At 69.7% G+C, this 55,221-nt stretch carries 57 protein-coding genes and 3 pseudogenes (1 of these 60 running past the window's edge); 29 read left to right on the top strand and 31 right to left on the bottom strand.

Annotated elements, in window-relative coordinates:
• Window positions 1-394: the 5' portion of an SDR family oxidoreductase gene (locus RV983_RS36615; RefSeq protein WP_475990015.1), read on the bottom strand. Its footprint begins 326 nt before the window's first position; the window shows 394 of its 720 coding nt (coding positions 1-394); it begins with the start codon at window positions 392-394; the stop codon falls past the left edge of the window.
• A 616-nt stretch (window positions 395-1,010) separates the two neighbouring features.
• Between RV983_RS36615 and RV983_RS36620 the strand changes: the two genes are divergently transcribed.
• Window positions 1,011-1,541, top strand: a complete 531-nt coding sequence (locus RV983_RS36620; protein WP_475990016.1) for a carbonic anhydrase — start codon at window positions 1,011-1,013, stop codon at window positions 1,539-1,541.
• A gap of 102 nt (window positions 1,542-1,643) precedes the next feature.
• On the top strand, window positions 1,644-2,714 hold the full coding sequence (locus tag RV983_RS36625; RefSeq protein WP_475990017.1) for an MBL fold metallo-hydrolase: 1,071 nt from the start codon (window positions 1,644-1,646) through the stop codon (window positions 2,712-2,714).
• Window positions 2,715-2,820: 106 nt separating this feature from the next.
• On the opposite strand, the gene RV983_RS36630 is transcribed toward RV983_RS36625, so the two are convergent.
• Complete coding sequence (locus RV983_RS36630; RefSeq protein ID WP_475990018.1) at window positions 2,821-3,426, bottom strand: PadR family transcriptional regulator; 606 nt, start codon at window positions 3,424-3,426, stop codon at window positions 2,821-2,823.
• Between the two features lie 64 nt (window positions 3,427-3,490).
• Here RV983_RS36630 and RV983_RS36635 point away from each other — a divergent pair, with 64 nt between their 5' ends.
• Window positions 3,491-4,705 (top strand): FAD-dependent oxidoreductase, encoded by a 1,215-nt coding sequence (locus RV983_RS36635; protein WP_475990019.1) that lies wholly within the window; start codon window positions 3,491-3,493, stop codon window positions 4,703-4,705.
• Window positions 4,706-5,203: 498 nt separating this feature from the next.
• Here RV983_RS36635 and RV983_RS36640 read toward each other — a convergent pair whose 3' ends face one another.
• From RV983_RS36640 to RV983_RS36650, 3 genes are read right to left on the bottom strand one after another with little or no spacing between them, the layout of a single operon-like run.
• Window positions 5,204-6,085, bottom strand: coding sequence for a GNAT family N-acetyltransferase (locus RV983_RS36640; RefSeq protein ID WP_475990020.1), 882 nt, complete (start codon window positions 6,083-6,085; stop codon window positions 5,204-5,206).
• A gap of 57 nt (window positions 6,086-6,142) precedes the next feature.
• A complete protein-coding gene (locus RV983_RS36645; RefSeq protein ID WP_475990021.1) occupies window positions 6,143-7,174 on the bottom strand; it encodes a JmjC domain-containing protein in 1,032 nt (343 codons plus the stop codon).
• Entirely contained in the window at window positions 7,171-8,220 is a 1,050-nt protein-coding gene (locus tag RV983_RS36650) for a cytochrome P450 (protein ID WP_475990022.1), read from the bottom strand. The genes RV983_RS36645 and RV983_RS36650 overlap by 4 nt, the downstream gene beginning before the upstream one ends.
• 699 nt (window positions 8,221-8,919) lie before the next feature.
• Here RV983_RS36650 and RV983_RS36655 point away from each other — a divergent pair.
• Entirely contained in the window at window positions 8,920-9,804 is an 885-nt protein-coding gene (locus RV983_RS36655) for an SCO4651 family lipoprotein (protein ID WP_475990023.1), read from the top strand.
• A 497-nt stretch (window positions 9,805-10,301) separates the two neighbouring features.
• Here the strand turns inward: RV983_RS36655 and RV983_RS36660 are convergent, their stop codons facing one another.
• Together RV983_RS36660 and RV983_RS36665 are read right to left on the bottom strand one after the other, a co-directional pair.
• Window positions 10,302-10,661 (bottom strand): DUF732 domain-containing protein, encoded by a 360-nt coding sequence (locus RV983_RS36660; protein ID WP_475990024.1) that lies wholly within the window; start codon window positions 10,659-10,661, stop codon window positions 10,302-10,304.
• 209 nt (window positions 10,662-10,870) lie between these two features.
• A complete protein-coding gene (locus RV983_RS36665; RefSeq protein WP_475990025.1) occupies window positions 10,871-11,167 on the bottom strand; it encodes an STAS domain-containing protein in 297 nt (98 codons plus the stop codon).
• A 206-nt stretch (window positions 11,168-11,373) separates the two neighbouring features.
• Here RV983_RS36665 and RV983_RS36670 point away from each other — a divergent pair, with 206 nt between their 5' ends.
• Complete coding sequence (locus tag RV983_RS36670; protein WP_475990565.1) at window positions 11,374-11,676, top strand: helix-turn-helix transcriptional regulator; 303 nt, start codon at window positions 11,374-11,376, stop codon at window positions 11,674-11,676.
• Between the two features lie 346 nt (window positions 11,677-12,022).
• Here RV983_RS36670 and RV983_RS36675 read toward each other — a convergent pair whose 3' ends face one another.
• Window positions 12,023-12,445 (bottom strand): hypothetical protein, encoded by a 423-nt coding sequence (locus RV983_RS36675; RefSeq protein WP_475990026.1) that lies wholly within the window; start codon window positions 12,443-12,445, stop codon window positions 12,023-12,025.
• A 620-nt stretch (window positions 12,446-13,065) separates the two neighbouring features.
• Here RV983_RS36675 and RV983_RS36680 point away from each other — a divergent pair.
• On the top strand, window positions 13,066-13,830 hold the full coding sequence (locus RV983_RS36680; protein WP_475990027.1) for a histone protein: 765 nt from the start codon (window positions 13,066-13,068) through the stop codon (window positions 13,828-13,830).
• 4 nt (window positions 13,831-13,834) lie between these two features.
• On the top strand, window positions 13,835-14,821 hold the full coding sequence (locus tag RV983_RS36685) for an SRPBCC family protein (RefSeq protein WP_475990028.1): 987 nt from the start codon (window positions 13,835-13,837) through the stop codon (window positions 14,819-14,821).
• A gap of 203 nt (window positions 14,822-15,024) precedes the next feature.
• Here RV983_RS36685 and RV983_RS36690 read toward each other — a convergent pair whose 3' ends face one another.
• Together RV983_RS36690 and RV983_RS36695 are read right to left on the bottom strand one after the other, a co-directional pair.
• A complete protein-coding gene (locus RV983_RS36690) occupies window positions 15,025-15,108 on the bottom strand; it encodes a DUF6131 family protein (protein ID WP_475990566.1) in 84 nt (27 codons plus the stop codon).
• Between the two features lie 49 nt (window positions 15,109-15,157).
• Window positions 15,158-15,481 (bottom strand): plasmid stabilization protein, encoded by a 324-nt coding sequence (locus RV983_RS36695; protein ID WP_475990029.1) that lies wholly within the window; start codon window positions 15,479-15,481, stop codon window positions 15,158-15,160.
• A gap of 236 nt (window positions 15,482-15,717) precedes the next feature.
• Here RV983_RS36695 and RV983_RS36700 point away from each other — a divergent pair, with 236 nt between their 5' ends.
• From RV983_RS36700 to RV983_RS36710, 3 genes are all read left to right on the top strand, one after another.
• Window positions 15,718-15,960 (top strand): acyl carrier protein, encoded by a 243-nt coding sequence (locus RV983_RS36700; protein ID WP_475990030.1) that lies wholly within the window; start codon window positions 15,718-15,720, stop codon window positions 15,958-15,960.
• 133 nt (window positions 15,961-16,093) lie between these two features.
• Window positions 16,094-16,450, top strand: a complete 357-nt coding sequence (locus RV983_RS36705) for a PRC-barrel domain-containing protein (RefSeq protein WP_475990031.1) — start codon at window positions 16,094-16,096, stop codon at window positions 16,448-16,450.
• Between the two features lie 31 nt (window positions 16,451-16,481).
• A complete protein-coding gene (locus tag RV983_RS36710) occupies window positions 16,482-16,649 on the top strand; it encodes a hypothetical protein (RefSeq protein ID WP_475990032.1) in 168 nt (55 codons plus the stop codon).
• Window positions 16,650-16,704: 55 nt separating this feature from the next.
• Here the strand turns inward: RV983_RS36710 and RV983_RS36715 are convergent, their stop codons facing one another.
• The 3 genes from RV983_RS36715 to RV983_RS36725 all read right to left on the bottom strand — a co-directional run bounded on the left by RV983_RS36715 (window position 16,705) and on the right by RV983_RS36725 (window position 18,439).
• Window positions 16,705-17,547: an RNA polymerase sigma factor SigF gene (locus RV983_RS36715; protein ID WP_475990033.1), complete on the bottom strand. Its 843-nt coding sequence runs from the start codon at window positions 17,545-17,547 to the stop codon at window positions 16,705-16,707.
• 104 nt (window positions 17,548-17,651) lie between these two features.
• The gene (locus RV983_RS36720; RefSeq protein WP_475990034.1) at window positions 17,652-18,083 is read right to left on the bottom strand and encodes a response regulator; all 432 of its coding nucleotides are present in this window, start codon (window positions 18,081-18,083) and stop codon (window positions 17,652-17,654) included.
• Window positions 18,080-18,439, bottom strand: coding sequence for a hypothetical protein (locus tag RV983_RS36725; protein WP_475990035.1), 360 nt, complete (start codon window positions 18,437-18,439; stop codon window positions 18,080-18,082). The genes RV983_RS36720 and RV983_RS36725 overlap by 4 nt, the downstream gene beginning before the upstream one ends.
• A gap of 484 nt (window positions 18,440-18,923) precedes the next feature.
• Between RV983_RS36725 and RV983_RS36730 the strand changes: the two genes are divergently transcribed.
• From RV983_RS36730 to RV983_RS36740, 3 genes are all read left to right on the top strand, one after another.
• Complete coding sequence (locus RV983_RS36730) at window positions 18,924-19,586, top strand: enoyl-CoA hydratase-related protein (RefSeq protein ID WP_475990036.1); 663 nt, start codon at window positions 18,924-18,926, stop codon at window positions 19,584-19,586.
• A 107-nt stretch (window positions 19,587-19,693) separates the two neighbouring features.
• Window positions 19,694-20,305: a DJ-1/PfpI family protein gene (locus RV983_RS36735; protein WP_475990037.1), complete on the top strand. Its 612-nt coding sequence runs from the start codon at window positions 19,694-19,696 to the stop codon at window positions 20,303-20,305.
• Window positions 20,306-20,404: 99 nt separating this feature from the next.
• On the top strand, window positions 20,405-20,578 hold the full coding sequence (locus tag RV983_RS36740; protein ID WP_475990038.1) for an aldehyde dehydrogenase family protein: 174 nt from the start codon (window positions 20,405-20,407) through the stop codon (window positions 20,576-20,578).
• Window positions 20,579-20,913: 335 nt separating this feature from the next.
• Here the strand turns inward: RV983_RS36740 and RV983_RS36745 are convergent, their stop codons facing one another.
• The gene (locus RV983_RS36745) at window positions 20,914-22,122 is read right to left on the bottom strand and encodes an MFS transporter (protein ID WP_475990039.1); all 1,209 of its coding nucleotides are present in this window, start codon (window positions 22,120-22,122) and stop codon (window positions 20,914-20,916) included.
• Window positions 22,123-22,169: 47 nt separating this feature from the next.
• On the opposite strand from RV983_RS36745, the gene pdxR reads away from it, so the two are divergent.
• From pdxR to RV983_RS36765, 4 genes and pseudogenes are all read left to right on the top strand, one after another.
• Window positions 22,170-23,576, top strand: coding sequence for a MocR-like pyridoxine biosynthesis transcription factor PdxR (gene pdxR / locus RV983_RS36750; RefSeq protein ID WP_475990040.1), 1,407 nt, complete (start codon window positions 22,170-22,172; stop codon window positions 23,574-23,576).
• Window positions 23,577-23,717: 141 nt separating this feature from the next.
• Window positions 23,718-24,479: an RNA polymerase sigma factor gene (locus RV983_RS36755; protein WP_475990041.1), complete on the top strand. Its 762-nt coding sequence runs from the start codon at window positions 23,718-23,720 to the stop codon at window positions 24,477-24,479.
• 15 nt (window positions 24,480-24,494) lie between these two features.
• Window positions 24,495-25,199, top strand: a pseudogene (locus tag RV983_RS36760) (alpha/beta fold hydrolase); the annotation flags it as partial.
• Window positions 25,200-25,284: 85 nt separating this feature from the next.
• On the top strand, window positions 25,285-26,121 hold the full coding sequence (locus RV983_RS36765) for a GNAT family N-acetyltransferase (protein ID WP_475990042.1): 837 nt from the start codon (window positions 25,285-25,287) through the stop codon (window positions 26,119-26,121).
• A gap of 106 nt (window positions 26,122-26,227) precedes the next feature.
• On the opposite strand, the gene RV983_RS36770 is transcribed toward RV983_RS36765, so the two are convergent.
• The 4 genes from RV983_RS36770 to RV983_RS36785 form a co-directional block, all read right to left on the bottom strand.
• Window positions 26,228-26,953, bottom strand: coding sequence for a class I SAM-dependent methyltransferase (locus tag RV983_RS36770; protein WP_475990043.1), 726 nt, complete (start codon window positions 26,951-26,953; stop codon window positions 26,228-26,230).
• A gap of 43 nt (window positions 26,954-26,996) precedes the next feature.
• Entirely contained in the window at window positions 26,997-27,377 is a 381-nt protein-coding gene (locus RV983_RS36775) for a VOC family protein (RefSeq protein WP_475990044.1), read from the bottom strand.
• Between the two features lie 121 nt (window positions 27,378-27,498).
• Window positions 27,499-27,930 (bottom strand): substrate-binding domain-containing protein, encoded by a 432-nt coding sequence (locus tag RV983_RS36780; protein WP_475990045.1) that lies wholly within the window; start codon window positions 27,928-27,930, stop codon window positions 27,499-27,501.
• Window positions 27,888-28,019, bottom strand: a complete 132-nt coding sequence (locus RV983_RS36785; protein ID WP_475990046.1) for a hypothetical protein — start codon at window positions 28,017-28,019, stop codon at window positions 27,888-27,890. Before RV983_RS36785 ends, RV983_RS36780 begins: the two co-directional genes overlap by 43 nt.
• A 4-nt stretch (window positions 28,020-28,023) precedes the next feature.
• Between RV983_RS36785 and RV983_RS36790 the strand changes: the two genes are divergently transcribed.
• The 7 genes from RV983_RS36790 (at window position 28,024) to RV983_RS36820 (ending at window position 32,591) form a co-directional block, all read left to right on the top strand.
• Window positions 28,024-28,245: a hypothetical protein gene (locus tag RV983_RS36790; protein WP_475990047.1), complete on the top strand. Its 222-nt coding sequence runs from the start codon at window positions 28,024-28,026 to the stop codon at window positions 28,243-28,245.
• Between the two features lie 185 nt (window positions 28,246-28,430).
• The gene (locus RV983_RS36795) at window positions 28,431-28,652 is read left to right on the top strand and encodes a hypothetical protein (protein ID WP_475990048.1); all 222 of its coding nucleotides are present in this window, start codon (window positions 28,431-28,433) and stop codon (window positions 28,650-28,652) included.
• 312 nt (window positions 28,653-28,964) lie between these two features.
• Complete coding sequence (locus RV983_RS36800) at window positions 28,965-30,281, top strand: IS4 family transposase (RefSeq protein ID WP_475990567.1); 1,317 nt, start codon at window positions 28,965-28,967, stop codon at window positions 30,279-30,281.
• A 37-nt stretch (window positions 30,282-30,318) separates the two neighbouring features.
• Complete coding sequence (locus tag RV983_RS36805; RefSeq protein WP_475990049.1) at window positions 30,319-30,714, top strand: NAD-binding protein; 396 nt, start codon at window positions 30,319-30,321, stop codon at window positions 30,712-30,714.
• Between the two features lie 133 nt (window positions 30,715-30,847).
• Complete coding sequence (locus tag RV983_RS36810) at window positions 30,848-31,402, top strand: YwqG family protein (protein WP_475990050.1); 555 nt, start codon at window positions 30,848-30,850, stop codon at window positions 31,400-31,402.
• A gap of 178 nt (window positions 31,403-31,580) precedes the next feature.
• On the top strand, window positions 31,581-31,958 hold the full coding sequence (locus RV983_RS36815; protein WP_475990568.1) for a hypothetical protein: 378 nt from the start codon (window positions 31,581-31,583) through the stop codon (window positions 31,956-31,958).
• 210 nt (window positions 31,959-32,168) lie between these two features.
• Window positions 32,169-32,591: a peptidoglycan-binding domain-containing protein gene (locus RV983_RS36820; RefSeq protein WP_475990051.1), complete on the top strand. Its 423-nt coding sequence runs from the start codon at window positions 32,169-32,171 to the stop codon at window positions 32,589-32,591.
• Between the two features lie 341 nt (window positions 32,592-32,932).
• On the opposite strand, the gene RV983_RS36825 is transcribed toward RV983_RS36820, so the two are convergent.
• Window positions 32,933-34,234 carry an FAD-dependent monooxygenase gene (locus RV983_RS36825; protein WP_475990052.1) on the bottom strand — a complete coding sequence of 434 codons (1,302 nt, stop codon included), beginning with the start codon at window positions 34,232-34,234 and terminating at the stop codon, window positions 32,933-32,935.
• A gap of 513 nt (window positions 34,235-34,747) precedes the next feature.
• The gene (locus tag RV983_RS36830) at window positions 34,748-35,242 is read right to left on the bottom strand and encodes a helix-turn-helix domain-containing protein (RefSeq protein WP_475990053.1); all 495 of its coding nucleotides are present in this window, start codon (window positions 35,240-35,242) and stop codon (window positions 34,748-34,750) included.
• A 152-nt stretch (window positions 35,243-35,394) separates the two neighbouring features.
• Between RV983_RS36830 and RV983_RS36835 the strand changes: the two are divergent.
• Window positions 35,395-36,047, top strand: a pseudogene (locus RV983_RS36835) (FAD-dependent oxidoreductase); the annotation flags it as partial.
• 588 nt (window positions 36,048-36,635) lie between these two features.
• Window positions 36,636-37,862, top strand: a complete 1,227-nt coding sequence (locus tag RV983_RS36840; RefSeq protein WP_475990054.1) for a serine hydrolase domain-containing protein — start codon at window positions 36,636-36,638, stop codon at window positions 37,860-37,862.
• A 706-nt stretch (window positions 37,863-38,568) separates the two neighbouring features.
• Here RV983_RS36840 and RV983_RS36845 read toward each other — a convergent pair.
• From RV983_RS36845 to RV983_RS36880, 8 genes are all read right to left on the bottom strand, one after another.
• Window positions 38,569-41,340: an alkaline phosphatase family protein gene (locus RV983_RS36845; protein ID WP_475990055.1), complete on the bottom strand. Its 2,772-nt coding sequence runs from the start codon at window positions 41,338-41,340 to the stop codon at window positions 38,569-38,571.
• A gap of 6 nt (window positions 41,341-41,346) precedes the next feature.
• Entirely contained in the window at window positions 41,347-42,705 is a 1,359-nt protein-coding gene (locus RV983_RS36850; protein WP_475990056.1) for an ABC transporter permease, read from the bottom strand.
• The gene (locus tag RV983_RS36855; RefSeq protein ID WP_475990057.1) at window positions 42,702-43,643 is read right to left on the bottom strand and encodes an ABC transporter ATP-binding protein; all 942 of its coding nucleotides are present in this window, start codon (window positions 43,641-43,643) and stop codon (window positions 42,702-42,704) included. Before RV983_RS36855 ends, RV983_RS36850 begins: the two co-directional genes overlap by 4 nt.
• A 348-nt stretch (window positions 43,644-43,991) precedes the next feature.
• Window positions 43,992-46,073, bottom strand: a complete 2,082-nt coding sequence (locus RV983_RS36860; RefSeq protein WP_475990058.1) for an NPCBM/NEW2 domain-containing protein — start codon at window positions 46,071-46,073, stop codon at window positions 43,992-43,994.
• Between the two features lie 366 nt (window positions 46,074-46,439).
• Window positions 46,440-46,754, bottom strand: coding sequence for a hypothetical protein (locus RV983_RS36865; protein WP_475990059.1), 315 nt, complete (start codon window positions 46,752-46,754; stop codon window positions 46,440-46,442).
• A 158-nt stretch (window positions 46,755-46,912) separates the two neighbouring features.
• Window positions 46,913-47,398 (bottom strand): hypothetical protein, encoded by a 486-nt coding sequence (locus RV983_RS36870; protein ID WP_475990060.1) that lies wholly within the window; start codon window positions 47,396-47,398, stop codon window positions 46,913-46,915.
• A 320-nt stretch (window positions 47,399-47,718) separates the two neighbouring features.
• The gene (locus RV983_RS36875; RefSeq protein WP_475990061.1) at window positions 47,719-48,144 is read right to left on the bottom strand and encodes a nuclear transport factor 2 family protein; all 426 of its coding nucleotides are present in this window, start codon (window positions 48,142-48,144) and stop codon (window positions 47,719-47,721) included.
• A 72-nt stretch (window positions 48,145-48,216) separates the two neighbouring features.
• On the bottom strand, window positions 48,217-48,723 hold the full coding sequence (locus RV983_RS36880; protein ID WP_475990062.1) for a hypothetical protein: 507 nt from the start codon (window positions 48,721-48,723) through the stop codon (window positions 48,217-48,219).
• A gap of 235 nt (window positions 48,724-48,958) precedes the next feature.
• Here RV983_RS36880 and RV983_RS36885 point away from each other — a divergent pair, with 235 nt between their 5' ends.
• Entirely contained in the window at window positions 48,959-49,852 is an 894-nt protein-coding gene (locus tag RV983_RS36885) for a LysR family transcriptional regulator (RefSeq protein ID WP_475990063.1), read from the top strand.
• A gap of 131 nt (window positions 49,853-49,983) precedes the next feature.
• Here the strand turns inward: RV983_RS36885 and RV983_RS36890 are convergent, their stop codons facing one another.
• Complete coding sequence (locus RV983_RS36890; RefSeq protein ID WP_475990064.1) at window positions 49,984-50,589, bottom strand: hypothetical protein; 606 nt, start codon at window positions 50,587-50,589, stop codon at window positions 49,984-49,986.
• 457 nt (window positions 50,590-51,046) lie between these two features.
• Here RV983_RS36890 and RV983_RS36895 point away from each other — a divergent pair, with 457 nt between their 5' ends.
• On the top strand, window positions 51,047-51,538 hold the full coding sequence (locus RV983_RS36895; protein ID WP_475990065.1) for a DUF2975 domain-containing protein: 492 nt from the start codon (window positions 51,047-51,049) through the stop codon (window positions 51,536-51,538).
• Window positions 51,538-51,759, top strand: a complete 222-nt coding sequence (locus tag RV983_RS36900) for a helix-turn-helix domain-containing protein (protein ID WP_475990066.1) — start codon at window positions 51,538-51,540, stop codon at window positions 51,757-51,759. The genes RV983_RS36895 and RV983_RS36900 overlap by 1 nt, the downstream gene beginning before the upstream one ends.
• 156 nt (window positions 51,760-51,915) lie before the next feature.
• On the opposite strand, the pseudogene RV983_RS36905 reads toward RV983_RS36900, so the two are convergent.
• A pseudogene (locus RV983_RS36905) lies at window positions 51,916-53,626 on the bottom strand (methyltransferase).
• 86 nt (window positions 53,627-53,712) lie between these two features.
• The gene (locus RV983_RS36910) at window positions 53,713-54,879 is read right to left on the bottom strand and encodes a 4-hydroxybenzoate 3-monooxygenase (RefSeq protein ID WP_475990569.1); all 1,167 of its coding nucleotides are present in this window, start codon (window positions 54,877-54,879) and stop codon (window positions 53,713-53,715) included.
• Window positions 54,880-55,221: the final 342 nt, after the last annotated feature.

A 55,221-nucleotide genomic window follows, 5' to 3' on the forward strand; every position in this document is an offset into this window, starting at 1 on the left:
CCAGGGTGACCAGACTGGTCACGTTCACCACGCGGCCCCAGGACCGTCCGCGCATGCCGGGCAGTACGGCCTGGACGATCTGGACCGCGGTGCGCACGTTCATGTCGAGAACCGCGTCGAGGTCGGACAGGGCGACCTCCCCGACGGGCGCGGGTCGCACCGCAGCCACGTTGTTGACCACGGCGTCGACCGGTCCCGCGCCCATCACTTCGCCCAGGACCTGATCGGTGGCCGTACGGTCGGCAAGGTCGGCCGCGAAGAACTCGCCGGGAAAGGACCGCGGCGCGCTGCGGGCGATACCCACTGGAGCGTGGCCGTCTTCTGCCAGCTGCTCGGCCAGCGCGCGGCCGATGCCTTTGGACGCGCCCGTGATGAGTACTCGCCTGCGGGTCATGGGGTCACTCCTTCGCTGCGCCGATCCGCCCGTCGATTTGGGTGGGGAGGCTTGCCTCGCAAGGCAGACACCTGTTCGTGCCGCTATGTGACAGATATTAGGTTCGCTGACTGCCGACCGTGGGCGATCGGCACGCTGTGCCTGATGGCCGCGAGCGTGGCGTGTGGTGCGGCGGATGACGGCCTGAGGGCGCGCGGCGGGCGGTGCCGTCGACGCTGGGGGCGCCCCACGTCCGAGGGCGGCGTTGAACCACGCGGCCGGTGCGTTGTCCGCGCTCGAAACCTGGCTCAGGGTCAGTTGAGGCGTCGTCCCTCGGGTGATCGTGGAGTTGTGTACACGACCAGGCTGAGCATCGCTATCGGCCGGCAGGACGCCCCTCCGGGAGAACCGGTGGGGCCTCACCGTGGAGTCACCGGCTGCCGTACCTGAGGAAGCGAGGACCGGGACGGCCGACGCGTCGTGCCGGATCACGCAACGCGTTGACCTGCATGATCACAATGCGCCGCGAAGCCGAGTGGCATGGGAGGCATCGTCGGTTCACGATGGGCGGCAGGTGGAGGTCGCCGTGGGCGTCACCGGATGTCCTGGCTCAGAGCGCGAAGGGGTTGCCGTCACAGTGATCGACACGGACGAGCTGGCCGAGCGGAACACCGGGTTCGCAGACGGCGGATCATTCGCCGGCCTCAGGCTCATGCCCAGTGGCAGCCTGACGGTCATCGGATGCGTCGACCCTCGTGTCGACCCGTCCGACGTGCTCGGGCTGAAGCTCGGCGAGGCAGCGGTGATCCGCAATGTCGGAGGGCGGGTCACGCCCGCGACACTCCGGACGCTGGGGATGCTCTCGAAGGTCGTGCAAGCCCGCACGGGCGGCTCTGGCCCGGGCATCAACCACTACGCGGTCCTGCACCACACCGACTGCGGGATCACGGACCTGGCCGCGTTCCCCGAGCTGCTGGCCGACTACTTCGAAGTTCCGGCCGGAGACCTGGACGCCAAGGCGGTCACCGACCCGGTCGCCGCCGTTCGTGTCGACGTCGACGTCCTCAAGCACGAGCTCCGGGCCGGAGTCCTCGTCTCAGGGCTCGTGTACGACGTGGCCACCGGGCTCATCGACGTCGTCGTCCCGCCCGCGGGAGCGCAAGCATGACCGCGCACGGCGACCGCGGCCGGCGCGACCGCCGCGGACCTGAGGCCTGTGCCGGGATCCGCTCCTCCGGCCGGTCGTCCCGGCGGGGAGGCGCTTCTTAGCATGTGCGACGATCACGGGCACTCGGCGGCGGACGCGGCGTGGTCGGCGCCTCGCCTCGCGGAGGGACCGGCTGTCGACCCGGTGACGCTGCCCGTGGTCGACGAGGTCAGGGTCACGACGATGGTCGACAACACCTTCGACGCCCTGCTGGCCTCCGTGGAAGGCGTCACCCGGGCGTCGGTGGGTGCCGGGCGGACCGCCGCGTGGCAGTTCGCCGGCGGCGAGGCCGTCGCGGGGCTGCGTGCCGAGCACGGCTTCTCCGCCCTGGTCACCGTCCGGAGCGGCAACGCGACCAGCACCCTGCTGTTCGATACCGGCGCGTCGCCGGACGGGCTGGCGGTGAACGCCGAGCGCCTCGGGATCGATATCGGCGCCCTGCAAGGTGTCGTCCTCAGCCACGGACACTTCGACCACGCGGGCGGCTTCGACGGACTGGCCCGGCTGCGCGGGCGCTCCGGCCTGCCGCTGACGGTTCACCCCGCGGTCTGGACACGCCGCCGCCTGGCACTGCCGGCCGGCCAGGGTCTGGAGATGCCCACGCTGTCACGGGGTGCCCTGGAACGCGAAGGGTTCGAGGTGATCGAGCGGCGGCAGCCGTCGCTGCTGGCCGGGGGCATCCTGATCACCGGAGAGGTGGACCGCGTCACCGAGTTCGAGCACGGCATGCCGCAGGCACACCAAGCCTGGGACGGGAACGGCTGGCGGCACGACCCCACCGTCATCGACGACCAGGCACTCGTCATCAACGTGCGCGGCCGGGGACTTGTCGTCATCACCGGGTGCGGCCACGCCGGGGTGGTCAACATCGTCCGGCACGCCATGAGGCTGACCGGCGTCGGTCAACTGCTGGCCCTCATCGGCGGCTTCCACTTGAGCGGCCCCGCTTTCGAGCCGGTCATCGGCCCGACGGTGGCCGCGCTCAGCGAACTCGCACCCGAGCTGATCGTCCCCGGTCACTGCACCGGCTGGCGCGCCCAGCACAACCTGGCCGCAGCGCTCCCGGACGCGTGGGTGCAGACCAGCGTCGGAACCGCCTACACACTCAGGGCCTCACACACGGGCGATACCTGATCCCGGCTCAGCGGTACCGGCTCAACCGACGACATCTCCCGCGCCGGGTACGGCAACACCGGCTTCGCCGCCCCGCCGAGCCCTGGGCGCTCACGCGTCCTCGGTATCAGTCGCCGTCGCCCGCGTGTGCGAGCAGTTCCTCGGGTGACCAGGCCAGGCGTCCGTCCGCGAAATCGGCCAGCACGCCCCGGACCCACGCCAGTTCCGCCGCCGTCATCGTGCGCACATAACCCAGTTCCAGCATGGCGATCCGCGGCAGCCCGCTGTCCGCTTCCCGGGCGAGGTCCGCGTCGTGCCGGGCAAGGGCCGCCTCCAGGGCCTCGGCGCGGCGGCCGAGCGCATCCCGCAGCGCCTCCGGCGTCAGCATCATGAGCAGCGACAGCGCGGCGGGAAACTCGGGGAACTCCTGCTTCGGCGTGGAGAGCATCTCGTCGATCCAGCGGTGCGCCGTCTCGCTGCCCGCGTCCGTGACCTCGTAGACCGTGCGCTCCGGGTACTGCGCGTCCCGGCCCGTCTCGCGGACGGCGATCAGTCCGGCGGCGAGCAGGCGGTCCATCGTCCGGTAGAGGCCGGCCCGCTGGCCGACGTTGACGACCTGGTCCTTGCCCCAGTCCTTGAGCAGGCGCTGGACGCCGTAGGGATGCAGCGGTTTGTAGTGCAGCAGGGCCAGGACGGTCAGGGCGAGGGGGGAACTCCTGGGCGCGTTACTCATGGCTCGATGTTACCCACGAACGAACTAGTTGACTAGAAACTAGTAACAGTGCAACTATTCCGTCATGACGAACTCGACTGGCACGACGAACGGCAAGGTCCGCTCCGCACTGGTCATCGGCGGCGGTGTCGCCGGCCCCGTCACCGCGATGGCGCTGCGGCAGGCGGGCATCGAGGTCACGGTCTTCGAGGCGTACGACGGCCCGGCCGACGATGTCGGCGGCGGCATGGGCCTGGCGCCGAACGGATTCCAGGCGTTCGACGCGATCGGCGTCGGCGACGCGATCCGCGCGGTCAGCACCGAGATGAACGGCATCGTGCTGCAGAGCTGGAACGGAAAGAAACTGGCCGAGTTCGGGACGCTGCCCGGTATCGACCCCACGCGCTTCGTGATCCGCGCGGAGCTGTTCCGCACCCTGCGCGAGGCGGCCGAGGAGCGGGGAGTGACCACTGTCTACGGCAAGCGCATCGTCGACGCGAGCGAGGACGCCGAAGGTGTCACCGCACGCTTCGAGGACGGCGGCACGGCGAGGGCGGACGTGCTCATCGGCGCGGACGGACTGCGCTCCACGGTCCGCCGCCTGATCGACCCGACCGCCCCCGCGCCGCAGTTCGCGGGTACGGCCGGGTTCGGTGCGATGGTCGCCGACACGGGCGTCGCGCCCACCGGCGGCATGATGCACATGACCTTCGGCAAGCGGTGCTTCTTCGCCTGGCAGGTCCTCGCCGACGGCACGGGCATCTGGTTCGTCAATCTGCCGGTGCCGCAGCCGCTCTCCATCGGCGAGCAGCGCGAGCGAGGCGGCGCCTACTGGCTCACGCACCTCGCGCAGGTCTGCGAGGGCGACGCCACCCCTGCCGGGCCGATGCTGGCGGCCACCGACCCCAAGACGATGCTCTTCACCGGCAGCACCGAGAACATGCCGCGATCGGTGCGCTGGAGCCGCGGCCGGATGGTCCTCACCGGGGACGCGGCCCATGCGCCCTCCTCCAGCTCCGGCCAGGGCGCCTCGCTCGCCGCGGAGAGCGCCGTCGAACTCGCCCGCTGCCTGCGCGACCTGCCCCTGCCTCAGGCACTGGCCCGCTACGAGGAACTGCGCCGCCCCCGGGTGGAGCGCATCATCAAGGAGACCGCCCGCACCAACGCCCGCAAGGCCGCCGGCCCGGTCGCACGGGTGATCCGCGACGCGCTGCTGCCGGCGATGTTCAAGCTGATGAAGCCCGAGAAGAACGCCTGGCAGTTCCAGTACCCGATCGACTTCCACGCCCCGGTGGCGTGACGGCCGGAAGCGGATCGCGGCGCCTCCCGCGGCCCGGTGATACGACCCGTACGGCAGAGACCTGGTCGAGGCCGAGCAACGGTGTCGTGCCACCGGGCGAGCACGTGGTTTCCGATGACCCCGAAACACCGTCCACCTGACAACAAGTGGAGATGACGCCGGTGAAGAAGGGCTCGCGGCACATCACCGTCGAGGGCGTCACCTACCGGTGGCGACTTCGCGGACGGCCGACCTACGACCAGGGGCTGGTCCGGTCACCCCTCACCTACGCGGTCGAGCATGCGGCCAAGCCAGGCGCCACCCTGGTGACCACCACCAGCCAGCCGCCGCACCCGAGCAACTGGACGGGCCGTCCAGCCACCCCCGTGCTGTCTTCGGACGTCGCCGCCAGCGTCCGCACCGCACTCACCCGCGGGGGCTGGACACCTGAAAGCCAAGGCCCCCCATTCCACCTCGACCAGTCGGAGGGCTTCGCCTCCTCGCCTTGGCGGAAGCCTGTCAGAGATCCAGTCGGTACTCGTACGTCGTGTGCGTTGCCCGGTAACCGAGCAGGTCGTTGACGCGCCGGATGTACGGGTTGGTGTCGGCCGTGTCGGTGAGCAGGCCGCCGAGGCGCGGGTACCGCAGGCCGGCGTGGCGGATGGAGGCCGCCTTCATCCACAGGCTCAGACCGCGGCCGCGGTGCGAGGGGAGGACGGCCGTGCCGTAGTGCCGTGCGTCGCCCTTGCCGTCGCCGGGGATGGCAAGTTCGGTGAAGCCGGCGATCGTCTCGTCGGCCACTTCGACGGCGACCACGGTGTGCAGCACGTCCCCGCGCTTGGTCACGGCGTCCACCGCGGCCCGGACGCGTTCGGGATTCCACGGCACGGCGCTGAAGTCGATCCCGCCGGTGGGGGTGTCGTTCATGGCGTGGCGTGATGCGACGAACGTCTCGGCCAAGTGGTCCGGGACCATGCCGTCCCACGACGCGAGGCGGTATCCGGGGTGCGGCTCCTCGGTGATCCGGGTCAGGGCGTCCGGATCCGCCACGGGGAGGGGCAGGCGGGCGGAGGTCAGTGCCAGGACCCTGCGGAAGTCGCGGGCGGCCAGGAGCCGTTCGCTGCGGGAGTCCGCTCTGACGTGGCTGATCACGCGGCGGCGGCCGTGCTCGCGCGCGGCGGCAAGGGCCGGGTCCAGCAGGAGCATGCCGGTCTGCTCGCGCTGCTCCTGAGGGTGGATGTGAAGGTGCAGATCCGCGAGCTCTTCCTGCCCGGTCCGTGTGAACAGGCGCAGGAATGCCGTGCCGAGGGGGACGCCGTCGTCGTCGGAGGCCAGCCACACCAGGCGGTGACCCGCGGCGGTCGCGTGGGGGTCGGTCAACGCGGTGACATGGACGGGCATGGCGTCTCCTGAGGGTGAGGGGGACAGGGGCGATCCGGTCGGCGTGCTGACGGCGCTTCAGCGGTTGGGGTGGGCCGCTTCCCGCAGCTTGCGCCATGTCCGGCCGACGGATGCCAGGCCGGCCAGGGTCTCCCCGGATCCGCCGGTCTCCCAGCCGCGCGCCGTCTCGACGAGCGTTTCCGGTACGGCAGTCGCGGCCGGCCGTGCCCGCGCCACGCCGCGCAGGTCCTGCGCGCTGAGGGCGTCGAGCCTGGCCCGGTAGTGGCTGAGCAACCCCTCACAGGCGTCGGCGATCGCGGACTCACCCAGCGGCAGCGCCGGAAGGTCGAGACCCTCGGACATCAGCTGTTCCAGGGCCGATCGGAGGTCCCGCAGACCGATGTCGCGGACCGTCAGCGACAAGTGGGCCGACAGCCCGGCGGCTCCCACCGCCCGGTGCGCGAAGCCCCGGGGTACGTACAGCACGTCGCCGGGTCCGAGGACCCTGCGGAGCAGCCGTGCGGAGTGCTCGTCGTCGGCGAGTTCCCCCGGGGCCCAATCGGGCGTGGCCGGCGCGTCGTGGACGTACCAGGTCTTGCGTCCGGCGGCCTGGAGGACGAAGACGTCCGCGTCGTCACGGTGCACCGCGAGCCCCTGGCCGCCGATCGGGGTGACGAAGAAGAAGGCCTCGACCCGGCGGTCGAGTTCCTCGGACAGCCGGGCCACCAGCTCACCCGTCGCGGGGTGCCACTGGTCGAGGCGCCGCAGCAGCAGCGTCGCTCCGTCGCGCAGCAGCGAGACGACCTTCGCCCGGTCGGCGAAGCCGTGATACGTCGCGCCGTGGACCAGGCGCGGCGTGGTGTACGCCTCGGGCGGGACGACCACCTTGTCGGAGCGCACCATCTCCAGATACGGCGTACGCAGGAGGCCGCCGTCGAAGGCGGCGTCCAAAGCGTCGAGACCGAACGGTGCCGCGGCGTTCTGCGGCGTGAAGACCGCGGGCCCGCGCTGCCACCGCTCCCCGGTGAAGGCCTCGACGTCACCGACCCAGCCGGCAAGCGTCGGTGACCGCAGGGCCGAGGGCGCCGGCTGCGGGGGACGGGGGCTCATACGGCCGCCTCCGCGTCGTACCTGACGGAGAGCAGCGAGCGCAGGGGAACGTGCGTCTCCTGCCGGGGGCCATGGATCGTGAGCCGGTTCTCCAGGGCGACGTTCAGCAGCCGTTCGGCCAGGGGCACGACCATGTGCCTCGCCCAGCAGCGCGCACCGTCGAACCCGAAGGGCATGAACCCCGGCGTCTTCTCGGGCTCGTCCACCCCGAACCATCGCTGCGGCCGGAACTCCAGCGGGTCCGACCAGTACTCCGGGTCGCGGTGCATCAGCAGCGGGAACAGCGCGATGTCGTCCTCCGGGCCGATGGCGGGGTGAAGCCCCGCGTAGGCGTCGCCGCCGGTACGGAAGAGCATCCACGCGGGCGGGAGGAGGCGCAGGGTCTCCCACAGCACCGCGGTGAGGCCGCACTGGGCGACGTCCTTCGCGTCCGCGCGGTTCATGAGCCACAGGGCGTTCGTCGCCAGGGCCGCGACACCGTCGCACAGCGTGGCGGAGGCGCGGCGGTACAGCGCGATGGCCTGCCGCCTGTCCTGGGTGCCCGACGCGTTCCGGATCTGCCGGGCCAGCGCCGTGCCTCCGCTGTCGGCTCCCGGCCATGCGGTGACAGCCTGGTCGGCGATCCGGGACAGCGTGTCGGAACGGGTCACACCGCGCTTGGACAGCAGGGAGACCGGCAGCGGGTCGGACGAGAAGAGCCACTCCCGCAGATACGAGGTGGCGGCGTCGGGCCACGGCCCGGAGAGCCGGTGCGGCGGGGGAGCGGGAGCGTGGAGTGCCGCCGTGACGTCCTGCCCGAGGGCACGGATCGTCCGCGTCGCACTGTCGTGGTGGATGTCCGCGCCCGCGGCGGGCTTGAACACCGAACGCTCCGAGGCCAGCACGGGCCGCGCGGCGACGACGGCGGAGACCAGGTGCACGTCCGACACACCCACCGTCGTCGTGTCGATCCGGAAGACTCTTTCTTTTCTCGCCAGCAGATCCTGAATCTGCGGCGCGTACACGACCGAATGGTCACGCGCCGCCGCAGGCGCCAGTTCTTCCATGAGAAATCCGCTTCCTTGGGGGTGGGGTGGCTATGGGAATGCGTTCCCCACGAAAAGCAGAGAACCCGGAGTTCGGCCGGGAGAAAACCTGTGGTGGTCACGGCCGTTGCCGCCATGCTCAGCGGTCGACACAAGGTGCGCCTGACATGGCGCCGCCGGTGGCGGACCAGAGCCCTGGCCCGGTCCGCCATCGGCGGTGATGGATCAGATGACGTGGTACGGCCACGCGTTGCGGGCCAGCTTCTCGGCCGGCTTCAGCTTCTTCACCATTGCCTGGATCATCTTCATGACTACTCCTCTTCACGGCGCACGGGCACGCTTGAGCGACGGCACGGACACCGGTATTGACCTTCGGTACCCAGATCGGGACCGAGTGGCTTTATTGAAGCCCACGCCCGACCCGGGAGCGAGATCCCCTGATGTTTCCCTGACGGGACAGGTGTCCTTTCTTGACTCGAAACATGTTCCGGCATCGGCGGCCTGTACGGCGGCGTCAACGTGCCCTGCTGTGCGCCGGCCTGACATACCGGCCCCTCACCGCACGGTCCCGCGCGAGGGTCCTCACCCTCGGGGTCGAGGGGCTCGTACGCCGCATGACTGCCGGAGGGCAGTGCCTCGACCGTCTGCGTGTTCGACGGTTGTTGTATCGTGCGCAGTCGTTGATCTTGCAGAGATTTTGCTCCCCAGAGGGAACCCTTCATGCACATGTACCGCCTCATGGCGACCACCGTTGTCGCCGGCACGCTCGCGTTCGGTCTCACGGCCTGTGGCGACTCCGCGAAGGAGCCCTCGCAGCCCGAGTCGGCGCAGAGTTCCGCCAAGCCGGCGGGCAAGGAGGTCGCGCCGGTCGCACGGCTGCAGAACGCCGTGAAGGCAGTGCAGCAGCAGGCGTCCGCGAAGGTCGCCGTCGACTCCGTCGACGCGGGGGAGGGCAACACCAAGGCCGAGGGCACGCTGAGCTGGAAGGCGGGTTCTGAGGGCGCCGAGTTGAGCATGGCGCCGGGGTCCGACGCCGACATGCAGGACATGGCCGGCCCGGACGGCAAGGTGCACATGACGATGGCGGACGGCCACGTGTACCTCCCTGTCGAGGGAGAGATGGCCGAGGCCGCCAACGGCAAGAAGTGGCTGAGGCTCGACGGCTCCGCCGGTGAGGACAACCCGGCGAACGACCTGCCGCACGGCCCGGCCGCGTCCCTCGCCGCGCTCTCCACTGCCGCGGACCTCACCAAGGCCGGTCAGGAGCAGGTGGCCGGCACGGAGGCCGCCCACTACACCGGCACCGTGGACATCAAGAAGCTCACCGCGGACACCGCCGTCCTGGAGCTCATCTCCAAGGACGAACGCGACGCCTACATCAAGGAACTCGACTCCTCCGGTCTGAAGGACACCGTCAAGATCGAGGCGTGGATCGGCGCCGACGACCTCGCGGTCAAGACCCTGGAGTCCGGTTCGACCGCCAAGGGCCTGTCCAAGGTCTCGATCACGTACTCCGGCTACAGCCAGGCCGCTGCCGTCCAGGCGCCCGCGGCCAAGGACGTGACCACGTTCGCCGAGATGCTGCAGGACGCCGCCAAGGGCTGACCCCTCGCATCGGTGGGTGCGCGCTCGGCGCACCCACCGAACCGGCAGGCCGGCTCCGCGGCGCGGTGCTTGCCACCGCGCAACCCCGGCAGAGCAGGCGTTGCCTGCACGATGGAGCCCACGGGCACGACTCGGCGCTGATGCCCCTGGCCGCGTGCCACACCAGATCGGCGCTTCGCACGTGGCGACGTCATCGCGTGCCAGTGGCGGCGCCGAGCTCCGCGTTGGTCCGACCTGCTCCCGGGCCCAGCGTCCGAGCCAGTACGCGGGGCCGGATGCCCGGGGCATACGGGCGTTCACCGCTGGATCCGCGCTCCCGAGTGGGGGAGGGGAAGGCGTGGACGCTTCCCCAGGGGGATATGACGGCGGACCGCCGTGCGAGGGTGCCGCAGGTCATCGCAGTCGGCCGGTCTGTCGGTGCACACCTCGGCCGAGGCCTCGCCTCATGCCGGCAGCTCGGCCCTGGAGGCATGGCCCGGCAGTGCGGCATTTCCGGGTCAGGACGGGCTGCTCTGCGGCAGCTCCTTTGGCACCCGGTCCTCCAGGGTTGGGCAGTACACCTCCACTGCCAGTGCCAGCAGCCTTTTCGCGTCCTCGACCTTCGTGCCCCACTGCGGCCCGTAGGGATAGAGAATCCTTGGGTTGAGGATGTCGTCAGCGGTGCGGCCCACGGCGAGCGCGTTGCACCACTTCGGCGGGAACGCGGCCACCTCGTCGTCTGAGGGCCCCTTCTCTGCCCAGCTCTCGAAGTTCGCCGAATGTGCGGCGTCGAGGAACCTCTCCCTCTTGCTCACGCTCCGGCCTTCGCCGCTGCCAGTACAGCCGACGGCGGCTCCGGCGAAGAGGATGGCGGCCACGGCGGTGACGGTGGCGCGGCGCATGGCGTCCCCCTGTCGGCGGCTACTGTCATGGGCAATCATGCGCTGTGGTGGGGGAGTTGGGCAGGCTTCCGACCGGACCGCGCGGCGGGGGGCGGACGGTGACGCTTCAGTCCCGAGGCGAACAGGCTGTCGGGCGAGCGCGACCCGGAGGGTTCGTCGTCGCGCGGTCCGGCCGCCGAATGCCGTCACACGTCGGGCGCGAGCAGTGTCTGATGGCCGGTCAGTTCCAGGACGCGAGCCACCCTCGGGCTCATGGTCCGTATGGCCAGGCGGGGGACTTCGTGGCTGCCGCGTGCTCGAGCCCGGAGCAGGACGTTGAGGCCCGAGCAGTCGAAGAAGGAGACCTGTGACATGTCCAGGTCGAGACCTTCGGGATGGGTGTTCAGGGCCCCGATGATGCAGCGTTCCAGGTCTCCCGCGCACTCGGCGTCCACTTCGCCGCTGATTACCGCCAGGGCCCTGCCCGGTCCGCGGGGCGCCATGCGGAACGTTGCGCTGGTCCCGAAACCGCCCCTCCCTCCGAGGGGCGTGTATGCGGGCAACCTCGACATCGTGGACTCCCGATGCTGCACCAAAGGGGTTTCCTGTCAGCGACGATGATGCCCAGCCGGAGCGACACACGTCAAATAAATCGCGAAACTTTTTTCATGGGTTGATGTTCGGGAAACCGGGAGCGCATGATGGAGACATGGACGGAGGCGGACAGAGCAAGGATCAGTCGAGGTGGACGTTCCTCACCAGTCATGCACGCGTACTCATCATCATCGCCAGGGACCCTGGCGTGCGGCTGCGTGATGTGGCCGCGGCTTGCGGGCTCACCGAGCGGGCGGTGCAGGGCATCGTCGCGGACCTGGAGGACGGCGGGTACTTGACCCGTTCCCGTGAGGGCCGCCGCAACCGGTACGAAATCCTCCCCGGTGCCATGTTCCGGCATCCTGCCGAAGCCGACCACGAGATCGCCGGCCTGCTGGCCTTGATCAGTACGGACTGACGCACCAGGTCCCTGGCGGGCAGTCCGCCCGCGGGCCCGGCCGTCGACGGCAGGCCGTGTGTGTGTCCATGCTGGAAGCGGCCCGCGGACGCCGGACGAGGCCCGCGCCGCGATCGACGCCACGTTTGAACGCCAGATGCTGCCCGGGGTGCCGCAGGGCGCCCGTCCCGGTGGTTTCGGCAGCGTCTTCGGAGGCAGGCGACGCGCATACGGCACATGGGCGGAGTGCGCAGCTATGCCCACCCCGCGCGATCCGGTCAGGACGTAGGCGCGTCCAGCATCGGCGCCCGCTTCACATCGGTCACCTTCACGTCCTTCGTCCCGGGGATCCGAACGCTTTGACTGTTCAGCTGCCTGCGCCGGTGATCTCAAGGGCCAAGCGGCTTCCCACGACACGCTTGGCGTGCTCGCTGCCGACGCGTTTCTCGATGCCGGTCGGCGGCACCTCCCGGCCCGGCTTGCGCTCGGTGGAGTCGGGGGTCGACGCCGGCGGCCCGGGAGCATCGCGGGGTACCGGTATGTCCCCCTCGGCGTTCGGGACGCCCGGCGGGGTCTCGCCCGGGCCGTACATCGGCGTTGACTCGTCCTCCCGACCCGGCACGTCCTCGGGTTCGGGCAGTGCGCCGCTGCCCTTGGGGCCGGGGGCGGTCGATGCGCAGCTTTGCGTGACCCGGGTGATCAGTGCAAGGAAACGCATCTGCGCATCAGCGTCGTCAGAGATGGCGTCCAGTCGGGGTGTGGGGGAGACGTGGTCCGCGGGAGTCTGCACGATGGCCGTGGTCCGAGTGCCGCAGCCGGACAGGGTTCACGCAGGTGAGCGCGGTCACCAGGATGGGCTTCGGCGGGGCTCTGGATGGCATGCAGGCATCGTGCAGGCTGACCCATGCTCACATGAGTACGCGTACCACCGTCTCCTGGCGCATACCCGGGTGGTGGCGTCACTGTTCGGCGCCGGCGTCAGGACCGCCGCGGTCTTCCGTCGCCGCGAGTCGCGATGGCAGTCGGTCTCTGAGCGGATAGGAGCGCCGAGGTCCCTCGACCTTCCCCAGCCGAGTGGTCTGGACCGTTGGGTGTGGTCGTCCGTACGTGGCGACGAGGGCTTGTCCGGGTGCCGGCTCCCAGCCAGGCCCGCGACCGCGTCGGCACTCGATGGCACGGCCCGTCGCCTGACCAGCGCCGATGATGTGGCCAGACGGGTCCTGCGTTGGCGGGGTTCCCTCCCGCATGCGGCTGCTGGAATCACCGCCCAGACTGGAAACAGGCGAAGAGACGAGCGCGTCAACGGCTGCTGCTCCATTCGAATCCTCCACCTGCGAGGTATGCGTCCGGCGCTTGGGGGCCCCTCGCCGGCCGGAGCGTCTGCTCGGCAGCCCTTTGAAGGGAAATTCGATGGCTGATGTACCCAAGGCCGCTCTTGCTGCCGCGGTTCTCGGCGGCTACGTCCTGGGGCGGACGAAGAAGGGGCGGGTCGCGTTCGCGATGGCGACCTACCTGGCAGGCCGCCGTATCGGGCTGGAGCCGCAACAGATGCTTGCGGAGGGGATCAAGCGGTTGCGTGAGCTCCCCCAGTTCGAGGACCTCAACGAGCAACTCCGTGGTGAGGTCCTCGATGCAGGGCGTAGAGCGGTGAGCGCGGTGGCCGACCGCAAACTCGCGGACCTGGCCGACTCCTTGCACCAGCGCACCGAACGCATAGGCAGCAGAGGCCAAGAGGAGCCACAGGACGAGGACGAAGCGCCTGAGGACGAGTACGGAGAAGAGGAGGAGCCGGAGGACGCGGAGCGCGAAGAAGAGGGGGAGGAGGCCGAGGACGAGTACGAAGAGGACGAGGAAGAACCCGAGGAGGGAGAGGAAGAACCTGAGGAGGAAGAGGAAGAGCCGGAGGACGAGCACCAGCCGGAGAAGCCCGCCCGTCATCGGCGTCCCGCCAGGCAGGCGGATGAGGACCGCGACGCTGGTGCCCGGCGCGGTCGCACTCGGGAGCGTCGTCCCGAGAAGGCCGCTGCTCGCAAGGCACCTGCCAAGAAGCCGGCCTCCGCGAAGAGGACGCCAGCGGCGAGGAAGTCCTCGGCGTCGCCCGACAGGACCCCCGCAAAGAAGAGCGGTGCCAAGAAGGCGACGGCGAAGAAGGCATCCTCAGCGAGGCGGAGGTAGATCCATGGTCGAGACGGCACGTGACACCGGAAATGGCCAGGGATCCGGGCTGGATCAGCTGCGCGGAGCCCTCAAGGACTTTGTTGGAGCCCAGGCGGAGAACCTGGCGGGCAAGGCCGGGGACAAACTGGGAGACCTCACTGACGGGCTCTCGGGGGTGGTGGAGAACGGCGGTGTGCTCCCCAAGGCCGGTCTGCGGATGCTTCAGGGGGATTCACCGGTCAAGGCTCTGATCGGCGAGAAGGCGAAAAGCGTGAAGGACAGTGTGGTCGGCAAGGCCAAGGAGACCTTCGGTGGCGGGGGAGGTGGCAAGGGCCGAAAGTCCGGCACCACCAAGGTCATGAACATCATCGAAGTGCAGGACGTGGGCATACCCATCCGCGACGCCTACGACCACTGGACCCAGTACGAGAAGTTCAGCAGCTTCACGAAGGGCGTGCGCAGCGTCTCGAAGGGTAAGGACGCCGACAGTGACTGGAAGGTCAAGGTCGGTCCCTCCACGCGGGGTTGGAAGGCCACGGTCCAGGAACAGATACCGGACGAACGCATCGTGTGGACCTCGGAGGGAGCCAAGGGCACCACGCGCGGCTGCGTCAGCTTCCATGAACTGACACCCACCCTGACCCGCATCGTCCTGGTCGTCGAGTACTACCCGTCCGGGTTCTTCGAGAAGACCGGCAACATCTGGCGCGCTCAAGGGCGGCGGCTGCGATTGGACTTCAAGCATTTCCAACGCTACGTCACCCTGACCGACGAGGAGCCGGAGGGCTGGCGCGGTGAAATCCGAGACGGTGAAGTCGTCCGCACACACGAAGAAGCTGTCGAAGAGGAACAAGCCGCCGATGAAGAGGAAGACGGCGAGGAAGAGGGCGCTTTCGCTGACGACGAGTATGCCGACGAGGACGAATATCCCGAGGACGAGGAGGAGGAGGAGGAATACGAAGAGGAAGAGGAGGGCGGAGAGGAGGACGGGGAAAGGGATGGCCGGTGATCGCTGGTCCGGCCTGTGAGAAGTCTGCCGCCCTCCGGCCGGGCGCCTGTTCCGACATCAAGGTTTAGCTGGTCCGGGCGGTGTCACCCCTTTCGCCTCATTGCATGTCGCGTGTGTGCTGCGGGGGTTGCGCGGGCCTGCGCAGGTCACGTACCGCTGCTGGACGCGCTGACGCGGGCTTGCCGTGTCTACCAGTAGTGCCGTCATCCGCCGACGGCGTGGCCGAGGGCTCCCATGACCCACAGCACGAGGCCGACGACCAGCAGAATGATGCCCAGGACGAGCATGATGCCCTCCGTACGTCGGCCTTGAATGGGCGGTGGTGCGCCTCGTCGGCTAATTGTCGAGAGCGCGCTCGAGTTCGGCCTTGTTCATGTGGGACCGGCCGTCGATGTTCCGGCGCTTGGCCTCCGCATACAGCTGGTCTCGGGTCTGCCCTTGCGATCCCTTGCCGGATCGTTGCCCGCCGCGGCGTCCCGAGGACATGTCCTCGGTGGAACTGCGGCTGGCGGTCTTGGACTCGCCGGCGCGGGCGCGTTCCTTGTTGACCGTGCGTGCGGCGATTTCTTCGGCCCGCTTCTCGCTCTCGCCACGCTCCCTCGCGCTCTCTTTGATGTGCTCGTACTGCCGTTCGCGCTTGCGGTTCGACCCTGCCGGCATCGCTTCGCTCCACTCAGTGCGGTGTGTCCATCAGGGGGCGAGTACCCCTGTGGCGCATCCTCACCCGCCTTCCGTTCCCAGATGCACGCCAAGGAGCGGCGGCTTCGAGGGCTTCACCCTTCGCTGCTCCACCCGCGCGAAGCCGCTCACCCGATCCGGTATGGGATGCCCTGTTTGTCGTCTGCGTCAGGGGTAGGCGCACATTGTCTCGACGAACGTTCGAACGGAGGAGAACCATGGCGACGGGCGAGACAGGCTTCAAGGACGTGGCCTACGACCTGGTGTCCTTGCAGTACCACTCACTGAAGGCCGGACATGACTACGGTCAGTACGTCCGGGACGCGAAGAACGCCGGGGAAACGGAGATCGCGGACTTTTTCGAGGGCGTGATGCGGGAGGATTCCCAGCGGGCCGCGCGCTGTCACGATTTCCTGGCCGATCTTTCACAAAAGGGGGAAGTCGGCCCCGCCGCCTCGTAGCGCTGTGGATGACCAGCAGCCGCTCAGGGCGGAGCCATTGGGGCATGGCAAAGAACCACCACACGGGACCGGACCCGGCTCACAGTGGCCGGGTCGAGGGGGATCTTCAGGTCGCGGCCGCGAGGAGCAGCACATGATCCATTCAGCCGATATTCGCGAGTGGCGCGACAGCGACGTCGTCGACCCGAAGGGTCACAAGATCGGCGCGCTGGAGGCCGTCTACGTCGACACAGCCACCGACGAACCGGCCATGGCGACGGTCCGTACCGGCCTGCCCACACGGCAGCGTCTGGTCTTCGTCCCCCTTGACGAAGTGATCGTGGGGCCCGGCTACGTCAAGGTCGCGCTGTCCAAGGGGCTGGTGAAGAAGGCCCCCTCGATCGGGACGGACGAGATCCTGCCGGCGGAACAGGAGATCGAGATCTTCCGCTACTACGACATGGCCTACCATCCGGGCGCCGGCGGCGAACGGAAGCTTGCCCGCCGCTGATCAGCTTTCGCTGTCGAGGAGGTGATTGGGCATGGTGCTCTTCCTGCTGCTCATTCTCGTGGCAGTCATCCTGGGCCTGATCGGCGCGGTGGCCCACGGTCTGTTCTATCTCTTGATCATCGGCATCGTGGTGCTCGTGCTTGATTTCGTCTACATCGTCGCGAGAGGACGTCGCAGGCGCCAAAGCCTCCTTCGATAACCCGCCTTACTGATCCACCCAGGGCGGCAACTCGTAGGCGCGTCCGGCGACGGGCCTACGAGCGGGCCAGGGCCTGGGTGCGGAGGCGGGCGAGAATCCTGGTCAGGAGCCTGGAGACCTGCATCTGGGACACGCCCAGTTCGGCGCCGATCTGCGCCTGGGTCATGTCGTGCCCGAATCGCAGGGACAGGATCAGCCGTTCCCGCTCCGACAGTTGCCGGATGAGGGGCTTGACGGCTTCGACGTCGTCGACCTTCCCGAAGGCACTGTCGTCATAGCCCAGTCGGTCGGCCCACGCGGTCGCGTCGTCGTTCCCCTCGGTGGCCGGCGCGTCCAGGGACGCGGCGGAGTAGGCGTTGGCGGCGGTCATCGCCTCCAGCACCTCGTCCTCGCCGATCTCCAGCCGGGTCGCCAGTTCGGCCGTGGTGGGAGCCCGGTCCAGTTCCGCGGCGAGGGTGTCGGTGGCTTTGGCCAGGTCCACTCGGAGTTCCTGCAGACGTCGTGGCACGTGGACCGACCAGCTGGTGTCGCGGAAGAACCGCTTCATCTCCCCGATGACGGTCGGCAGTGCGAAGGTCACGAACTCCACCCCGTAGTCGGGGTCGAACCGGTCGACCGCCTTGATCAGACCGATCGTGCCGACCTGCAGGATGTCCTCCATCTGATCCTGGCGCTGAGAGAAGCGGCGGGCCGCGAAACGCACCAGTGCCATGTTCATCTCGATCAGCGTGTTGCGGACGTACTGGTACTCGGCGCTGCCCTCTTCCAGCGTCTGCAGCCGGGCGAACATCACCTTGGAGACCTGCCGGACCTCGGGGGCCGTCATGGTGCGCGAGACCTCGGGCAGTCCCTCAACGGCGTCGAGGTCCTGCGCCGTCGTGACGGCGTTATCGGCCATAGCGATCTTCATCTCGGCAACACTCCCTGTCTGTGATCTTCGCACCACCGGTGCATCACCCGCCTGCCCCCGATCACGCCGGGCAATCCCGGCGAATTCCGCTGCTACGTCCGCGGAACCTTGGTGGTGGTGCCGAGGTAGAAGGCGTCGATGCTCTGTACGGCCCGTTCGAAGTCGTCCAGGTTCACGGGCTTGGCGACGTAGGCGTTCGCGTGCTGCCGGTAGGCGCCGTTGACGTCGTCGGGAGCGGAGGACGTGGTCAGGACCACCACCGGGATCGTGCGCAGGTCCTCGTCGTTCTTGATGACGGCCAGCAGTTCGCGGCCGTTCATGCGCGGCATGTTGAGGTCGAGCACGATCAGGTCGGGCCGGGGGAGGCCGGGGCCACGCAGATACTCCAGGGCGGCGACGCCGTCCTGCACCTGGGTGAGGTTGCGGGTGCCGCGGGCGCTGAGCGCGTCCTCGATGAGCATGGCGTCGGCGATGTCGTCCTCGACCAGCAGCACGTCGTAGGGGTGGGCGGGGGCGATCATCATCGGGAGCTCCGGGCGGAGACATGGGGGGAAGGGTGGTCCTGGCCGATCAGGCCCGGCCAGCGGCGCCGGGCACCCTGGCGGGTCATGTTCGACGCCCTGCCGATCTGCGGGTAGCCGGCTCCGGCGTCGGCCGCCTCGTGAGCGGCGTTCTCCTCCAGGCGTTCGATGACCTGCCGCAGGTGGTTCAGCATGTGCAGGTGGGCCAAAGCCTCGGCCTGGGCGGGGGACTGCTCGCCGCCGGGCAGGCGCTGGAAGGCACGGCCGACAAGGTCACGGACGAGGTCGTCGACCGCACCGGCGGCGAGTGCGGCGAGCTCCTCCTCACTCATCCGCAGTGAAAAGTGAGTACCAGGCATGTATGCACTGTAGGGGCTCGGCTCAGTCCTTGACAACACGGGTTGTCGTCTCCGGCCCGGGGTGTCCCGACCGTGAATCGCTTTCGGGAGACCCGCCGACAAGACACCCAGGGGAACTGCGGTGATCGCGGGACAGCGCCTCGCCCGGTCCGGCGAAAGGCGGGCACACCGGACGAAGCGACGCCGGCTCCTGGCAGGCCGGGTCGCGCGTCGACGGGCGCCCCAGCGGCGACGGACTGCCACTGCCGGCTCCGCGAAGAGACACGGCAACGAAGACTCGGCCATCATTGGAAAGATTCACCGGTCGCCCCGTGTCGGGACGCCGAAGGACCGTGAAGCCGAGGCAGGCCGTGGGCCTCGGTGTGACCGCAGCGGTCACACCGAGGGAGCGACGCGATCATTCCGTTGCCCCCCGGAATCAAGGAGGATTGACCGAGGAAGGTTCTGAACAGGACAGGAACTCGGCATGACCCCGGGAGAGCGGATGCCCACCCTTGACCAACAGGACCACGTCTTCGTGCTCGACATCGGCGACGGCGAGAACCGCTTCCATCCCGACTGGCTCGCCTCCTTCGGCGCCGCCCTCGACGAGGTGGAGAAGGCAGAGGGGCCGCGGGCCCTGGTGACCGCGGCGACGGGCAAGTTCTTCTCCAACGGCCTGGACCTGGAATGGCTCGGCGCTCACGCCGACCAGCACGAGAGCTACCGCGACACCGTCCAGCAGCTCTTCGCCCGCATACTGTCCCTGCCGATGGTCACCGTGGCCGCCCTGCAGGGGCACACCTTCGCCGCCGGCGCGATGCTCTCCCTCGCCCACGACTTCCGTGTGATGCGCGCCGACCGCGGCTTCTGGTGTCTGCCCGAGGCCGACATCAACATCCCCTTTACTCCCGGCATGTCCGCCCTGATCAGGTCCCGCCTGGCGCCGCAGACCGCGCACGAGGCCATGATCACCGCCCGCCGGTACGGTGGGACGGATGCCGCGGCCGCCGGGATCGTGGACCGGGCGGTGGAAGCGGACGCCGTGCGTTCCGCGGCCCTGGAGATCGCCGAGGCACAGGCCGCCAAGGCCGGCGAGACCCTTGCCACCATCAAAGAACGGATGTACGCCTCGGCGTTGGCCGTTCTGCGCGGTGCGGCAGGCTGAGCGGAGCGCCGGCCATCGTGTCACCGGCCGCTGATCGACCCCCGGCCCCAACGGCCGGGCAGGGCAGGCGGAATTGGACACCCGACGACGCATGTGAGGGAGCCAGAATGACGCAGGTAGCAGTAGTCACCTTTGACGGGTTCAACGAGCTCGACAGCTTCATCGCCGCCGCCTTGATCAACCGGTGCCGCAAGGACAACCTGGAGGCCTTCATCACCACGCCCACGCCGGTGGTCACGTCGATGAACGGCGTCGAGGTGACCGGGCAGCGCCCGATGGACTTCGTGACCGAGGCGGACGTCGTGCTGATCGGCAGCGGTGTGAAGGCCCGCGACGTGGTGGCCGACGACCGGGTGATGTCCATGCTGCCGCTCGACCCCTCGCGACAGCTGATCGGTTCGCAGTGCTCCGGCGCGCTGGTGCTGGCACGCCTCGGGCTGCTGGGCGACATGCCCGCCTGCACGGACAGCAAGAGCCGGCCCTTCGTCGAGGCCCGCGGGGTCACCGTGCTGGACACGCCCTTCCACGCCGAGGGGAACATCGCCACGGCGGGGGGCTGCTTGGCGTCGCAGTACCTCGCCACGTGGGTGATCGGCCGGACCGTCGGGGAGCAGGCCGTACGCGACGTCATCGGCTATGTCGCCCCGGTCGGGGAGAGCGAGGAGACGGTCGAGCGTGCTCTGCGCGCCGTCCGCACGGGTGAAGTCGCGCTGAGCTGAGCCAGTGCCGTTACCTCAGCAGCGTCCGCGATCGCACGCTGAACGCTGATGGAGAAGCGCCGGCAAGGCAGTGGCAGCTACGCGGTGTACATAGTCGGCATGTGCCACATCAACGGCACGACCCTCGACGACGAACCCCAGATGCCCTTCGGTGGGGTCAAGGCCAGTGGCTACGGAAGATCCGGCGGGCGCGCCGGCCTGCAGGAGTTCACAGAACTCCAGTGGGTCACCATCGAAGGCCCCCAGCCGCCGCGCTACCCCATCGCCGAATGAGCGTGCTGCCGGGCCCTGCCCCGCCGTCATCGTCGGCTGCCCCCAGCGGCTTCGCACAGGGCCAGGAGTGCCCGGGCGGGGCCGCCGGCGGGGCCAAGCAGCGAAGGGGTGAGGCTCGGGCTGTTCACGGGGCGCGTCGTCGTGGCGCGGGACAGTTCCGGTTCCACGAGACCGTTGCACCCGCTCGACGGACCTGTGTCGTCCCGGACTCTGCTGCGCGCCAGTACGTCCTCGGCGTCGTCGCCCTCCGGGAACGGCGCCGGACCACGGCGTGATGCCACCGGGCCGCCGGCCGGCGACTCGTACCTTCACCACCCGCGGCGGACGGCTTCGGCTCAGCGGTCACGCCACCCCGGGACCAGGGCGACAAGCATGGCGGCGGCGGTGAACGCGAAGGCGGCCGGATAGCCGACACGGGCCGCCGCGACGCCGAAGCCGACCGCGCCCAGGCCCATACCGCCGTCGTAGGCGACGTTCCACAGCGCGCTGACCGTTCCGTACCCGGACTCCGGCACCCGGGAGTACATCAGCGCGAGTGTCGCGTTCTGCGTCACCCCGAAGCCGGCCCCGAACAACGCGACCCCGGCCACCACCGCCACCGGGCTGCCCGTCGCCGCCGTCACCAGCAGGCCGAGTGCCGACGCCAGCAGGCCGGGCAGCACCAGGCGGGCCGGGCCGTGGCGGTCGCCGAACCGCCCGGCGAACCAGCGGGCCGCGGTGGCCGTCGCGGGCTGGACGAAGAGCGCGACCGCCACCACTCCCGACGACGCGGCGGGGACGGCGACCGGCAGGAACGTCACGATGATCCCCGCGCCCAGCGCGGTCGTCGCGAACACCGCAGTGGGCCGGGCCAACGCCCCGTCGCGCAGCCCCGCGACGACCCCCGCGTCCCGCCCCGCCGACCGTTCCCGACCGGGCAGTCCCGGCACCACCGCGACCGCCGCCAGGGCCACCACCCCGCCGGCGACACACACGGGGGTGAATCCGACGTGCGAGGCCAGCCACACGCCCAGCGGCAGCCCCACCAGGGACGGCACGCCCGACACGATCCCGGCCAGCGCCAGCCCCTCGCCGCGCCGCCCGGCCGGGATCAGCGCGGCCGTCAGGGCGCCCCCGGCGACGACGGTGAGTGCGAAACCCAGTCCCCGCATCAGGCACACCGCAAGAATCCAGGCCATGCCGTGCCCGGCGGTCAGCAGGAGTGCGGGCGCTCCGAGCAGACCGAGCCCTGCCGCCAGTGCCACCCGGTAGCCGTACCGGGCGACCAGGCGCGGGGTGACCAGTTCGCCGCCCACCGTGGCGAGCATCAGCGCGCCGGTGGCCGTGCCGGCATCGCCCCCGCTGCGCTGGGCGTACAGCGGCACCACCGACAGCAGCAGGAAGAAGCTCGCGGAGGCGCCGACCACCGTCACGAAGCGCAGCAGCAACTGCCGTGTCACCAGCGGGGGAAGGGCAGGCGCGGGGGCCGCGTCGGTGTCCTTGGCGTCATCGGCGTCATCCGCGTTCTCGGCGGCGGGAAGCGGTACATCGCCTGGAGTGGTCATGCTGTTGACACTAGAAGCCGGCCGGTACCCCGATAAGCTCCATTTTCATGCCGCTGGAGTGGTCCGGTCTGTCACCCGAACTGCTGCTCACCCTCGACCGGGAGAGCCGGGAAGGGCTGCGCGCCCAACTGGACCGTCAGATCAGGGACGCCATCAGGGCGGGCCGTCTCGAGGTCGGCGAGCGGCTGCCGTCCTCCCGCGAACTCGCCCGCCGCATCGGGGTCTCCCGCGGTCTGGTCCAGGACTGCTACGCCCAGTTGCAGGCCGAGGGGTACCTCGCCGGCCGGGTCGGAGCGGCCACCACCGTCGCGGCCCGCGCCTGCCCGCAGCCCGTCCCGGCACCCGCACCGCTGAGCGCGCCGCAGCTCATCGCCGACTTCAGGTCAGGCGTCCCCGACCTCGGGTCCTTCCCGCTCGCCGACTGGCTGTGGGCCATGCGCGAGGCCGGCCACGCTCTGCCGACCGCCGCCCTCGACTACGGCGAGGCACGGGGAGCGCCCGAACTGCGCGAAGTGATCGCCGGTTACCAGCGGAGGGTGCGGGCCGCGGTGGCCGACCCCGAACGGACCGTCGTCTGCTCCGGCTACGCCCAGGGCCTGGCCCTGGTCCTGCGCGCGCTGGCCGCCCACGGCGTCCGCACCCTCGCCTACGAGGACCCTGGCGCACCCGGAGCGACGACCCGGGCCGCCGCACACGCAGGGATGACCGCCGTGCCGGTGCCCGTCGACGAGCACGGCATCGACGTCCGGGCACTGGACTCGACCGGGGCACGGGCAGTCCTCGTCACGCCCGCACACCAGTGGCCGACCGGAGTCGTCATGGCCGCCGAGCGGCGGCGCGCGCTGGTCGGATGGGCGCAGCGCCGCGATGCCTTCGTCATCGAGGACGACTACGACGCCGAGTTCCGCTACGACCGCGAACCGGTCGGCGTATTGCAGGGACTGGCCGCCGATCGCGTCGTGGCCATCGGCACCGTGAGCAAGTCCCTCGCCCCCGCGCTCCGGTTGGGCTGGTTGCTGTGCCCGCCGGTGCTCGTCGACTCCGTCGTGGCGTTCAAGGAAGCGCACGACCGCGGGTCGCCGACCCTGGACCAGGTCGCGCTCGCCCGGCTGATCGCCTCCGGGCGGTACGACCGCCACCTGCGGCGCATGCGGACCCTGTACGCCGCCCGGCGGACCGCCCTGGTCGAGGCCCTCGCGGCGCATGCCCCCGGCATCCGCCTCACCGGCCTCGCCGCCGGCTTCCACGCCGTGGCCCTGCTCGGCGCGGGCTGCGGGGAGGAGCAGGTCGTGGCGGCGGCCCGTGCGCGGCGGGTCGGGCTGTACGGGATGACGGCCCACCGCTCGGAGCCCGCGAGCACCGGCGAGGCCCGGCTTGTGCTGGGCTTCGGCAACGTGGGAGAACGCGCGATCGCCGAGGGCGTCGCGACCGTGGGCGACCTGCTGATGGGCTGAACATCGTCGGGTGGCCCGGTCCCAGGCATCGATCCGGCCGGGCTGCCGGGCTGCCGGGCTCGCGCTCGCCCCGGGGGAGCGGTCCGGGCCGCGGGAGCGACCGGGCCCGGGCGCGGGCCGTTCTGATTGAATGGTCCCGATATGACTGATCTGCTGTCGCACGGGGCGCCGCTGGACGTCGACCTGGTACGGGCCGCGCAGGCAGGCGACGCCGGTTCCCTGGGCCTGCTGCTCGCCAGGCACCAGGCGACGATGCACGGGGTCGCGCTCGCCCTGCTGGGCCACAGCCCGGACGCCCAGGACGCCGTGCAGGAAGCCGCGCTCATCGCACTGCGGCGCATCGGGGATCTGCGTGACCCGGAGGCCGCCGGCGCATGGCTGCGGATGGTGGTTCGCAACGTCTGCCGCGCTCAGCCGCGGAAGAAGTCGGCCGTGCCCGTGGCAGAACTCGAGGGACTGGTCGCCATGGACCGCTCGGGCGGTCCGTCCGACCCGGCTGACGTGCTGGACGAGCACGTGCTGCGCAACTGGATCTGGAGCGCGATGGAGGAGCTGTCGCCCGGGCTGCGGTTGGTGACCATGCCGCGCTACTTCACGGATGTCACGTCCTACGAGGAGATCGCGCTGCCGTGCGGCGCTCCCGTCGGCACCGTGCGCAGCAGGCTCCACCAGGCGCGGGCGCGGCTGGCCGGCGCGCTGGTGCGCATGGGCGACCAGGTCCACGACGACGCCACCTCCCGCACCGCGCGCCACCGCCCGGCGGCTCATCGAACTCCTTCGGCGCTCACCGCATCGTGTGGGTATGAACGCAACCCATCACGAGGCGGAGGACGGCAGGCGTGCCGCCGAGGTGCGGAGCGTCGTGGTCGACGGCGTGCGCCAGGTCTACCGGGTCACGGGTGACGGCCGGTGTGCCTCGTGCACTCCGGAGGCCCTGGTGTGCACCCCGAGTACCTGCGCGTACCCGCGCTGGAACCGCATCTGACCATGGTCTACGTGGACCCGGTCGGGTCGGGCGACAGCGACCCGCTGCCGGACGGGGACTACTCCATGTCCCGTTACGCGCGCTTCACCGAAGCCGTCCTCAATGACCTCGGGGCGCCGACCGCCTACTTCCTCGGCCACTCCCACGGCGGTTTCGTCGCGCTGCAGTTCGGCATCGACCACCCTGAGCGCCTCGACGGGCTGATCCTCTACGACACCGCGCCCGTCTACGGACCGGAACTGATGGAGACGGCCACCAAGGAGATGGCCGTATTCGTCCGCCGCCGGCCGGACCGGCCCGAGGCCGCCGAGGCGGGGCGGGTGTGGGACGCCCGCATGTCGGGGACGCTGGAGATCACCGACAGCAGGGCGAGGGAGCGCTACCTCGAAGCCCTCCTGCCCGCCTACTTCGCCGACCACCGCGCAACGGCCAGGCGCATCGGCACCGCGCCCGCCCTCCGGGCCACCCACGACCCGAACCGGCTCCCCGCCGACTGGGACGTACGCGACCGGCTCGGCACGATCGCAGCGCGGGCACTGGTGATCGTCGGCAGCTACGACTTCATCTGCCCTCCCCGCTTCGCGTACGAGATCCGTACCGGAATACCGGACGCGCGGCTCTGCGAGCTGACCGCGAGCGGCCACTTCGACACATCGAGGAGACGGACCGGTTCGTCGCCGCCGTGCTCGACTTCGTCACCACCCACGACAAGGGGAACCACGCATGAGGACCACGGTACCGACCGGCCTGGCCGAAGAGACCGAGATCAGGGCCTATGCCGACTTCGTGACCGGCGCACCCGCGGACGTGCACGGGGCACTGGGCATCGGCGCGCAGGAGTTCGGCTCGGCGCGGGCACTGGCCATTCGCGAGGACCCGAGCCGCTTCTTCAACCGGGCCGGGGGATTCGGGCCTGCCGAGCCGATCACCGCGGACGTCGTGGAGGAGGTGTGCGGCTTCTACCGTGCCCAGGGCGTCGCTCGTGGCTCGTTCATGATCGCGCCGTCACTGCTGCCGTCGGACTGGACCTCGACCGCCGGTAAGTGGAATCTCACCGAGGGCGCCCGTTTCGTCAAGCTCGGATGCGACGTCCAGACCGCGGTTGCCGCGGCCGACGGTGCGGCCGCGCTCGACCCGGACCTGCGCGTCGGTCTCGTCGAGAGCCACCAGGCAGGCGAGTGGGCCACCGTGATGATGGCGACCTTCGGCTTCACCGCGCCGGCCATGATCGACATGGCTGCCGCATGCGTGGGCAGGCCGAACTGGCGGCAGTACGCCGTCTGGGAGGGTGAACGGATCGTCGCGGTCGGCAGCGTCTTCGTGAACGGCGACTGCGCCGACATGTTCGGCGGAGCGACGCTTCCGGAGGCGCGGGGCCGCGGCGCCCAGTCGGCGCTGCTCACGGCCCGCGCCCAGGCGGCCCACGACGCAGGCTGTCGCTGGCTCGTCGCCGAGACCGGAGCGGAAGGCCCGGGCGACCACAACACGTCCCTCCACAACATGCTGCGCACCGGCTTCGAGCCGCTGTACGAGCGGGTCACCTGGGTGTGGGACGAGTAATCGGACCAGAAGGGCCGCCCGCCCGCGGCCGGGTCCTCAGCCCGACCGCGGGTCCTCAACGCCCGGGCCTCGTCGAAGCCGTGGCACGCGCGCCGTCGGCATGAGGTCAGGGTCGCAGGGCGACGAAGACGAGTTCCCTGCCCGGGCGGTCGGGTGCGTCGCGGACCTCTCGCAGTCGGAAGCCCTGCGCGGTCAGGTCGGCCTCGACCTCCTCGCGTTCCCGGAAGCGCAGGGTCGAATCCGACGTGAGGTGCTGCCCGTCCGCGCCGAACACGTAGTGCCGGCGGAACGTGACGAGAGGTGGGCTCACCTCGACCAGTTCGACCCAGCTCTCGACCGTGCCCACCTCCGGGATCCGCGTGACCTTGCGCGAGGCCGCGTCGTTCCACGTCTCCCAGGCGCGCGCAGCCGGGTCCCTGGTCTCGAAGACCAGGCACCCGCCCGGCCGCAGGGCTTCGCGGGCCCCGGTCAGCGTCTGCCGCCAGGCGTCCGGGGCGACGATCGCCTGGGCGACGTTCGCGGTCATGGTGACGAGGTCCACCCGCAGAGGCGGAAGGGCGGTGGTGTCACCACAGATCCAGTGCACGCGTTCGCCGCCCGGCTTTGCCCTGGCCACGTCGATGGAGGCCCGGGCAGGATCGAGCCCGACGACCTCGACTCCTCGATCGGCCAGCAGGAGCGCGAGTACGCCGGTGCCGCAGCCGATGTCCAGTACCCGCCGCGCGTCCGACTCCTGGGCGAGGTCGAGGTAGGCGTCGAGGTCCGTACGATCCGGATCGAGCGGGTCGTAGAGTGCGGCCAGCCGTGGATGCGCGTAGCTCTCGTCGGTCATGTGCCGGAAGGTATCCGGGACCGGCCGGGACGGCTGGTGGGCTTCAATGCGCCGCGGCTCGGTCGGACTCACTGCGAAGGACGCAGAATTCGTTGCCTTCGGGGTCGGCCAGGACTGCCCAGCCGGAGCCGTCGGGATTCCGGTGGTCGGCGACGAAGGTGGCACCGATGCCCAGCAGCCGTTCCACCTCTTGGTCCCGCGAGGTCTCGGGACGCAGGCACAGATGGATCCGGTTCTTGATCTTCTTGGGTTCTGGCACCTCGTTGAAGTACAGGACCGGACCCTCGGGCAGCAGCACCTGAGTCTCCTGAGCACCCGGAGCGTCCTCCGGATGCAGTCGATGGCCCGTCACCCCGCTCCAGAACCGGGCCAGTTCATAGGCATCCGCACAGTCGATCGCCACGTTCTGCACTACCGAAACCATGCAGGGCAGCCTTCCTGACTTCCGCTCCGGACGCCACCGGGTTTGCGCCCGTCGTCCACACACTCGGCTCATGCACCCGTGGGCAGGGCCGGTTCCGGCCCTGCCCACGGGTGGCGCGGACCTACTTCGTGAGCGGCGAGAGCTTGGGGTCGTTGGCGTAGGCCTCGGCCGCGTTGTCCTTGGTGACGATGATCGGCGGGAGCAGGTACGCGGGGACGACCTTGCTGCCGTTGTTGTACGACGTGGTGTCGTTGATCTGCGGCTTGTCGCCCTTCTGCAGCAACTGGACCATCTTGATCGTCTCGGCGACGAGCTTGCGGGTGTCCTTGTTGATGGTCGAGTACTGCACGCCGGCCATGATGGACTTGACCGACTCGACCTCGGAGTCCTGACCGGTGACGACCGGGACCGGCTTGCCGGAGCCCTGCACCGAGGTGATGATCGCGCGGGCGAGGGTGTCGTTCGGGGACAGGACGCCGTCCGGCTTCTTGCCGCCGTTGTACGTCGAGGTCAGCAGGAGTCCATGCGCGACTGGGCGTTCTCCGCCTTCCACCCCTGGATCGCCGTCTGCTTGATGTCGGTCTGCTTCGAGCCGACAACGATGTCACCCTTGTCGATCAGGGGCTGCATCGCGAACTTCATCGACGTGGACCTCATCATCCTGGGCGGCCAAGGCATCGCGCACGTCGAGTCGCGGTACGTCGAGGCCGTCGCATCCGTCCTGGCCGCCCGGCCGCTCGCCCGCCACATCAGGGTCGTGGAGGTCGCGGCCTCCGCACTGGGCACGGACGCCGCCGTCGTCGGCGGTGCCGCGCTGGTCCTGCACGCGGCGTACTCGCCGCAGTTGTCGGCGCTCGTCTCGGCCTGAGGGGGCCGGCGGCCACGCGGTCTTCGGCGGCATTGCCTCAGCCCCCGGCGCCCCGATTCGGTCCGGTGGCGGTCAGATTGTGTCAGACGCGTACTTTCTTGACGCGGCGATCGCCTTTGGGGCTAATCTCTTGCGCCATGTGACCACCTAGACGGTCGATCACGGCGAACGCAGGAGCGCTGACCATGCCCGAGACCCGACTCAAGTGCCGCAATGCCGCCTCCGCCGCTGCCGTCGTTGCCGCGGGCGCGGAGCCCGGCGACCCCCAGCACACCGTGCGGCAGGACGGCCGCCATGTCGTCATCGGCTACGTGGACAAGTGGTGGCCCCTGGACGTCGCCGAATGGGCGGCGCTCGAAGGGCATGCCCGCGACAAAGCCGTGGCGCGGATCATGACCTCCCTGTGACGCTCGAAGACCTCAATCCGCGGAATCGCGCGGGCAGCGCCGAGGCGCGCCAGCCGCGGTGACGGTCTCGGGCGCGAAGGAGAAACCCGGGGGCAAGCTACGTCCCCGAGGTCTTCGGGAGGCTTTAGGGCAAGGCCGTGAAGTTACGTCTTTGAGAGCGCTGACAAGTGTGCCCTGATCTGTGGTTACTCGGGATGTGAGAAGCGGAGCCCCGGTAGAACTGGCAGTCGACCAAGACAGCCGTTCACAGGACCGGAGGCTCCGCTGTCCGATCAGTGTGTCATCACGCGTGAAATCACGGTAGCCAAGGGCCTGTTCGCGCCCGGACACCTCGGAGAACTCACCCAGATCGTCCCGTTCGAGATGGTCGACGAGGCCTTGGAGGAGACCGGCGCCGTCCAGCAACGACTGCGGAAGATCCCCGCCCGGGTGGTGGTCTATCTGTTGCTGGCCGCAGCCCTGTTCGAGGACTGCGGGTATCTGGCTGTTTGGCGCAAGCTCACCGCCGCGCTGGAGGCGATACCGGTCGCGAAGGTCACAGGCACGGCGCTCTGGGACGCCAGGACCCGTCTGGGGGTCCGTCCGATGCGGGCCCTGTTCGACCTGCTGCGGGGGCCGGCCACGGCGATTCGCACCGACGGTGCCCGCTTCAAGGGCCTGCTGACCGTCGCGATCGACGGAACCTACCTCGACGTCCCCGACAGCCCGTTGCACCGGGCCCGCCTGGACAAGACCACGAATCAGTACGCGACCTCCGGCTACCCGCAGATCTGCCTGGCCACGCTCGTGGCGTGTGGCACCCGCGCGGTCCTGGACGCCGCCTTCGGTCCCCGCTCCAGCGGCGAGACCGTCCACGGCAAGCGGCTGATGCGCTCCCTGCGTGCCGGAATGATCGTCCTGCTCGACCGAGGTTTCTCGGGGAACACGTTCCTGGCCGCCGTTGCCGCCACCGAGGCCGCTTTCCTCGCCCGCGTCACGGCAGCCCGCAAACCGCCGGTCCTCGACCACTTCGACGACGGCTCCTACCTCTCCCGCTTCGGCAGCACCAAGGTCCGCATCATCGAGTGCGAGATCACCATCACCACCAGCCAGGGTCGCCAAACCGGTCTGTACCGACTGGCCACCAACCTCCTCGACCACCACCGCTACCCAGCATCCAGCCTGGTCAGCCTCTACCACGAGCGGTGGGAGATCGAGTCCGCCTATTTCGCAATCAAGAAATCGATGCTCAGCCGCAGGGTCCTGCGCTCCAGGACCTGGGCCGGCATCGCCCAGGAGGTCTACGCCCTGCTCAGCGCCTACCAGATCCTGCGAATCGCGATCGCCGACGCCACCGAGGCCACGCCCGGCGTCGATCCGGACCGGGCCAGCTTCAGCATCGCTCTTCAAACGGCCCGCGACCAGGTCATCCAGGCCGCGGGCATCATCGCAGACACCACGATCGACCTCGTCGGGGCGATCGGCCGGGCTGTCCTGGACCACCTCATGCCCGCCCGCCGCCTCCGCATTAGCCCCCGCGCCGTGAAACGCCCCCTGTCCCGATACGCATACAAAAGCCTCCGCGTCGACCGACGCACCTACAAAGCAACCCTCAGCATCAACATCTTGACGCCAACGATCAGCCCCTAACTTCACGGCCTTGGGCTTTAGGGGCGGAAGCCGTCGAGTGCGAGTTCCAGCAGCCGGTGACGAGGACGGTCCTGTCTGGTTCGCCTCGGGACCGGTTCTGGAAGAGGGGGGGCTGCAAGATCATCCATCGCCACACCACCCGAAACGAGCACGAGGTCGCTACCTCGACGAGCCTCAACGACATCTCCCGCGACGTCACGATCGGGATGGCCGCCCGCGATTTCAGCTGAACACCGCTCCCTCACCGGCCGCGAACCCCTGCGGGGACCTGGATCTGGCCCTCGACGCGGCCGCGGCCGGCGGGGTCCCGCTCCCGGTCACGGGCGTCGTGCAGCAACTGCTCCAGGCGTGCATCTCGACCGGCCTGGGCGATCTGGACTTCATGGCCCTCCTCATCCGCCTGCGGCGCGAGGCCGGCCGGATTCCCACCTGAACGCGAGCCGCTGCCTTGAGGGCAGCGGGCGTTGAAGACGCCGAAGTGCAGCGCGCGTTGGCGCAGGGTGCGGTTGGTCTCGCGCGTACGCGGCCATCGGGGCAGTGGCGGCCTGTCAGGTCGCCCGTAGGCTGTGGCCACGCTGCTGATCCATGGCGGGGACGCTCTGCCTGACGCCCCTGAACTGCGCACTGGCGGAGTGCCGCTTCCGGACGGATTCGTCTGGCCGACATGCCGTGAGTGCGGCGAGCCCATGCAGTTTCTCGCCCACCTGCCCCTCGATCCGGGGGTGGTCCCGGTGTTCTTCTGCCAGAACGCCCCCGGTATGTGTGATGACTGGGACGCCACCACCGGCGCCAACCGAGCCTTCGTTTTCCGGGGCCGGCTCACGGCGGCTGCCGTCCCCGCCGACGGCGAGACGCTGCTCAGTGCGGTCACCGCAGTGCATCCCCACCCGGCTGACACGCCCACCGCAGAGCCGGTCCTGGGACGCCTGGGTGGTGAACCCGACTGGATCCAGGGTGATGAGACTCCCGACTGCCCCTCCTGCGCGGTCCGAATGACATTCACGGCCGAACTCGAAGAGGGAGCCGACCTCGCCACCTCCGCCAACTTCGGGGGAGGTGGCCGCGGTTGCATCTTTCACTGCTGTTCCTGCAGCGAGGCCGCCTTCCTCTGGCAGCGATGAAGGCCCCCTGTCCCGGCTGTGCCCTGGCGGAGGCTGTCTCCCCGTTGATCGGCCGGGATGGGGTATGCGTGCGCAGGTACTCCCTGATCGCGAGGGAGGAGTACGCCGTTCGGCCAGGACCACATCGTGCCGGGTGGCAGTCCCCGTCCATCGATCAGTCCGTGAGATCGTCGTGCTCATGATCGAGTCATGGGTGATCGACGACGACAACACTGTCCTGACGCCTCTCGATGTGGTGCCGGAGATACTCCGGGAGAGGGTCAGCAGAGGTCTGCTGGAGACGTCGCTGACCAGTTCGCGCGGGCGATCGCTGGCCTTCGTGACGAACACCGAGCGGGCAATGGTGATGTTGCTCGGCGGCGAGGGCGATCCCGGCGAGCATGCCGTGGACCCGGGAGGCGATGGATCGAGCGTGGGGTTCGTTCTCTCCAACGGGCAGCAGGACGAGTACCCGGACCAGGACACCGTGCCCATCGGTGAGGCCTTCAGGATCGTGGAACACATGGTCAGCACGGGATCCTGGCCGGCGGACGCGCGCCGGCGCGTCAACCGCTGAGACAGCGGCTGACTGCCGGGCCCGTATGAGGAAGACGGCTTCGGATCTCCCGTGACCATGACCAGATTACGTCGTTGTCATTTGTCATGCGCACTGCCATTCTGATCCGGTCCGCGAGACCGTAGGTGACGCCTCGACTCCATGGCGTCGCCCTGTCCGGGAGGCTTGATGAGGAAGTCCTTAAGCGCTGGAATCCTGTCCGTGGTGTTCATGGCGGCAGCCAGCCTGTTCGGCTCGGCCCCCGCGGCCTCCGCCGCCGAGGTCCCGTGCAACGGCTTCACCAACGTGCTTGCTTGGGGGTCCTGGTACCTTCATGTGCCGTCGACGAGCGGAGGCTCGGGAAACTACAACTGCGTAGTGGTCCGGGGAAACCACAACATCGCCGTGCTGGCCGTGCAGGAGAGTCTGAACGCCTGCTTCGCCCAGAGCATCGGGGAGGACTCCGACTTCGGCCCCGCCACCGAGCAGGCGATGAAGAACGCCCAGACGAGGATCAACCAGTACTGGGGCAGCAACGTGCTGGGCGTGGACGGCCGCTTCGGTCCCAAGACCAGCTCCTACTTCGATTTCCAGGCGTACGACTACAGTGGCGGCCAAGACGGCGCCCACACGGGCATCTGCTACGGGCGATAGCCCAGGACGTGTCCGTACGGCGGTTCGCCGTACGGACACGTCGCCTGTCGTGCTGCCCGGCTATCCGAACCGGTCCCCCTGCGGCGATCCGCAGCAACCGCCTGCCCTCGTCCTCGTCTATCTCACGGACGCGTACGCGCTCCGCCGCGGTCACAGCCCGACGGTCACGAGCTACCCGGCACGAACACGTCCCGCCGCATGGACGACAGAGAGCCGTTCCGACGAGCGGCGCACTGACAACTGCCGTCAGACGAGACGGGCGAGCGATCCGGCGGCATGAGCGGAGGCCGTCCGACGGTGTCCTATCGAATCGTGGCTCCTCTCCACACGTGATGTGACGCCTACGGCCTGGCGGACGAGGTGATCGGTGATCCGGCCGGGGCTGCGGAGTCCGGCGCCCCCGCGTAGTCGGGCAGCTCGATGCCGTTGATCGCGCGCCCGACCAGCTCGGCGAACCACTCGCCGGCGAAATCGGGGCCCGGCTCCGCGTCCGGCCCGGGGACGTCGCGGGTGCGGGCGTTCAATCGGCCGATCTCCTGGTTGGCCTCGACGAACGAGCGCATCCGCGCCTCGTAGCGGGCGAACCCGGTGCCGGGGTCCCACTCGGCGGCGGCCAGCTCGCCGGCCAGCACGTACGCGCCGACCAGTGCCAGCCCGGTGCCCTGGCCGGACATCGGCGACGAGCTGAACGCCGCGTCCCCGAGCAGCCCCACCCGTCCGCTCGACCAGCGGTCCATCATCACCTGGGCGACCTGGTCGAGGTAGAAGTCCGGGGTGTCGTCCAGGTGCGCGAGGATGTCGGGGGCCAGCCAGCCCAGGCCGGCCATCCGGCTACGCAGCAGGCGCTTCTGGGCCGCGACGTCACGGTAGTCGACGTCGAAGTCGGCCGAGGCGAAGTAGAACATGGCCATCGCCCGGGTGGCGTCCTGGATGGGTCGCAGGAGGGCTGAGCGCCCGGACTCCTGGTCCTGGTACTCGAGCAGCCAGCGGTCCAGCCCGAACTTGTTGGGCACACTGTAGAAGGCCAGCACATGCCCGAGGTGGTGGAGGAACCGCTCATGCGGCCCGAAGACCATCGCCCGCAGCGCCGAGTGCAGCCCGTCGGCTCCGACCACCAGCTCGAAGCGTCGCCGGTTGCCGCCCGCGAAGACCACGTCGACCCCGTCCGCGTCCTGGGCGATCTCGGCGATTCGGTCGCCGAAGATGTACTCGACGCCGTCACGGGTGTCGTCGTAGAGCACCTGGGACAGATCCCCGCGCAGGATCTCGACGTCCGCGATGAACCCGTCGCCACCGTCGTCGTCCGCGCGGAAGGTCTCCAGCACCTGCCCGTCCGCGTCCACGGTGTACGCGCCGGCGGTGTCGGTGCACACCGCGCGGACCGCCGCGTCCAGCCCCATGCGCCCGATGACCTCCTTGGCGACCCCGCGCGCGTCCACCGCCTGCCCGCCGGGACGCAGCTCGGGAGCCCGCTCCACCACGGTCACCTCGGCCCCCCGCCGACGCAGCCAGTGGGCCAGCGCGGGTCCCGCGATGCTCGCCCCCGCCACCAACACCCTGGGACCGCTCACCCGCGTCCCCTGCTCGCCCGTCCGGATCGTGCGCTCCCGCTCGGGGTCGTCGACGCCCATCGCTGCCTCCATGTGCTTCTTCCCGCGCTGGAACGTTCCCGGCACAGGCCACCGCTGTCGGTGGATCCATCAGGTTCGACTGCGGATCCGCACAAGACTCATCGCTACGGCCGACATCGCGTCCACGCTCCCGCGAACATCCTCTCCGATGGGACTCGCATCAGCCTGGACTGGTGCAAACCAGGCGAACCACAACTGCGACGGTCCAGCGGGCGCTGACCGTGGCTCGGGAGTCGGGGTGTCGTCTGCGAATGCGTGGTCACCAGGGTCCTTCTGTGAGCGACTACTACGACCTGTTCCTGGCGGTCGACCTGCCTCACGAATACTCGACCACGCGAGACCGGGTGGGGTACGTCAGTGACTCCGGTCCCGGCCGGACCAGGCATCTCGTGTGCTACGAGGACCGCTTTGATCTTGTTGATGTCCGCCCGGCAGGCGGGCGGAAGCGTCTTCCCTGGAGGTCGCGGTAGCCCGCCACCGGCCGGGCCCGACAGCGCCCCAGCCTACGGAGGCGGCCCCCTGCAGTCAGCGGAGGTCCGGGCACTCCTCGGCAGAACCCTGTGAAACGGGCCGCCATACTCCGTGGTCCTCGCGAATGCTCAGGCGATCCGCTTCCTGCGCGGCCTCGATCAGCTGAGCGGTGGTCAGGGGTACGGCGGCCGTGAAGACTCGCCCGAGGTGGTGGCAGTGGAGCATCGGGCGGAGTTCCTGCGAATACGGCTCACCGGCCACCGCGAAGAGATCGGGCAGGGTGCAACCGAGCGGACCAGCTATGGCGGACAGTTGCTGCCGGCGGTGCGTACTCGGGTCGAAACGATGGACCAACCCGTGCAGCGTACTGCGGGCGAGTCCCGTGAACGGCAGTTCGCGGATGCTGAAGCCGCGATTGCGGAGCAGCGCGACGAGCACGGTGGCCAGCCTGGTCTCGGCGGGACGGCGGCCCGGTAGTTCGGGGCGGACGAAGGGCTCTGGAGCGGCAACCCGCGGCAGCGAGCGGACGAATATCTCGAGCGCGGTCAACCGCGCATGGTCGCAGTGGCTGACGCGGTATGCGAACTGCCCAGGCGTGGCCGCGTGGCACTGATCGACCGCGACCTGGACGAGCTCAAGCGGCTGCGCACGCGGCGCGCACCGGCGTCCGGGTCGGTGCCGTCGAGCAGGACGCGCGCCGGGTCTCGGTCAGCCTCGAGTCAGGCGTACCGCTGGAGGCCGACGTCCTCCTTGTCGCCGTCGGGCGGGGACCCCGTACTGCCGGCATGGGCTTCGAGGAGGTCGGTGTGACACTGGACCGTGGATTCGTCCGGGTCGACGACACCCTCCGCACCCTGGCCCGGGGGTCTTCGCCGTGGGGGACATCGTTCACGGGCTCCAGCTCGCGCACCGCGGCTTCCAGCAGGGAATGTTCGTCGCGGAGGAGATCGCGGGTCTCCGCCCCACGCCGGTCGCCGCCGCCTGCATTCCCCGCCTCACCTATTGCGACCCGGAGATCGCGTCCGTCGGCCTCACGGAAGCACAGGCGAAGGAGAAGTTCGGTGCCGGCCGGGTGGAGTGCGTCGAGTACAACCTCGCAGGCAATGGCAAGAGCCAGATCATCGGCACGTCCGGCTTCGTGAAGCTGGTCCGCGAGAAGGACGGCCCCGTGGTGGGTGTCCACATGGTCGGCGCGAGGGTGGGCGAACTCATCGCGGAAGCACAGCTCGCGGTCGCCTGGGAGGCCCATCCGGACGATATCGCCTCCCTGGCGCACGCCCACCCGACCCAGAACGAGGCATTGGGGGAGGCGTTCCTCGCCCTCGCGGGCAAGCCGCTGCACACACACGGATAGCGCCCGACCCCCCCCGGCGCTCCGGAACGGCGGCGTCTTCTCCAACACCCTCACCGCCAACACCGCCCCCAGCTGCCCACCGCGGCGTACGACCCCGCCTGGACCTGCAACAGGGTCGACTCCTGGGCCAAGCGCCGGCTTGTACTCGTCAACGACGAGCACCCCGTCAGTTCGGGTCTCGTCATGGCTGCCCCCGGTCACCCCGTAGCGGCGTCGAAGGGAACGCGAGCTTGAAGGCAGCCGGGGCCGCGTCCGCGGTGCCCGTGAGGGCAGACGTGCGAGGACCCCCCCTTGGCGCGGTCCGTGAGTTATTGGCTCAATCACGCTGGTCGCCCAGCGGATCGCGGTCGTGACCGGTGGCGCTTCCGCTATGGTCGCCCGGCCAAGCCCACGCGCGACGCGCTGGACTGACGGAGGGGGGACACCTCGGTGGCTGTCCCATGGCGCGCGGTTCGGTGCCGTTTCCTGCCCGCGTGTCACAACTCGCGTACGGGCCTGGTCCATTGCTGTGGGGCGACGAGCGATGCGGGCTTTTGGGCCCGGGGTCGTTCGTCCTCCCCCACCCCGACCGACGACAGAGAGAACCGGATGCGTCTCACCATTGCGAGCACGATGCTCGCCGGCACCGCCGTGATCACCACTCTGGCCGCCTCGCCGGCCGTCGCCGCGACGCCGTCCCTGCCCCGCCCCGACATCGCGGGCGTTCTGGCCGTGCAGAAGCAGGCCATGGCCGACGGCGCCCCGGGTGCCCTGACCCGTATCGACTCGGGCACCTCGAGCTACCGCATCTCCATGGGACTGGCGGACACCGCCGCCCGCACGGCGATGGACGCGGACCGCCGGTTCCGCGTCGGCAGCGTCTCGAAATCCTTCACCACCGTGGTGCTGATGCAGCTGGTCGCCGAGGGGCGCGTCGACCTCGACGCCCCGGCCAACACCTACCTGCCCGAGCCGCTGCCGGACGACCGCATCACCGTGCGGCACCTGCTCAGTCACCGCAGCGGCCTGTGGGACTACACCAACGACATGTTCTACGACACCGTTCCGGGCTTCGAGTCCGTGCGGAACAAGGTGTTCACCTATCAGGAGCTGATAGACCTGTCGACGGCCCACGAGCCGACCAACGAGCCGGGCGCGGCCTACAGCTACTCCAACACCAACTTCGTGGTGCTGGGCGAGATGATCGAGCACCTCACCGGTGTGCCGATGGCCACCCAGTACCAGGAGCGGATCTTCAAGCCGCTCAAGCTCAAGAACACCTCCTACGTCCACCCGTCCACCGCCATCTCGGGCTCCTCCGCCCGCGGTTACCTGCGACCGGACGACACCACGCTGCCGCTGGTGGACTCCACCGAGCAGACCGTCTCGTGGGCTCAGTCGGCCGGCGCGGTCATCTCCGACGCCGCCGACCTGAACCGCTTCTTCTCCGCGCTGGTCTCCGGAAAGCTCGTCCCCGAGGCGCAGCTGCAGCAGATGATGACCATGGTCCCGGTCAACGCGGACGGCACCCAGTTCTACGGACTGGGCCTGCGGGCCAGGAAGCTCTCGTGCGGTGTGACGGTCTACGGCCACACCGGCACGGTCCAGGGTTTCTACACCTACGCGTTCAGCACGCCCGACGGCAAGCGCAGCATGACCTCGATGGCGAACACCTCCAACAACGGAACGGTCAACACCGTCCTCGGAGGCACGCTGGAAGCCGCGTTCTGCGGCACCGCGGGCACCACGGGCGCCAAGGCCGGCCTGGCCAAGTCCTCCGAAGGCGACACGTTCACCGAGGACATCGCCCCGCAGGTCGTCCGCCACAACCGGTGATCGCCGTCTCCGGTTGACCATGTCCGCCGCCGCGCGCCGTCGTCCCCCGGCTGGTGCGCGGCGGCGTTCTGACAGCGGGCGCCGCCCGCTGGCGCCGGCGGCAGTGCAGCACACCGAGGGGGCCCACGTCCTGCCTCCGGGGGCGTAGTCACAGGCCGTGCGGCATCCGCTCCCGGACAGGCCTTCTTCCCGACCCCTCACGCGGCACTCCGCATCGAGTTCACCGGCCGAGAGCGCTGCCTCCCACCGCAGGGTCCGTGCCCGGTGCCGGCACACCTTCGCCCGCAGGGGAGCTCGGAAGATCCTCGCGACTGCCGCCTGAGGGGCGATCAGGCCGGCGGAAGGTCGTAGCGGATGAATCCGTTGAACCGTGCGACCTTGTCGTACAGGGCGCGGGCGGAGGTGTTGCCCTCCTGTGTGGTCCAGTACAGGCGCGCGGCGCCCCCGCTCCCGGGCCGCCCCGGCAACCGTCTCGATCAGCGCACGCGCCGCACCCCGGCCCGCCGGCCCCTGTCCGTTGAAGGCGGTGGCCGGCGCGGTTGGTGTCGGCCGTGGTCCAGCTGTCGAGGTCCCCCTGTCCCCTCAGTGCGGGCCGGATGCTGACCGACCGTGCTGCGCCGCGGGTAGCGGCCCTGACATGCCGAAGGGTGGGGCCCCCTGCCCGGCGGAGTGCACCGGACAGGGGCCCCGATGTGATCGGCCCGCGTCAGCCGTCGGTCTCCGCCGACGGGATGTACGCGCCCGGCACGTCGTCAGGGGCGAAGACACGGTCCTCACCGGGGTAGGGCTTCGACCAGGCGTGCGTCTCGTACCACGTGAGGTGGTTCATCTGCGCGGGGTTGGCGAAGTCCGGCTTGGCGTTCGGCCCGGTGAGGCGCTGCTTGGACTTCCAGGAGTCCCACTGCGCCGCGAGCGCCTGCTTGTCCGCCGGCACCTTCGTCGACGGCACGGGTGCCGCGGCAGGGTCCTGGGGTGCCGGGGTGTCGAGGCCGCAGGCGGGCGCGGTCTTCACGCCGTCGGTGAGCGAGGTCCGGTTGGGCAGCGCCGTGAAGGGGGTGTAGTCCGGCTTCTTGGCGAACGCCCCGGTCATCGGGGTGGCCGCGCTGTCCTTCTGGTTCATCGGGTGGATCCCGAGGATCTGCTCGATGGTGCGGATCATCGTGATCTGCGAGTAGTAGCGGCTGTCGACCGTTCCGTGCCCGGCCCAAGGGCTGATGATCTGGATCGGTGCACGGTGGCCGTCGACGTGGTCCAGCCCGGCCTGGGAGTCGTCCTCGGCCACGAAGATCGCCGAGTCCTTCCAGTACGCGCTGTGCGAGATCTCGTCGACGATGCGGCCGACCGCGAGGTCGTTGTCCGCGACCTGGGCGGCCGGGCCGGCCGTGCCGCCCGTGTGGTCGCTGGAGAGCCAGAACATGTTCAGGTTCGCGGGACCGTTCTGCTCGAAGTCCCGCTTCCAGATCTCGGCCCGGTACACGTCGGGGACGCTGGTGTCGAACTTCGGGAAGCCCGGCACCGAGACGCTGTTGAGCGACGGGATGGGCGAGGACGACGTCAGCTTGTAGGCCGTGTCGTCTCCGGTGGCCTGCATGTTCTTGGTGTCGCAGTACAGGTTCTGCCAGCTGGCGCCCGTCGGCTTGGTCAGGAACTGGTGGAACTCGCCGAAGTCCCGGACCGACTTGCCGGCCGCCTGCGCACCGGTCCACAGGAATCCGGTCCGCTGGTGGCCGAGCGCGTCGTCCTCGGTGTCGTAGCTGCGCAGGTACTCGCCGGCGGAGGACTCGGTGTACTCCGGGTTGTCGGCCTGCATCAGCCAGTTGTGGCCCTCGGCGGAGTTCGTGCCGATGTCGTAGGTGTTGTCGTACAGGCCGAACTGCCGGGTCAGGGCGTGCTGGTTCGGGGTCACGTTCTCGCCGAACTGGGCGAGCGAGGGGTCGCCGTTGCCCTGCGGGATGTCGCCGAAGACCTGGTCGTAGGTCCGGTTCTCCTTGACGATCAGGAAGACGTGTTTGATCGTCGAGGGGTCGCCGAGCCGCTGCGGGACGGCCACCGGCTTCGGGCCCTTCCCCTTGCCCTTGGCGAGCTTGACCGATCCGCTGGTCCAGCCGTTCTGCCGGAAGACCTTGGCGGTCTCGGCCTTGACGACCTTGTCGCTCGGCAATGTGAAGCGCTGCAGGCTCGACGTGGTGTCGTGGGTGCCGTGGCTGCCGCTGGTGGTGGGGCGGCGGGCGTCGATGCCGCGGGTGTTGGAGACGACCACCTGGTTGCCGACGGTGGCGATCTCCGCGGGGAAGTAGTCGGTCGGGAGCAGGCCGACGTAGCTGACCGGCTCCTGCGCGGACTTGTAACGGTAGACGGCGACCGCGTTGGCCCGGCCCAGCGTCACCAGCAGACGGCCGTCGTCGGTGAGCGTCACCGCGTTGGGCTCGTAGCCCACCGACGCCTCCGGCCACGGCCGGGTGGCGATGGTCTGCACGACCTTGTCCTTGCGGGTGTCGATGACCGACACGTCGTTGGTGGCGGTGTCCGTGACGAACAGCGCCCCGTTCTTGGCGTACACCGCGGTCGGGTGCAGACCGACGTCGATGCTCCCGACGGCCGCGGCCGGGTTTGCCAGGTCGATGACGCTGACGGTGCCGGTGGTGGTGGCGCCGGTGGAGGGATCGGCCGGTACCTGGGTGCCGTACGAGTTGATCGTGGTGTCGCCGGCCTTCGCCGGACGCCCGCCCTCGTTGCTCACGTACAGCTTGCCGCCGACCTGGGCCATGCCGCGCGGGGCGTTGCCCACGGCCCAGCTCTGGTTGACGGTGCCGGTCGCCGTGTCGATGGCGACCACGCGGTTCTGGCCGTTGACCGCCGCGTACACGGTGGAACCGTCGGCCGAGAACACCGGCTGGGCCACCAGGGCGTGCTTGGCGCCGTCCGCGGGGATCTTGACGGACACCGGGTTGGCCAGGGTGCCGTCCGGGTTCACCGTGAACTTGGTGTAGCCGTCGGTCTGGCCGAGCCACAGCTGCGTACCGTCGGGGGAGTACGTCGGGCCTTCCTGGCCCACGTCGTTGCCGGCGATGCGCAGGTCCGCCGTGGCGGAGTTGCCGACGAGCTGCTGGACCTTCCAGTTCTTCACGTCCACGACGGCGAGCGCCATGCCGCCGTCGGTGACGGAGGCCGCGAGGTGGCTGCCGTCCGGGCTGACCGTCGACGACATGATCTTGCCGTTGTTGATGACCAGCCGCTCACCGTACGGATCGAGGTACTGGTCGGCGGAGACGACCTGGCCGTGGTGGGTGATCTGGCCGACCTGGTCGTGGCCGAACTGGGTGGTCTGTGCGAACCCGATGCCGGTTCCGGTGGCGAGGACGACGGCGGTGGCGGCTGCCAGCGTCAGGCCTCTCCGGCTGCCGAACCGGCGGCCGAGGAGGCCGTGGAGGCCTCGGGCGTCCTTCTCGACACGGACACGGCGACGTGTTACCTGCATGTTCGGTTATCCCTTCGCGGTGGGGAGCAGTTCGGCGTTGCCGTCGAACTGCCAGAGCGGGTTCGGCGCGTCCCCGTCGGGGGTCCGCACCAGGAAGTAGCCGTTCACTTCCTTCGGGCCGTCGCCGTCGGCGACGAACCGCCCGTCCGGGGTGATGTCGAGCTGGTAGATGGCCGAGCCCGTGGCGGCGATGCCGGGCAGATGCCACGAGACGACACAGCGCCAGTCGTTGCCCGCCCCCTCGGCGCCGGAGGCGACTCCGGCCTTGGTGCACGCCGCCGATGCCTTCAACTGGGCCTCGGTGACCGCGGGCCGGTTGAGCTGGTCGGTCTGCATGCGGTAGAGGTGGGCGAAGGCCGTGGCCACCGAGCGTTCCACCTTGTCCTGTTCGATCCCGGAGCCCGTGGCCGTGGTCGTCGCCATGACGACCGCGATCGTCGCCGCCATCAGCCCGGCCAGAGGTAGGGCCCCGGCGAGGACGGCGCGGCGTCCCGAGCCGTCGTACGCCAGGTTGGTGAAGTCGCGGCGCAGGAAGAGGGCGTACGCCAGCGCCGTGGCGGTCACCGCCCACACCAGGCTGACCGCGACACCGATCAGCAGCGGTGCGAGCTGCTCCGGGCTGGTGAACAGGCCGTTCCAGGAGATGAAGGCGTAGCCGGGCAGCGCGACGCGTACGGCGACGGGGAGCGGCATCATCTGGGCGACCTGCATCGCGAGCGCGACGACCGCGGGCAGCAGCAGTCCCATCGGGGACCGCCCCAGCGCGACGGAGCCGAGCAGGCCGATCCCGGCCAGGGCCAGGGTCGGGGCGAGCGCGCAGGTCCACGCGAGGAGCACCCGCACCGCGGCGTCCGACGGATCCAGCAGGTGGCCGTCGAGGCCGACCAGCGGCTGGTTGCCGACTGCCGCGAGCCCGCCCGCCGTGCTGGAGCAGGCCAGCCCGGCCACGAGCAGCACGAGGACGGTGAGGCTGGCGAGCACCTTCGCGACGAAGATCCGCCGGGGCGAACGCACCGCCACGAGGAGGTGCCGCCAGGTGCCGAGCCGGTCCTCGGAGGCGAACACGTCGCCGGCGACCACCGAGGTCAGCAGCGGCAACGCCCAGGTACCCGCGAAACCGAGCATGACCAGCGGCGCGGCCCACCCCGTGGCGAGCATCCAGCGACCGAAGAGGGTGTCGACCGGGAGCGTGCTCTGCTGGCTCACCGCGGCGACGAAGAGCCCCGGCGTGATCCAGCAGGCGAGTACCAGCAGCCGGATCCGCCATTGGGAGACCAGCTTGACCAGCTCGAAGCGGTAGCCGCGCGCGACCGAGACGCGCGGAGCGCCGACGACGTCGTCGGTGACGATGACGGCCGCGGTCATCGGCCTTCCTCCTGCTGCTCGGTGAGGGCGAGGAACGCCGCCTCCAGGGGCGAGACGACGGGGGCGAGCTCGCGCACCGCGATGCCCGCGTGGACGAGTCCCGCCACCAGGGCGTCCAGGGCGGGCACCATCGCGCGCACGACCAGCACCTCGGCGTCGTGCCGTGCACTGGAGCCGTCGGTGAGACGGATCCCGGCCGTGCCGGCGGCCAGGTCGCGGGCGGCCCGCGGGTCGGAGGTCCGTATCCGGTAGTCGAGTTCGCGGTTCTCGGCGGCGAGTTTGCCGAGCGGACCGGAGAAGACGACCCGGCCGGTGGCGAGGATGGTGACCTCGGAGCACAGCACCTCGAGATCGTCCATGTGGTGACTGGAGATCACCACGCTGGTTCCGTCGTTCGCGAGCCGGGTGAGGACGCCGTGCACGTGTCTCCTACCGGCCGGGTCCAGGCCGTTGGACGGTTCGTCGAGCACGAGGAGCCGGGGCTTGGTGAGCAGGGCGGCGGCGAGGCCGAGCCGCTGGCGCATGCCCAGGGAGAAGCCGCGCGCCCGGTCGTCGGCGACATCGGTGAGCCCGACCTGGTCGAGCGCTTCGTCGATCCCGGGGCCTCGCGCGTCCTGCCCGCGCAGCACGGCGAGCGTGGCGAGGTTCTGCCTGGCGGTGAGGGACGGGTAGAGGCCGGGTCCGTCCACGAAGCCGGCCACCCGGTCGGGAGCCGAGAGCGCCCGCCCGATGGGCGTGCCGAGGATCTCCAGGGTGCCGCCGTCGGCGACGGCCAGTCCCAGCAGCAGGCCCAGCAGTGTTGTCTTGCCCGCGCCGTTCGGTCCCACGAGACCGTGGATTTGACCTTGCGTCACGTCCAGGTCCACGCCGTCGAGTGCGACGACGTCCCCGAAGCGCTTGGCGATCCCGCGAGCGCGGACTGCGAGGAGTGTGTCCATGAGTCCCTTCCTTGTAACGCTCATGGACTTTAGGAGGGCGTACGACCCCGGCAGAGGCCGTGGGTTGAACGTCCAGGGAACGGATTGTCAAGGCCTCGGCAAGTCCCGGTGCACGAAGCGGTCGTCATCTGTCCAGACGTGGACAGAACCCTGACGGGCCGGGCCACGCCAGGGAGCGAAAGCCATGTGCGCGCGGCCCCGGTCGAGGAGTTCGGCGGTGTCGCTGCCGCCGGGTGCTTCGGCCAGACACCACGACGCCGTGGCGCGTTACCGCACCACGGCGTCTCGAAGGCGTGAGGGATCGGCCGCAACCCAGGCGTGTTGTCCCCGGGTTGCGGCCGATCCGGTTCAGCAGGTGGCGTTCAGGCCGGCCCAGTTGGCACGGTCGTTGTAGCCGCCGTCGCCGGCGTCGCCGACCACCAGGTCGAGCACGCGGACGCCGGTCAGGTCGATGTCGGCCTGCCGGGTGGCGTCGCGGGTCACCACACCGCTGTCGAACAGCACCTTGCCGTCACCGATGACCTGGAAGGTGGAGGTGCCGCCTTCAGGGCCGACGTTGCGCACCGCGTCGTCGATGCCGACGGTCGTGGTCAGCCGCGTGCACTGGTCGCCGAGGTAGTAGCGGACCGTGGAGGGCGAGGCGACCCCGAGACCGGTCGGGTGGACCTCGCCGAGCATGCTGATCGGCGACCAGCCACCGACGCTCAGGTCGACCGTCGGGCTCATCCACCCGCTGGTGGCGCTGATCCAGTCGTGGTGGGAGAGGACGACGTCACCGTGCGGCGCCGCGGGTGCGACGACCACCGGCGTGGCGGTCTCCTGCTGCAGACGGCCCTTGCCGAGCACCTCGTACGACGTCTTGGCGGTCAGCGTGATGCTGCCCGGCGCCGCGGTGGCCGGCAGGGTCACCGTGAAGGCGAAGGTCGCCGAGTGGTTCGAGGTGAGCAGCAGGGGCGCCTTGCCGAGGGGACGGGCCGTCCAGCCGGCGGGCACCGTCAGCTCGACCCGCGGAGCCAGGACCGGCTGCGCACCGTCGTTGCGGACGGTGACCTCGACCCGGGCCTGGTCGCCGCCGGCGACCAGGGGGGCGGTTCCGGCCGGCACCGCGTCGTTACCGACCTGCGTCACCTGCGGCAGGCCGGCGACGACGTGGGGGACACCGGGCTTGCCCGTGGCCCGGGAGACCCGGATCAGGGCCGCGCCGTGGGCGGGGACGGCGGCACTGATGGTGCCGGCGCTCTCGGTGACCTGGTTGGTCCAGGCGTTCTTCAGGGTGAACCGATTTCCGGACAGCCCGACCGACGACGCCTTGGTGGTCAGGGTCGCCGGGGTCTCGCCCCGGTTCAGCAGCACCACGGCACGGTCACCGTTGGCCAGCCGCTTCACCCAGGTCTCCGTCGTACCGGCGGGGCCGACGCGGACGGCCTGGACGCCGGCCGGGTCCTGGTCGATCGCCAGCACATCGGGGTCGGAGAGGAGGGAGAGCGAGGTCTTGCTGAGGTGGCGGATGTCGCTGCCGATCACCAGCGGTGCGGCCGCCGCCGACCAGAGCGTCATCTGGGTGCGGAACTCCTCGTCCGTCATCCCCAGCTCAGGTCCGAGGTAGTCCGGGTCGTTGAAGTGCCCCGGCCCGGCGGCCTCGGGGTGCCGCGCGTTGGCGTCGTAGTTCCGCAGCACGTCCTTGAACTTGATCTCGCCGACGAAGCCCACGTCCGTGTACGTCCGCCAGGACTGCGCGATCGCCGGGGCGTAGGACCAGGAGTACGTCGACTGCTGCTCCTCCGGGTAGTTGCCCCAGTCGGGGGAGGTCACCGGGTTGCAGATGTTGAGGACCATGGGGCGTCCGCTGGCGTTGTGTCGCAGCGCCTGCGCGAACTGGGTGTAGACGGTCTTCGGGTCGAGGTTCGCGGCGATCCCGCAGAGGTAGTCCGCCTTGACCGCGTCGAACTGCCAGGCGGCGAACTGGTCGGCGTCGCGCTGGTAGTAGCCGTGGCTGCCCAGTCCGCACTTGCCCGGGATGTACGGGCCGGCGTCGGTGTAGATGCCGGCCTTGAGGCCCTTGGCGTGGATGTAGTCGACCAGCGGCTTCAGCCCGTTCGGGAACTGGTCGGGGTTGGGCACCAGGTCTCCGGCCGCGCTGCGCGGGGTCGGCGCCGCCCAGTTGCCGTCGATCCAGACGTACTGGTAGCCGGCGTCGCGCAGGCCGCTGCTGACCAGGAAGTCGGCCACCGACTTGACCTCGGCCTCGGTCGGGTCGCCGCCCAGTGCGTAGTAGGTGTTCCAGCCCATGTACGGGGTCGGGCTGAGCACCTGCTGCGGTGCCGGCGCCGTGACCGCGGGGGTGGCGGCCGCCGGGCGCGCGTAGGCGGGTGCTGACACGGCCAGCAGGCCCGTCACGAGGGCGAGGAGGGCGGTGAGATGTCGTTTCACGTCGGATCCTTCGCTGTCCGAGCGATCAGGCGTGCCGACCCGTCCCGGTCGGGGGTCTGAGGTGCCGCTCTCCGGTGGAGGGTGCGGCGGTCGGTCCTCGGATCAGTCAATGCCCGCACGCCTGCGGTCTTGTTGCGAGGATCTTGCAGCGGTCACAGGGTGCGCGTCAATAATAATTCCTAAATTACGAGTTACCAGTTGAGCGCAAACGGGTAGCCCCATCGGTCCCTGCCGGGACATGCGTGATGTGGCGTCATCTGTGACATGTGAGCCGATATATGTGGTGCGTTCCCGCTTGGACCGTTACACGGGGACGCGGGGTGCGCGACACCCTCGCGCACCCCGCACTTGCCCGTCACAGCACGGTCAGGCTTCCGGCACCAGACCCTTGTGCGGGTCGGCCCTCAGCCCCGCGGTCCACACCACGGGGCTGCACGAATCGCCGTTCGGCGCGTAGCGCTCGAGCCGCACGGTGGTGTCGCGTGTCCACACCGTCCGGGAGCGGTCCGCGGTGGTCACCGTGAACCGCACGGGAACGGACCTGGCGCCCACATCGTGGGCCAGGCGCACACTCAGACGCGCCACCCGCCTGTCCTCGGGTGCCTCGCGTTCGGTGCAGACCGCCCCTGAGCAGAACCGGAAGTGGGCGTCCTCGGGGAAATCACCGGGAGTCCACACCACGGTGACTCCCGAATCCGCGCCCACCAGTGTGCAGTTCCCCGACTGGAGGCCGGCGCACCCGCATGCGGCAAGGACAAGCGCGGCTACGACGGCCAGCCGCACGCCGCACGCCGCACGCCGCACGCCGCACGCGCGGACCGCGTTGTCGGGGGCCCGTCTCAACTGCCCTGCGCCACCTGGACGGCGTGGCGCAGCATGTCCCTGAACGAGACGCCGGCGGGCCCCTCACCGAGAGCGACGTGCATCGACTCGGCTTCTGACCGGTTCGACCACCGGGTGAACACCGACACCCCGCTGTCGACGGCCAGTCCTCGGTCGACAGCGGTGACTGCCATATCGGCCAGCCGCCCGGAATGCGCCGTGGTCGTCCCTGTGCGCATGTCGGTCACCGAGACCAGAAGATGCCGCGGCAGCAGCACGGCAGCGGAAAGGGTTTCGCCCAGTGGGCCGCCCCCGAGCAAGCGCCCGAAGACGCCGGGACGGCGCCGGGGCACACTGCGGGTTTCCGCACAGGCGACCGCGGCCGCCGCGACATCACCGAGCAGTTCGGGGTCGGCCACGGCCAGCATCGCCGTACGCAACCGGGAATCCAGATCCTCGAACGTGCAACCGCGGCTCGTGCGGTCGTACAACTGCTCGGGCATACGCGCATCGTAGCTCCACCGGACGCGCCAAGAGCGCCGCCGTCGGACCGTCGGACCGGCACACGCGGCCCGGTCCACTGATCGACCGTGAAGATCGCCGCCCGGCCGTTCTGCGCTGCCGTGCGGTAGAAGCTCTTCAGCCCGGGGAGGAACGCCTGGGTGCAGGCGATGTCCTCTCACCACTACCGAAGATGCGCTCGGCGTGATCCCACCACACGCTCGACGGGGCCGGGGCCACGCCCGATGGATCGGGCAGGCCCCGGAAGCGCGTCTGGCGGTGGAGGAGGCGGCGTGCCGGGAAGGCCGACTGTGCCGGTTCCTCAGGAGGCCGCCGACGGGTACATCTGGAGGCCGTCGATCGAGTCGCGTCCCTTGGCGGTGTCCGCGTACAGCCGGGCCGCGGTGATCAGCCCGTCGTTGACGGTGAACAGCAGACAGTGTTCGTTCTCCATGGTGCGGCCGGTCTTCGCCTTCGCCCGTGCCCTGACGGGAACGATGACGTGCGACCCGGCATCGAGCACCGTGTGCGCGTCGTAGTTGAAGGTCTCGTAGTAGTGATCGTAGACATCCCGGTAGAAGGCGAGAAACCCTTCCGGCCCATGAAATGTCCCGCCATAGGGCAGGGAAGCCGGGAAGTCGAAAATCACCTCGGGCGACATCAGGGCCACCAGGTCCGAGGAATCGTTCTCCTCGAATCCAGAGTATGCCCGCCGGCAAGCGTCCACGATTTCCTGATTGCGCGACACGTTTCCTCCATGGTGCGGCAGAAATGTCAGACGTCTGCCTGAGATCGGTCGGCCGACGGATACCGTCGCACCTCAGTGGGACTGCGACGGGGGCCACTGACCGCGGGACAGGTCGTGGTCGAGCAGTCGGTCGCTGACATCGCCCTTGTAGAAGAGGTCCGAGCCGAACTCGTCGCCGAAGTGCTCCGCCAGCAAGGACGAGAACAGCAGGGCGGCCGACTGCGGCCGGTGGTTCATGACCAGCTGACTGGTCTCGCCCGCCTCGTTGAAGTACACGACGACGAAGTTGTAGATCTCGATTCCACCCGGACGGTACGCCTCGCTGCCGCGGATGGTGGAGCGGTAGTCCTCCAGGAAGAGCTCGCCGCGCCTGCCGAAGAACCGGAAGTCCTGGAAAGCGTAGTTGCTTCGGGCGAAGCTCAGCAGCTTCCCCACCTTTTCCTTGCCGATCACTTCACCGTTGGCGAAATTGCCCTGGAGGATGATGTCGTCGGCGAGGTTGTCGAGCCACTCCGGGTAGTAGTCCAGGTGCGGTGCCTGGTTCTTCGGCTTTCCGCTGTGCTCGTTCGGTGTGGTCATGGCAGTCGTCTCCTCGTTCCTGGATGTGATGCGGCGTGTTTCCGAGCTCGGGGCGTTCGGAGGTTTCGGCATTCACCGGCCTGGCGATGAAGGAAATCGAGCACTCGGCGACCGGTCAGCAGTTCCTCCGATGAAAAGAATCGGTGACCGCAACGGTCGCTGTCCAACGACAGTCCGAGACCGCACCTATCTCGCTGAGAGATACCTGGAAGGCTGTCCGAGGGATAATGAGGGCGTGGAACTGCGCCAGCTCGAGCACTTCGTCGCCGTTGCCGAGGAAGCGAACTTCACCCGTGCCGCCGCACGGCTGCACGTCGTGCAGTCCGCGGTCTCCAGCACGATCAAGAACCTCGAGCGCGAGCTCGGTACGCCGCTGCTGGCACGCACCCCCAGACGCGTCCTGCTCACCGATGCCGGTGCCGCCCTGCTCCCGCGCGCTCACGCCGCTCTCGACGCGGCCCGGGAGGCCGTGGACGCGGTGGCCGAGGTCCGTGGAGGCCTGCGAGGCACACTGCGGCTGGGGACGACGACCACGGTGGGGCTCATCGACCTCCCCGCCCTCCTCGGCGAATTCCACCAGCGCCATCCCGGAGTGCTCCTGCAGACCAGCGCCGCCGAATCAGGCTCCCAAGGCCTGGTCGAGGCACTCCTCGAGCGGCGGCTCGACCTCGTCTTCGTCTCCCTGCCCGGACCCCACCCGCCGGACATCACGCTGATCCACCTCGTCACTTCGGTGCTCGACCTCGTCGTACCGGTCGACCATCCGCTCGCGAGCCGCCGCACCGTGCCGATCACCGAACTCGCCGGGCTGGACTTCGTCGACTTCGCCGTGGGCTACGGCATCCGGACCGTTTCCGACCTGGCCTTCGAGGGCGCCTCGCTGACCCGTCGCGTCGCCCTCGAGATCACCGACCTCCCCACGGGCGTTGCCTACGTCCGCAATGGCCTGGGCGTGGCGCTACTGCCACGGCCCGCCCTGGGAGAGGCGGAGGGCGTCGCCAGGCTGACCATCGAAGGCGCCGACCTGGACTGGCCGTTCTTCCTGGCCGCACCGTCCGAGCGCAGGCCCAATGCCGCGGCACGGGCCCTGATCGCGATAGCGCACGAATTCCTCATCTGGCGGGGGTGAGGATCGCCCCGGCGTGGTCAGCCGGGTTGCGTGATCGCGCACCCGCGCGGCGTGCCTGCGGCCGCCGCACCGCAGACCGTTCAACGCCTTACCGGCGCCGACCAGAGAAGCGCCGTTCCGTCCGCGCGTCGTCACCCTCGGCGGGCAGTCCTGGCGCCGTTCGCTTCTTTGAGCTGTTTGGTGATCTCCTCGACATTGACGAGGTTCTGCGCGAGATCCATGGGCGAGATATGAAATCGCGGGCGACTTCGCACTTCGACTGTCGACAGTGGGCCGGCCGAACGGATGGCGACCTTTATCACCTGCGCGTAGCCTTTTCCGCCCGGTGCTTTGCGAACCGCGGAGACGAGCCCCGAGTCGGGGTACTCCGCGAGGAAGCGAACGTCCCCGAGCCCTGCGATGATCTTGCGTGCGACGCCGGTGGTGTAGGTACTGCCGCCGCGTACCGTCACGGTCCGCACCTGGCGCGGTGAGACGTTTTCGGGCGTCAAGGTGTAACCGAGGACACGTACCCGCCTGGCCTGGACGAAGAATCCGCCGCCCACGTAGATCAGCAGCAGCCCGGCGAAGACGATGGCGAACGCCAGGCCCGCCGCGAGCAGGTTCCCCCTGGGTGACCTGCCCAGGGGGCCTTCGGTCGCGGCGGTGGAGCAGATGATGAACACCGTCAGGAACAGGGCATGAACGGCGGCATAGATCGTCGAGTGGATCAGGACGAAGGGTGCGACTTTCTTCACGGTTCTCTTTTGGGTCGCGCTGGGGATGACGTGGGGGCGCAGCCGCCGGCCGCACGCCCACGCCGGAGCCTACAGACCGGATGACCGCGCCCCGAATGCCTCTCCTGCCTCGGGGTACCTGGCTGCCCGGCGCCCCTTGCGCCGCGGGCGACGCTGCGAACCGTCGGCTGGAGGTATGGAGCAGGTCGCCGACCGGCGATCACTGTGATGCGGACGACACGTCGTTCCTGGTCGTGCGGAGCTTCCCTGCCTGAGCAAGGGAATGAAGGGACACGATGGCGACGGCCGCAACGGCCACGTCGCGGATCGACTGCCAGGTCGTGACGACGAGGGAGTCCTGCAGTGGCGCCTCGGCGCAAAGACGCATCGTGGTTTCGGGGCCCGGAAACTCCGCGACCCTTGCTTGATCTATCGATTCTCGATAGATTCCCATCGCTACTCGATGGAAGGATGGGTCATGGGGAAGTTGACAGTGGCTGCGCTGCGCACCGTGCTCGTGGTGGTGTCCGCCGGCACCGTGTTCGTCCAGGCGGGGATGGTGTGGGCGTTGGTCAGCGGGAGCGACCCGGAGGACGGGTCGCTCCCGCTGACGCCGCTGCGCCTGGTGACGATCCTGGGCATGGTGTCGGTCCAGGTTGCCGTGGTCTGCGTGTGGCGGCTGGTGACGATGGTGCGACGCGGAACCGTCTTCTCCCACGCTGCCTTCCGCTACGTGGACATTGTCATCGGTGCGATCGTGGCGGCCGCCCTCGTGTGGTTCACGGTCACGGCCCTCAATGCGCCGGGCCAGCGGGACGACCCGGGCGTCACGGTCATCATGAGCGGGATCGGCGTGGGCATCCTGGGCATCGCGCTCTTCGTGCTCGTGCTGCGCACGCTGCTCGCGCAGGCCGTCGCGCGCGACGTCGAAGCGTCGCAGATGCAGGCCGAGTTGGACGAGGTGATCTGATGCCGATCGTCGTCGACATCGACGTGATGCTGGCCAAGCGGAAGATGTCCGTGGGCGAGCTGGCGGAGCGAGTGGGGATCACGCCGGCCAACCTCGCGGTACTCAAGAACGGCCGCGCCAAGGCCGTGCGCTTCGCGACGCTCGCCGCGCTCTGCGAGGTGCTCGAGTGCCAGCCGGGCGACCTGCTGCGCTGGGAGGCCGAGGTTCCCCCGGGCGGATGACGTGGCCCGGGGCGGGCAGGAAAACGCCCGCCACCACCGGCTCGTGAACGGCGCCCGGTGAGCAGACCCCCGTCCTTCCCGTACGGAAGGACGGGGGTTCGTGGCTCCGGCACCAGCTGCACCGGGGAGTTGTGGGAAAGGTGTCGCCGGCTGTCCTCACACCGAGGACGACGTGGCCTTTCCGGCGTGCAGCACGTGGCCGTCCAGAGGCAGCGGTGTCTGGTTCACCAAGGCGAGACCGGCGTCGGCGAACAGCCGGCCGTAGTGGGTGGCACGCCGCTCGCGCCCGCCAACGTTGCACATCATGTGGAGGTCCCAGGCGGTGGCCAGCGAGACCGAGCCGTCGGCGGGCAGTACCCGTTCGATGACGAGCAGGTCGGCGTGGTCCGGCATCGCGCGGGCGCAGTGGCGCAGGATTTCGCGGCAGCGTTCGTCGTCCCAGTCGTGCAGCACGCGTGACAGGAGGTAGACGTCACCGCCCGCGGGGACGGGCGAAGTCGCCGGCCCGGAAGGCGCATCGCGTGCCGTGGCCGGCTTCTTCGAGCCGGCGGCGCGCGGCCTCGACGGCGTGCGGACGCTCCAGCAGGACCCCCTGCAGGCGCGGGTGGGCGGCGAGAACACGGCCGAGCAGTTCCCCGTTCCCACCCGCGATGTCGACCACCGTGGCCCCGGCAGGTGCCTCGGCCGCGTCGGTGAGTGCCGGGTGGGCGGGGACCGGGTCGAACATGGCGGATCCGGCGGCCATGGACCGGTCGAAGAGCTCGGCGAGTTCGGGGGCGCGGGCGAAATGGTCGAAGTGGTTCTCACCGAAGAGGTGCTCGAAGGCGACCTGCCCCGTGCGCACGGTGTGCCCGAGCCCGGCGAAGGACTGGTAGAACGGGCCGCCGTACATCAGCGCCAGCGGCCTCATCGACGCCGCGGCGCTTGCGCGCAGCAGTGCGCCCAGTTCGGTGAGCCGGAAGCCGTCACGCTCCTCCGCCACCGCGCCGAGCATCGCGAGGTAGCGCAGCAGCGTCGCCAAATTCTGCGGCTTCGCGCCGACGATCCGGGCCAGCCCGTCGACGTCGACCCCTCGTTCGGTGTCCATGGCGTCGGGCACCCGAAGCTGAGCGAAAACGGCCAGCGCCTGTGTCGTCCACGCCCCGGTCAGCTGGCGCAGGAGCGTTTCGGCGGGCCGCCGGGCGCGGTGTTCGTCGAGATGGGCGGCGAGCACGTCGCGGTAGTCGCCGGGAACGTACAGCTCCACGCGCCGGTATCCGGCCTTGGCCTCGGCGGGCGCCGCGAAGTAGAAGACCGTGCCGTTCTCGTGAGGGTTGTAGCCGCCCCCGTCGGGGGCGGCACCGTAGCGCGCGAAGGCCGCGCACAGGCCACGCAGCACCAGCGGGTCGGGCGCCGTGACCTGGAAGGCGACGTGGGCCTCGTGCTGCCGCTCCCGTTCGTACGCGGCGATCGAGTCCAGGCCCGATCCCGCCGGCACGGTCAGCGCGAAGACCTCGACCGTCCGGTGACCCCCGTCCGCGCGGACCACCGCGGGGCGCAGGATGCAGACGTCAAGTTCCGCCGCCCGTCGTCGATGCCGCGCGGCAAGCCGTTCGCGCACGACGACCCTCGGCTGCGGGGGCTCGACCGCGGCGAGTCCGCAGTCGGTGAGCATGGCGCGCAACTCGGCCTTGTCCGTGGGGAAGAGAAGAAGCGCGGCATGGGAGAAGTGGCAGTGTTCCACCAGAGCCCGCAGCTCCGGGCCGTCGAGTCCGGGCAACAGGAGCGCGAGCAGCGTGGCCGTGTCCAGCTCCCTGACGAAGTCGACCGTCGTGCGCAGGCGTGACGTGTCGCTCGACGACGTCGTGATCATCAAGTGGATCCTCATTCCGGTGTCCTGGCGACGGAAAGATGGCGGGAAGGTGACAGGGAGAGCGATGGGAAGTGGAGGGAAGGCGATGGGGAAGACGGGCCTCAGATGCCGACGTAGTGCTCGGCGAACCAGTCCTGCCGGCTGCGGGACGTACGCAGGGAGTTGATGCGCGAGCGCCGCAGGGAGTTGAGGAACAGCGACTCGCCGTCCGAGCCGGGCGGGCCGTGCAGCAGCCCGATCATCCATTGCGAGAACTCCTGGGCCCGCCAGATGTACGCGAGGCACCGCTCGGAGTAGGCGTCGAGCCCCGCGGAGTCGCCGCGGACGAGGTCGTCGATCAGGGCGTGCGCGAGAATCTCCGCTTCCAGGACCGCGAGGTTGGCGCCCTTCGCGGCCGACGGGCCGATGAGGCCGGCGGCATCGCCCGCCAGGAACAGCGAACCGTGCCGCAGTGGTTCGAGCACATCGGACTCCAGGTCGACGACGGCCCGCTGTACGACGCGTCCGCGGTGCAGCGGGCCGTACTCCTTCGCTCGCATGCGCAGATCCAGCTCGTCCCAGATCCGCTCCTCCGACCATGCATCGGCCGGGGTCCCGCGCTCGCACTGCAGGTAGTAGCGGGTGATCTCGCTCGTCCGCGCCATGTGCCCGGCGAAACCGCGCTCGTGCACCGCGTACCCGACGGCGTCCAGGCTGGGCGGCGCTTCGGCGAGCAGTCCGAGCCAGGTCACACCGTGGTCGCACGGGTATCGGCGCACCGAGCCGGCCGGCAGCGAACGCCGGGCCGCGCCGTGCCGGCCGTCGCACCCGGCCACATACCGCGCCCGCCATCGGCCGGGCCGCCCGTCCACCTCGCGCACACTCACCGAGGGCCGTCCGCTGTCGGCGTCGAGGACCGCCACCGCCTCGGTGGCGAAGGCGACCTGTCCGCCGGAGTCCAGGAATCGTGTCAAGAGATCGGTGACCAGCTCCTGTTGGGGATAGACGGTGTGCCGCTCACCGAGCCAGAGCTCGCTGTAGTCCAGCCGGAACCGGCCGTCCGCGGTGCGGAACTCGCATGTGCTGTGGTCCTGTCCTCGCCGGCGCAGCCCCTCGGCCAGTCCGTGCCGCTCCAGGATCCGTACGGTGTTGGCGGCCAGGAATCCGGCGCGGGCGCGCGTCTGGATGTGCGCGCGCTCGGCACGCTCCAGGACGACGCAGTCGATCCCGCTGTCCTGAAGGAGATTGCCGAGCACCAGCCCGGCCGGTCCGGCGCCGAGGACGACCACATCGGCCGCTTTGCAGTTCTGCTCCATGATCACGAAACGTGATCGCAAGTGACGCAAAGTAGCTTACCGGACGGGAATCACCCGAATGCCGGACCCATCTCAAGGCGCCGTGCTTCTTCCTGCGACCGATCCCGGGATGTGGGCGTGGGCACCCGCATCACGCGGCGACGGCAGCGGGGCTCCCGCATCCGGACCGGCTCTCGCCAGCGCGTACGTCCGTTTCGCTCCCTTGCTGTACGTGCTGCTGCAGCAGCGCGCCGACGTTGGGATGCGGCCTCTCTCGGCCCCCGGAACGGCCGGCACAGCCGTTGCGGACCGGTCAGGCCAGAACCACGCATCAGA

The organism is Streptomyces sp. RLA123, from assembly GCF_056270165.1.

What these genes read in the sequence shown, in the direction of transcription:
- RV983_RS36725 (WP_475990035.1), bottom strand. Translation starts at nt 18,439, where the DNA reads ATGCCTGGTACTCACTTTTCACTGCGGATGAGTGAGGAGGAGCTCGCC.
- RV983_RS36900 (WP_475990066.1), top strand. Translation starts at nt 51,538, where the DNA reads ATGCCGATCGTCGTCGACATCGACGTGATGCTGGCCAAGCGGAAGATG.
- RV983_RS36645 (WP_475990021.1), bottom strand. Translation starts at nt 7,174, where the DNA reads ATGAGCCCCCGTCCCCCGCAGCCGGCGCCCTCGGCCCTGCGGTCACCG.
- RV983_RS36845 (WP_475990055.1), bottom strand. Translation starts at nt 41,340, where the DNA reads ATGCAGGTAACACGTCGCCGTGTCCGTGTCGAGAAGGACGCCCGAGGC.
- RV983_RS36655 (WP_475990023.1), top strand. Translation starts at nt 8,920, where the DNA reads ATGCACATGTACCGCCTCATGGCGACCACCGTTGTCGCCGGCACGCTC.
- RV983_RS36735 (WP_475990037.1), top strand. Translation starts at nt 19,694, where the DNA reads ATGACGCAGGTAGCAGTAGTCACCTTTGACGGGTTCAACGAGCTCGAC.
- RV983_RS36815 (WP_475990568.1), top strand. Translation starts at nt 31,581, where the DNA reads ATGATCGAGTCATGGGTGATCGACGACGACAACACTGTCCTGACGCCT.
- RV983_RS36775 (WP_475990044.1), bottom strand. Translation starts at nt 27,377, where the DNA reads ATGGTTTCGGTAGTGCAGAACGTGGCGATCGACTGTGCGGATGCCTAT.
- RV983_RS36630 (WP_475990018.1), bottom strand. Translation starts at nt 3,426, where the DNA reads ATGAGTAACGCGCCCAGGAGTTCCCCCCTCGCCCTGACCGTCCTGGCC.
- RV983_RS36840 (WP_475990054.1), top strand. Translation starts at nt 36,636, where the DNA reads ATGCGTCTCACCATTGCGAGCACGATGCTCGCCGGCACCGCCGTGATC.
- RV983_RS36720 (WP_475990034.1), bottom strand. Translation starts at nt 18,083, where the DNA reads ATGATGATCGCCCCCGCCCACCCCTACGACGTGCTGCTGGTCGAGGAC.
- RV983_RS36755 (WP_475990041.1), top strand. Translation starts at nt 23,718, where the DNA reads ATGACTGATCTGCTGTCGCACGGGGCGCCGCTGGACGTCGACCTGGTA.
- RV983_RS36690 (WP_475990566.1), bottom strand. Translation starts at nt 15,108, where the DNA reads ATGCTCGTCCTGGGCATCATTCTGCTGGTCGTCGGCCTCGTGCTGTGG.
- RV983_RS36715 (WP_475990033.1), bottom strand. Translation starts at nt 17,547, where the DNA reads ATGGCCGATAACGCCGTCACGACGGCGCAGGACCTCGACGCCGTTGAG.
- RV983_RS36820 (WP_475990051.1), top strand. Translation starts at nt 32,169, where the DNA reads ATGGCGGCAGCCAGCCTGTTCGGCTCGGCCCCCGCGGCCTCCGCCGCC.
- RV983_RS36730 (WP_475990036.1), top strand. Translation starts at nt 18,924, where the DNA reads ATGCCCACCCTTGACCAACAGGACCACGTCTTCGTGCTCGACATCGGC.
- RV983_RS36685 (WP_475990028.1), top strand. Translation starts at nt 13,835, where the DNA reads ATGGTCGAGACGGCACGTGACACCGGAAATGGCCAGGGATCCGGGCTG.
- RV983_RS36870 (WP_475990060.1), bottom strand. Translation starts at nt 47,398, where the DNA reads ATGCCCGAGCAGTTGTACGACCGCACGAGCCGCGGTTGCACGTTCGAG.
- RV983_RS36710 (WP_475990032.1), top strand. Translation starts at nt 16,482, where the DNA reads ATGGTGCTCTTCCTGCTGCTCATTCTCGTGGCAGTCATCCTGGGCCTG.
- pdxR (WP_475990040.1), top strand. Translation starts at nt 22,170, where the DNA reads ATGCCGCTGGAGTGGTCCGGTCTGTCACCCGAACTGCTGCTCACCCTC.
- RV983_RS36640 (WP_475990020.1), bottom strand. Translation starts at nt 6,085, where the DNA reads ATGCCCGTCCATGTCACCGCGTTGACCGACCCCCACGCGACCGCCGCG.
- RV983_RS36740 (WP_475990038.1), top strand. Translation starts at nt 20,405, where the DNA reads ATGTGCCACATCAACGGCACGACCCTCGACGACGAACCCCAGATGCCC.
- RV983_RS36700 (WP_475990030.1), top strand. Translation starts at nt 15,718, where the DNA reads ATGGCGACGGGCGAGACAGGCTTCAAGGACGTGGCCTACGACCTGGTG.
- RV983_RS36665 (WP_475990025.1), bottom strand. Translation starts at nt 11,167, where the DNA reads ATGGCGCCCCGCGGACCGGGCAGGGCCCTGGCGGTAATCAGCGGCGAA.
- RV983_RS36635 (WP_475990019.1), top strand. Translation starts at nt 3,491, where the DNA reads ATGACGAACTCGACTGGCACGACGAACGGCAAGGTCCGCTCCGCACTG.
- RV983_RS36695 (WP_475990029.1), bottom strand. Translation starts at nt 15,481, where the DNA reads ATGCCGGCAGGGTCGAACCGCAAGCGCGAACGGCAGTACGAGCACATC.
- RV983_RS36765 (WP_475990042.1), top strand. Translation starts at nt 25,285, where the DNA reads ATGAGGACCACGGTACCGACCGGCCTGGCCGAAGAGACCGAGATCAGG.
- RV983_RS36650 (WP_475990022.1), bottom strand. Translation starts at nt 8,220, where the DNA reads ATGGAAGAACTGGCGCCTGCGGCGGCGCGTGACCATTCGGTCGTGTAC.
- RV983_RS36895 (WP_475990065.1), top strand. Translation starts at nt 51,047, where the DNA reads ATGGGGAAGTTGACAGTGGCTGCGCTGCGCACCGTGCTCGTGGTGGTG.
- RV983_RS36850 (WP_475990056.1), bottom strand. Translation starts at nt 42,705, where the DNA reads ATGACCGCGGCCGTCATCGTCACCGACGACGTCGTCGGCGCTCCGCGC.
- RV983_RS36785 (WP_475990046.1), bottom strand. Translation starts at nt 28,019, where the DNA reads ATGAAGTTCGCGATGCAGCCCCTGATCGACAAGGGTGACATCGTTGTC.
- RV983_RS36705 (WP_475990031.1), top strand. Translation starts at nt 16,094, where the DNA reads ATGATCCATTCAGCCGATATTCGCGAGTGGCGCGACAGCGACGTCGTC.
- RV983_RS36670 (WP_475990565.1), top strand. Translation starts at nt 11,374, where the DNA reads ATGGACGGAGGCGGACAGAGCAAGGATCAGTCGAGGTGGACGTTCCTC.
- RV983_RS36795 (WP_475990048.1), top strand. Translation starts at nt 28,431, where the DNA reads ATGCCCGAGACCCGACTCAAGTGCCGCAATGCCGCCTCCGCCGCTGCC.
- RV983_RS36855 (WP_475990057.1), bottom strand. Translation starts at nt 43,643, where the DNA reads ATGGACACACTCCTCGCAGTCCGCGCTCGCGGGATCGCCAAGCGCTTC.
- RV983_RS36680 (WP_475990027.1), top strand. Translation starts at nt 13,066, where the DNA reads ATGGCTGATGTACCCAAGGCCGCTCTTGCTGCCGCGGTTCTCGGCGGC.
- RV983_RS36880 (WP_475990062.1), bottom strand. Translation starts at nt 48,723, where the DNA reads ATGACCACACCGAACGAGCACAGCGGAAAGCCGAAGAACCAGGCACCG.
- RV983_RS36825 (WP_475990052.1), bottom strand. Translation starts at nt 34,234, where the DNA reads ATGGAGGCAGCGATGGGCGTCGACGACCCCGAGCGGGAGCGCACGATC.
- RV983_RS36770 (WP_475990043.1), bottom strand. Translation starts at nt 26,953, where the DNA reads ATGACCGACGAGAGCTACGCGCATCCACGGCTGGCCGCACTCTACGAC.
- RV983_RS36625 (WP_475990017.1), top strand. Translation starts at nt 1,644, where the DNA reads ATGTGCGACGATCACGGGCACTCGGCGGCGGACGCGGCGTGGTCGGCG.
- RV983_RS36745 (WP_475990039.1), bottom strand. Translation starts at nt 22,122, where the DNA reads ATGACCACTCCAGGCGATGTACCGCTTCCCGCCGCCGAGAACGCGGAT.